Here is a 55,146-nt window from a genome sequence, read left to right on the forward strand (position 1 = left end):
GTCCTCCAGACCGTCGCCGTCGTCACGGCCGCCGGGCTCGCCGGGATCGGCCCCCACCTCGCCCGGGGCCGGGGCCCCGGCCGCGACCACCTCGCCCGCCGCGTCCTCGCCGTCGCCTTCGCCGCGCTCTGCTTCCAGCCCCTCCACGGCTCCGGCACCGGACACCTCGGCGAGGGCCCGTCGTACGCCCTCCTCCTCGGGTTCCTGCTCGTCCTCACCGCCCTGTGCGACGCCGTGCTCGCCGCCCTCCTGCTCCGCGCCCGCACCGGGTTCCCGTACGGCTCCCTCCTCCGCGACGAACTGCGCGCCCTCCCCGGCATCGGCTCCGCCGTCTGCGCCACCGGCACCGTCATGGCGCTCGGCGTCGCCGCCGCCGGACTGTGGGCGCTGCCCGTGCTGGCCGTCCCGCTCCTGCTCACCCAGGTCTCCCACCGCCGCTACGCGGCCGTCCGCGCCGTCAGCCGGCAGACCATCGCCTCCCTGGCCCGTGCGACCGAGGTCGCCGGCTGCACCCCGCCCGGCCACGCCCACCGGGTCGCCGCCCTCAGCACGGCCGTCGGGCGCGAACTGGGCCTCTCCGGGACCGAGCTGACCGTCCTCGAACACGCGGCGCTCATGCACGACATCGGCCAGCTCTCCCTGGTCGATCCCGTCGAGGGCGGCGCCACCGCCCTCCTCCCGGCCGAGGAGCAGCGCCGGATCGCCCTCCTGGGCGGGGAGGTCGTCCGCAGGACCGGGGTCCCCCCGGCCGTCGCCGTGATCGTGGAACGGCAGGCCGACCCCTACCGCGACCAGCCGCTCCCCGCCCGGATCGTCCGGGCCGTGAACGCCTACGACGACCTGGCCGGCGACGGCGCGGGCGCCGCCCTCGACGCCCTGGAGCGGCTCAGGCTCGGCACCGCCCGCGACTACCACCCGGACGTCGTCGAGGGCCTGGCCCGGGTCCTGGCCCGGAGCGGAACCGCTGGGGTGACCGGGGCCCTCCCGGGGTAACCCATGGGTAATGAGCGCGCGTCCGACCGGGCATGGTTGGATGCGAACAAGAGGGTGAAGCGACCGGCAGGCGGGAATCGTGAAGATCTTCGGGAAGGTACGGCATCGGCCCTCCGCCTCGTGGCGGCAGGCCACCGACCGCGCGTTCACGCTGATCGGCGACGGCCGGTACGAGGACGCGGGCGCGCTCCTCACGCGCGCGGCGGATCTGGAGCCCTGGCTCTCGGAGTCCTGGTTCAACCTGGCGCTGCTGCACAAGTTCCGGCACGACTGGGAGCAGGCCAGGGCCGCCGGGCTCCGCGCGGTCGCGCTGCTCGACAAGGAGACCGGCGCCCCCGACTGGTGGAACGTCGGCATCGCCGCCACCGCCCTCCAGGACTGGCCGCTGGCCCGCCGCGCCTGGCAGGCGTACGGGCTGAAGGTGCCCGGAGCCGCGGCCGACACGGGCGAGCCCGCCGGGATGGAGCTGGGCAGCGCCGCCGTCCGGCTCTCGCCCGAGGGCGAGGCCGAGGTCGTGTGGGGCCGCCGGCTCGACCCGGCCCGGCTGGAGGTCCTCTCCATCCCGCTGCCGTCCTCCGGGCGCCGCTGGGGCGAGGTCGTCCTCCACGACGGCGTGCCGAACGGCGAGCGGACCACCACCGCGGGCCCCTCCTACCCGGTCTTCGACGAGATCGAGCTGTGGGCGCCCTCACCCGTCCCCACCTGGGTGGTCCTCCTGGAGGCCGCCACCGAGGCCGACCGGGACGCCCTGGAGCAGCTGGCCGCCGAGGCGGGCTTCGCCGCCGAGGACTGGTCGTCCTCCGTGCGCCTGCTCTGCCGCGCCTGCTCCGAGTCGACCATGCCGAGCGCCGAGGGCGAGGGGGAGCACTCCGACCCGCACGACCACAGCGAGCCGGGGCACCCCGGACCGCTCGGCCACCGCTCGCCCGGCGAGCTGTGGGTGCCGGAGCGGGAGTGCGGCATCGCGGCCCCGGCGGCCCTGGTGCGCGGGCTCCTCGACGGCTGGGTGGCGGACAGCCCGGACAGCCGCGAGTGGCGGGATCTCGAAGAGGTCTGCTGAGCGTTCCACCCCGTGCCCGTAGGCTGTCCTCCGACGGAATCGGGTTTTCAGGAAGGCGCGGCCGGACATGGCGCAGCAGGAGACGGACGAGCAGACGCAGATCAACGACGGCTTCGTCGTGGACACGGAGGACTGCGAGGCGCGCGAGCTCGCCCACCGCGAGCGCGGCACCGCCCGCCCGATCACGGTCGTCGGCAACCCCGTGCTCCACCGGGAGTGCAAGGACGTCACCGAGTTCGGCGACGAACTCGCGGCGCTGATCGACGACATGTTCGCCAGCCAGAAGGCCGCCGAGGGCGTGGGCCTGGCCGCGAACCAGATCGGTGTGGACCTCAAGGTCTTCGTCTACGACTGCCCGGACGACGAGGGCGTCCGGCACACCGGCGTCGTGGTCAACCCGGTCCTCCAGGAGCTGCCGGCCGACCGCCGCGTCCTGGACGAGTCCAACGAGGGCTGCCTCTCCGTGCCGACCGCCTACGCCGAGCTGGCCCGCCCGGACTACGCCGAGGTCCACGGCCAGGACGCCCGGGGCAACCCGATCAAGGTGCGCGGCACCGGCTACTTCGCCCGCTGCCTCCAGCACGAGACGGACCACCTGTACGGCCGCCTCTACATCGACCGCCTCTCCAAGCGGGACCGCAAGGACGCCCTGCGCCAGATGGCGGAGGGCACCCCGCGCTACGAGACGGTCCCGAACGACTGACGCCGGTACGCGCGCACGCGGAAGGGCCCCGCACTCCTCGGAGTGCGGGGCCCTTCGCCGTACGTCCTAGAAGTCCTCGTCCAGGTCCACCGAGCCCTCGACCGCCACCTGGTAGGCGGACGGGCGGCGCTCGAAGAAGTTGGTCAGCTCCTGGACGCCCTGGAGCTCCATGAAGGAGAACGGGTTCTCCGAGCCGTACACCGGGGCGAAGCCGAGGCGCTGGAGGCGCTGGTCGGCGACGCACTGGAGGTACTCGCGCATCGACTCGGTGTTCATGCCCGGCAGCCCGTCGCCGCACAGGTCGCGGCCGAACTGGAGCTCCGCCTCCACGGCCTCCTGCAGCATGTCGGTGACCTGCTGCCGGAGTGCGTCGTCGAAGAGGTCCGGCTCCTCCTTGCGGACGGTGTCCACGACCTCGAAGGCGAAGTTCATGTGCATCGTCTCGTCGCGGAAGACCCAGTTGGTGCCGGTCGCCAGGCCGTGCAGCAGGCCCCGGGACCGGAACCAGTACACGTAGGCGAAGGCGCCGTAGAAGAACAGGCCCTCGATGCACGCGGCGAAGCAGATCAGGTTCAGCAGGAAGCGGCGGCGGTCGGACGCCGTCTCCAGCTTCTCGATCTTCTCGACCGAGTCCATCCACTTGAAGCAGAACTGCGCCTTCTCGCGGATCGAGGGGATGTTCTCCACCGCGTCGAAGGCCGCCGCGCGGTCGTCCGGGTCGGGCAGGTAGGTGTCGAGCAGCGTCAGGTAGAACTGGACGTGCACGGCCTCCTCGAAGAGCTGACGGCTCAGGTACAGCCGCGCCTCCGGGGAGTTGATGTGCTTGTACAGCGTCAGCACCAGGTTGTTCGCCACGATCGAGTCGCCCGTCGCGAAGAACGCGACCAGGCGTCCGATCATGTGCTGCTCACCGGGGGTGAGCTTGGCGAGGTCGGCGACGTCCGAGTGGAGGTCGACCTCCTCCACGGTCCAGGTGTTCTTGATGGCGTCCCGGTAGCGCTCGTAGAAGTCCGGGTAGCGCATGGGACGGAGCGTGAGCTCGAAGCCCGGGTCCAGGAGGTTCTTCTTCTCGGTGGAGCTCATTACTGGCAGGCCTCGCAGGACTCGGGGTTCTCAAGGGAGCAGGCGATCGCGTCCGCGTCGGGGGCCGCCTGCTGGACGGGGATCGGCGCGGCGGCGGCCGTCGACGCCCGGGCCGCGCGGGCGATCCGGGTGGCCGGGCGGGAGCGCAGGTAGTACGTCGTCTTCAGGCCCTGCTTCCAGGCGTACGCGTACATCGACGACAGCTTGCCGATGGTGGGCGTCTCCAGGAACAGGTTCAGCGACTGCGACTGGTCCAGGAACGGGGTGCGGGCGGCGGCCATGTCGATCAGGCCGCGCTGCGGGATCTCCCAGGCCGTGCGGTACAGCTCGCGCACCTCGGCCGGGACCCAGGTGAAGCCCTGCACCGAGCCGTTGGCGTCGCGCAGCGCCTCGCGGGTCTGCGCGTCCCACACGCCGAGCTCCTTCAGCTCGGCCACCAGGTAGGAGTTGACCTGGAGGAACTCGCCCGACAGCGTCTCGCGCTTGAACAGGTTGGACACCTGCGGCTCGATGCACTCGTACACGCCGGCGATCGAGGCGATCGTCGCGGTCGGCGCGATGGCGAGGAGCAGCGAGTTGCGCATGCCGACGGCGGCGATCCGCTCGCGCAGCGCGGCCCAGCGCTCCGGCCAGTTCAGCTCCACGTCGTAGTGGTCGGGGTGCAGCACGCCGCGGGCGGCGCGGGTCTTCTCCCAGGCGGGGAGCGGGCCGTTGCGCTCGGCCAGGTCGGCGGACGCCTCGTACGCGGCGAGCATGATCCGCTCGGCGATCCGGGTGGAGAGCGCCCGCGCCTCCGGGGAGTCGAAGGGCAGCCGCAGCTGGAAGAAGACGTCCTGGAGGCCCATGGCGCCCAGGCCGACCGGGCGCCAGCGGGAGTTGGAGCGGCCCGCCTGCTCGGTCGGGTAGAAGTTGATGTCCACGACCCGGTCGAGGAAGGTGACGGCCGTGCGGACGGTGGCGTCCAGGCGCTCCCAGTCGATGGCGCCGTTCCGCACGAACGCGCCGAGGTTGACCGAGCCCAGGTTGCAGACCGCGGTCTCGCCGTCGTCGGTGACCTCCAGGATCTCCGTGCAGAGGTTGGAGGAGTGGACGGTGTGGCCGGGCTCGGCGGTCTGGTTGGCCGTCCGGTTCGAGGCGTCCTTGAAGGTCATCCAGCCGTTGCCGGTCTGGGCCAGGGTCCGCATCATCCGGCCGTACAGGTCGCGGGCCGGCATCGTCTTGCGGGCGAGCCCGGCCGCCTCGGCCGCGCGGTACGCGGCGTCGAACTCGTCGCCCCACAGGTCGACCAGCTCGGGCACGTCCGACGGGGAGAACAGCGACCACTCGGCGTCGGCGTTCACGCGGCGCATGAACTCGTCCGGGACCCAGTGCGCCAGGTTGAGGTTGTGCGTGCGGCGCTGGTCCTCGCCCGTGTTGTCGCGGAGCTCCAGGAACTCCTCGATGTCCGCGTGCCAGGTCTCCAGGTAGACGGCGGCGGCGCCCTTGCGCCGGCCGCCCTGGTTCACGGCCGCGACGGAGGCGTCCAGGGTCTTCAGGAACGGCACGATGCCGTTGGAGTGCCCGTTGGTGCCCCGGATCAGGGAACCGCGGGCGCGGATCCGGGAGTACGAGAGGCCGATGCCGCCTGCGTGCTTCGAGAGGCGCGCGACCTGGTGGTAGCGGTCGTAGATGGAGTCCAGCTCGTCCTGGGGGGAGTCCAGGAGGTAGCAGGAGGACATCTGCGGGTGGCGGGTGCCGGAGTTGAAGAGCGTCGGCGAGGACGGCAGGTAGTCCAGGCGGCTCATCAGGCCGTACAGCGCGGCGACCTCGTCGAGCGCGCGGACGCTCTCGTCCTCGGCCAGGCCGCAGGCGACGCGCAGCATGAAGTGCTGGGGGGTCTCGATCACCTTGCGGGTGATCGGGTGGCGCAGCAGGTAGCGCGAGTAGAGGGTGCGCAGGCCGAAGTAGCCGAAGCGGTCGTCGCCGGCCGGGTCGATCGTCGCGTCGAGACGGTCGGCGTGCAGCGCGACGAACCCGGCGGTCCGGTCCGCGATCAGGCCCTCGCGGTGGCCCACGGCCACGGAGGCGGAGAAGGCGACGGAGCCCTGGGAGGCGGCCTCGTCCGCGATGGTGAGGGTCAGGAGGCGGGCGGCGAGCCGGGAGTACGCGGGGTCCTCGGCGATCAGGCCGGCGGCCGCCTCGGTGGCCAGCTCGCGCAGCTCCGCCTCGTCCGACGCGGCGCTGCGGCCGCGCAGCGCGGCGGCGGCGACCTTGCCGGGGTCGGTGTCGGGGAGATCGGCGGTGAGGTCGGTCAGGGTCCGCAGCAGCACGGTCCCGGGTCCGTCGCTCTCGACCGCGGAAGCCTCGGCCGAAGCCGGATCGGCGGGCGCGATGGTCACGTGGGGGCTCTCCCTCGCTCGGCTCGGGGCCGCGGGGAGGGAAGGCGGGCAGGCGGGCGTCCAGGCACGACGCGCCGCGTCCGCCGGCCCACTCCGCGAGGCCCGGACGTCTGTGGCACCCGGGCCGGACGGACCGGGCGCGCTGACGGCAGGTGCTCGGACTCGCTCCGGACGAAACAGCACGAAGCACACCGTTGCGGGACAGTTCCGGATTCGCGCCGGATTCCCCTGCGTCGACAGCGAGGACGAGCATACATGTGGGGGGCGCCGCTCGTGGCACCCCCCACATGTTGTGTCACCCCGGGGGCGGAGGGGAGGCTCAGAACTCCAAGGAGTAGGTGCGCAGCGGGTGATCGGGGATCGGCTCCCAGTCCCGGTGCGGGGTGCGGACGAAGCCCAGGCGCTCGTAGATCCGGTGCGCGGAGACCATCACGGCGTCCGTGGAGAGCACGATCCGGGCGCACCCCGGGAGGGCCCGCGCCCGGTCGGTACAGGCCCGTACGAGCGCCTCCCCGATGCCCCGGCCGCGGGCCTCCCGGGCGACCACGAGCATCCGGAACTCGGCCTCGCCCTCCACGGCGATGTCGGCCCACGGCGTGCCGCCCCGGGCGAAGGTCACCCCGCCGACGATCCGGCCCGCCGCGGTCCCGGTGTCCTCCGCGACGAGGACCTCGCTCTCGCGGGCCCGCCGCGCGGTGTCCCGCAGCACCTCCAGGTAGGAGTCCTCGGCCCCGTACTTCAGCAGTCCGTCGTCCAGATAGGTGCGCCCGGTCAGCTCGCCGAGCGCCTCGTACTCCTCGGGCCGTACCGCCCTGATCGTGAAGTCCATGGGTGCAGTGTGCCCGCCGGGGACGCGGCGGGGCCCGGGGGTCTCCGGCGGAGGCCCCCGGGCCCGTCGTACGCGCGCGAGGTCAGTGCGTCGGCGCGGTGGTCTTCTCCATCTCGGCCTTCACGCCCGGGTCGCCGGCGTCCGCCGTGTAGTCGGACGGCGAGGTCTCGTCCACGCCCTCGGGGGCCTTGACGGCCTTGAGGACGAAGGTGAGGACCACGGTGACCAGGACGTTGAGGACGAAGGCGGTGAGACCGATGTAGCCGATCTCGCCGATGCCCGGGATCTCGGCGGAGGAGCCGCCGAAGTGCTTCTGGGTCGGGCTGGCGACGCCGTACGCGGCGACCGTGCCGTAGACCATGCCGACCGCCCAGCCCGCGAGCAGCGCCCAGCGGTGGAACCAGCGGGTGAACAGGCCGCCGACCAGGGCCGGGAAGGTCTGCAGGATCCAGATGCCGCCGAGGAGCTGGAAGTTGATCGCGACCGTCTTGTCCATGGTGAGGACGAAGACGAGCGCGCCGACCTTCACCAGGAGGGAGACCAGCTTGGAGACCTTGGTCTCCTGGGCCGGGGTCGCGTCCGGCCTGATGAAGTCCTTGTAGATGTTGCGGGTGAAGAGGTTGGCCGCGGCGATCGACATGATCGCGGCCGGGACGAGCGCGCCGATGCCGATCGCGGCGAACGCGACGCCCGCGAACCAGTCCGGGAACATGGTCTCGAAGAGCTGCGGGATGGCGAGCTGGCCGTTCTTCACCTTGATCCCGGCGGCGATCGCCATGAAGCCGAGCAGCGCGAGCAGGCCCAGCATCAGCGAGTACAGCGGCAGGATCGTGGTGTTGCGGCGGATGACCTCGCGGCTCCGGGACGACAGGGTCGCCGTGATGGAGTGCGGGTACATGAAGAGCGCGAGCGCGGAGCCGAGCGCGAGCGTCGCGTACGTCCACTGGCCGGCCTCGCCGGGGACGAGCGCGCCGCGCGGCTTGCCGGTCGCCGGGTTGGTCTGCGCGAACGCCTCGCCCGCCTTGGCGAAGATCTCGTCGAAGCCGCCCAGCTTGATCGGGATGTAGATGATCGCCACCGCGATGACGAGGTAGATCAGGGTGTCCTTGACGAAGGCGATGAGCGCGGGGGCGCGCAGGCCCGAGGAGTACGTGTACGCCGCGAGGACGCCGAAGGCGAGCAGCAGCGGCAGGTCCTTGACGAACCAGTGCGTGGTCTCGCCGCCGCCGACGCCCATCACGTCCAGGACGGCCTGGATGCCGACGAGCTGGAGCGCGATGTACGGCATGGTGGCGAGGATGCCGGTGACCGCCACCGCGAGCGACAGGCCCTTGGAGCCGAAGCGGCCCCGGACGAAGTCGGAGGTGGTGACGTACCCGTGCTTGTGCGACACCGACCACAGGCGGGGCAGGAAGGTGAAGATCAGCGGGTACACCAGGATCGTGTACGGGACGGCGAAGAAGCCGGCCGCGCCCGCCGCGTAGATGGCCGCGGGGACGGCGACGAAGGTGTACGCCGTGTAGAGGTCGCCGCCGAGCAGGAACCACGTCACCCAGGTGCCGAACGACCGGCCGCCGAGGCCCCATTCGTCGAGGCTGTGCTCGTTCTCGGCCTTGCGCCACTTGGCCGCCAGGAAGCCCATGACCGTGACGGCCAGGAAGAAGAAGACGAAGACGCCGAGCGCCACGCCGTTCACGCCGTCCTTCATCGCGCGTCACCTCCCCTGCGGGACCGCTGGTCCCGCTGCCACAGCTTGTACGCGATCATGGTGAGCACGGTGGAGACCAGCACCCAGAGCATCTGGTACCAGTAGAAGAAGGGGATGCCGGCGAAGAGCGGCTCCACCTTCGCGTAGGAACCCACCCAGAGCATCGCCACGAACGGGGCGACGAGGCAGAGCGCGATCACCACCCGCAGGGGGGTGACGACCGGTTGCCGTACCGGTGCCGCTTCCTCGTGTGGTGTTTTCCCGCGTGCCGCTTCTGGCATGGCGATTCCGTCCCCTCGCTGATCACCTCGGTGGTGGTGGGGAAATCTAGGGGACGCGTCCGTGGCAGGGAACCCCCGTCCGCATAACGGATGCGACGCGTCGGTGGAGGTGTGGTGAGGACGGACGCGGCAGGTGTCAGAGCCAGCCCTCCTTGGCCGCCCGCACCCCCGCCTCGAACCGGCTGCGCGCGCCCAGCCGGCCCATCAGCTCCGAACTCATCCGGCGGACGGTCCGCAGCGAGATGCCCAGGCGGCGGGCGGCGATGTCGTCCGTGCAGCCGATGCCCAGGAGCATGAGCAGCTCCCGTTCCTGGGGGGAGAGGTCGTGCTCGTCGCGGCGCGGACTCTCGCCGAAGGCGGTGCCCGCGTCCCACAGGCGGTCGAAGAGCACCACGAGCGCGTGGACCAGGCCGGGGCTGCGCACTTCGAGGGCGCCCGCGCGTCCGTCCTCCGGGTCGAGGGGGACGAGCGCGGCCTCGCGGTCGACGATCACCATGAGCATCGGGACCACGGGCACGGTCCGTGCCTCGCCGCCGAGGTCGCAGTACCAGCGCACGTAGTCGACGGTCGGCGGGTCGTTGCGGAAGCTCTCCTGGTAGATCGAGCGGATCCTCACCCCGCGCTCCAGGGCGAGTTGGTCGAGCGGCTGGCTCGCGTCCATCGTGTCGGGGAGCTGGGCCCCGCCGGGGAGCAGGGAGAGGCACTCGGTGCGGGCGTTCGCCGCGAGGCCCTCCAGCCGTTCGCGGACCTCGTCGAGGCCGGTGATGCGGTCCACGACGTCGGGCCGGGAGCGCCGGGGCAGGCCCGCGTACGAGGCGAGGATGCCGTCCACCGCCCGGCCGGCCCGCTCCACCTGGCGTCTTCGCCTGCTCAGTTCGGCCTCGGCGCGGGAGAGGAGGAAGGAGAAGCTGATGTCGGGGCTGGAGGGCTCGACCTCGCCCGAGACGTCGTCCATCAGCACGAGCTTGAGGTCCGCGAGGCAGGCGAGCGCCTCGCGGACCTCCTCCTCGGAGCGGCCCAGATGGGCCGCCACCTCCGTCACGTCGTACTCGGGCCGCTTCAGGAGCAGGCGGTAGACGGCCTCCGTCGACTCCTTTATGCCGAGCGCCTCCAGCATGACTCTCTCCCCCTCGTCACGTTCCGTCGCACGACCGAACGCGTTCGTGATCGCGGTCGTCGATGCTAGAGGGGTAAAGGGTCCAGGTCTAGACCAATTGGGGTGAACGCCGGTGTACGGGCCACCGTCCCGCCGACGACCGGACCCACAACCGGCAGGTCAGCGCGTCGCCCACCGCCGCCATCGCGAACCCGGAGACCAGCAGGGCGAGTTCGACCTGGGGGCCGATCCCGATCGCGAGCACCGCGAGCGCGCCCGCGCCCGCCGCCACCGGACCCGCCCCCCGGGGGCCGCCCGCCGCCGAGGCCGCCGAACGCTCCAGGGACACGCAGAACGCGAAGGCCCCCACCACGAGCGGCACCCAGCCGGTCACCGCCCCCGTGTCCGCCGGACCCCACTGCCACACCACCACGAGGCCCCCCGTGGAGGCCCCCGCAGCGAGGAGCGCCCCGAGCACCGATCGCGCCGCCGCCGGCGCCCGCGACCGGCGGACGAGCACCCCGAACGCCGCCAGAGCCGCCGCCGGAACCGCGTACGGCAGCAGTCCGTACACCCCTTCCACCAGATCGAGGTCCACCACGCCCGAACCGCCCACCAGCGCGCCGGAACCGGCGAGCGCCGAACGCAGCGCCGTCACCGTCCCCGTGCCGGCCGCCGTCATCGGCTCCGCCACCGGGACGACCACGACCAGGGCCGCGCCGGGACGACGCCACCCGGCGGAGCCCGGAGCCACCGCGAGCAGCACCCCCGGCACCCGGGCCGCCCGCGCGGCCACCGCCTCCGGGTCGGCGTCCCCGGGCACCAGGACCTCCAGCGGGTTCAGCACCCCCGAGGGCACCCCGGCCGCCCCGAGCCGGTCCAGACCGTCCCGCGCCGGACCGCCCGCCACCAGGGCACGGGCCTCCGGATTGCCCACCCGCAGCTGGGTGGCCGCGCCGGCCAGCAGGACGAGCAGGACGAGACCGGCCGCGGCGAGCGGGCGCGGGACGGCGGGGACGCCCCGTACCGGACGGGACTCCCGGGCCGCCGGCCGCGGCACCGGAGCCGCCCCCGGGGGCGCCGGCCGCGTCACCGACCGCAGCACCGGAACCAGCGTCAGCGCCGCCGCGGTGCCCACCAGGCACACCGCCACCCCCGCGATCCCGATCGAACGCAGGAAGGAGGCCGGGAAGAGCGCCAGGACGGCGAACGCCGCCGCCCCCGCCGCGCCGCCCGTCACCGCGGACCGGGCGCCGGCGCCCGGCGGCTGGGCCCAGCGGTGGACCGCCACCACCAGGGCCGTCACCGGGACCAGGTACACCACGACGAAACTCACCCCGGTGAACCAGGCCGCCGCCTCCACGAGCACCAGGGCCCCCGCCGAGGTCACTGCCGCGAGCAGCAGCGGCGCCAGGACCCCCCGCGCCGAGCGGAACGCGAGCGCGAGCAGGACCAGCAGCCCCAGCGCGCAGACCGCCTTCGCCACGAGGGCCGCCGCGCCCGGCCCCGCGAGGGCGCTGTCGTGCTGGAGCGGCAGCACCCCCGTCACCTCGACCCGGGCCTCCGGCAGTGCCGACCGGAGCCCCGCGCGCAGCGCGCCCGCCGTCCCCTCCACCGCCGCCAGCCCCGCCAGGTCCGGCTCCCCCGCCCCCGGGTACACCAGCGCGTACACGGTCCGGCCGTCCGCACCGAGGAACCCCTCGTCGCCCGTGTCCGCGTACGAGACCGTCCGCGCACCCCGGCCCGCCGAGGCCGCGAGCGCGTCCGCGAACCGTTCGCCCGCGGTCCGGTCCCGTACGTCCGCGGCCGCCGGCCAGGTCACGACCGCGACCAGCGGGGCGACGGCGGCCCCGTTCCCGTACCGCTCGTGGACCGCCCGGTTCGCGTGGTGTCCCGGCCCTCCGGACGCGGTGAAGGACTGGTCGAGACGGTCCAGGCCGGCCACCGACGCCACCCCGCCGAGCAGCAGAACGAGGAGCCACACCGCACCGGTCGCCGCCCGGTGCCGCAGCGCGAACCCGCCCGCCCGGCCCAGCGGTTCAGCCGGCATCGTCGAGCCGCTCCCGCAACTCCGCCGGGAGGCGCAGCCCCACCGCGCCGAGCGACTCGTCCAGCTGCGCCGTCGAACTCGCCCCGACGATCGGCAGGACCGGCGGCCCGCCGCCCAGCGCCCAGGCCAGGACCACCTGGTTCGCGGTCGCCCCCAGCTCCGCCGCGACCTCCGCGAGCACCTTCAGGCGCCGCTCCGAACCCGCGTGCCGGTACTGCTCCGGGATCTCCTTGCCGGGGTCGGTGTACGCGCCCGTCAGCTGGGTCGTGTACGCCGTGAACGTCAGCTCCGGCCGCGTCCCCAGGTAGTCGAGCAGCTCCTCCGAGGCGTGCGGGTTCACCCCGAAGTCCGCCCCCGGACGCGGCCGCAGATAGGTGTACCGCTGCTGCACGGCCGCGTAGTCCGGCACCCCGGCCGCCACCGCCGCGCCCCGCGACTCCTCGATCCGCCAGGCGGCGAAGTTCGAACAGCCGGCCCGGCCGATCTTCCCGGCCGCCACCAGCTCGCCGAACGCGCCCATCGTCTCGGCGACCGGGGTCCTCCGGTCGTCGATGTGCGCGTAGTACAGGTCGATCCGGTCCGTGCCCAGGTTCCGCAGGCTCTCCTCCACCTGGCGGCGGACCACCGGGGCCGACAGGCCCTCCGCGCACTCCGGCCACGCCGAACCGGGCGGGTCCGGCAGCGCGCCGACCTTGGTGGCGAGCACGATCCCGTCCCGTACGCCCCGGCTGCGCATCCACCGCCCGATGACCCGCTCGCTCTCGGCGCCGGTCGCGCCCGGCTCCCAGAAGGCGTAGGTGTTCGCGGTGTCGACGAAGGTGCCGCCGGCCTCGTGGAAGCGGTCGAGGACGGCGAAGGCCGTGGCCTCGTCGATCCGGGTGCCGAACGGCAGGGTGCCCAGGCACAGCGTGCTCACGCGGGGACCCCCGGAACCGCCCAGGTCCGTGTACTCCATCAGTTCTTCCCTCTCTCTCGTACGGTCGGTGCGGTGACGGTCAGCTCCTGGACCAGGTGGTCCGACAGGCCCTCCGCGTCGCGGAAGCGGTACGAGCCGACCCGCACGCCGCCACCGGCGAAGGCCCAGTCGATCCGCCACAGCCGCAGCCGGGCTCGGGCGTTCCAGCTGGCCGGGCAGAGCGAGCGGCACGCGCCGATCGCGTCGCGCAGCGACCGGGGCATCCGGCGGATGTCCCCGATGGCCGCACTGGTGTTGAAGTCCCCGGTCACCAGGACCGGATGCGGGTTGTCCCGCAGGTCGGCGACGAGCGCCGCGTACTCGCGGTCACGGGCCGCCGCCCGGCGCCGCATGTCCCGGAAGAAGGCCGGGCGCAGCGGGCTCGTCACGGTCAGCTGCACCGGGATGTGCACGTTGTACGTCGACAGGACCCCGTCCCCGTCTCCGGCGTCCCCGGCCCGCAGGTCCACCCGGAGCGAACAGGCGCCGACCGGCACGGGCGGGCCGGCGGGCGGGAACCGGGACAGCGTCACGGAGTTGTTGCCCACGCAGAGGTGGTGGTCCGGGAACGCGGCCCGCAGCCGCTCCCCGTCGTCGATGTCCCAGACCTCGCCGCCCTCGAAGCCGTTCAGGTACTCCTGCAGGACGTACACGTCCGCGTCCATCGACGTCAGGAAGGCGTAGAAGCGGTCGGGGTCGCCGCCCTGGTTCCAGTGCTGGGTGTTCCAGGACACCAGGCGCACCCCGTCGCCGTCGTCGTCGGCGGGCCGGAGGAGCAGCGCCCGCGCGTTGATCCCGTTCTGCGGCCAGCCCGCCAGGAGACAGGCCGCGGCGAGCGCGCCCGCCCCCCACGCCCCGGTGACCGCGGCGGCGGCGAGCAGGCCCAGCGGAACGGCGGCGAAGACGGGCGGCGGCAGCAGCGAGACCGCGAGCCAGGGCCACCAGCGCCCGTTGAGCGCGAGGTGCAGGGCGAGGAACACCGTCCAGAGGACGGCGGCCCAGCCGACGGCGCCGTACGGCACGGTCTCACCCGCTCCCCGGCAGGGACACCCACAGGTCCTGCACCGCGTGGTCGGACAGCTTCTGCGGCTCGCCGAACTCGTACCGCACGGCCTTCGCCCCGTTCCCCGTGAACGCCCAGTCGGTCCGCCAGAAGGGCTTCCAGCCGCCCTCCTCCCAGCTCGTGGGGTACGGGTCGGTGCTCACCTCCGCCGCGTCCGAGAGGCGCTCCCGCAGCGGGTCGAGGTCCGACATCGCGGGCGTCGCGTTGAAGTCGCCGGCCACCACCACCGGGTTGCGGTTGGCCGCCAGGTCCGCCTCCAGGCCGGCGTACTGCGCCCGGCGCGGGGCGAACCGCTCCCGCATGTGCCGGTAGAAGGCGGACGAGAGGAGCCCGTCCGGCATGCTGTTCCACACGGGCATGTGCACGTTGTAGAACGACACCACCCGCCCCCCGACCAGGACGTCCGTCCGCAGTACCTTGTTCTCCCGGTACTCCGCCGGCCAGTCCGCGCCCGGCGGCACGTCCCGGGCCGGGCCCACGGCCGGCTGCCGCAGGACCGGGAAGCGGGAGAGCGTCACCAGCTCGCCCCGGACCGCGATCCCGTACCCGGGGAACTCCCGGCGCAGCCGCGCCAGGTCGTCGATCGGCAGCCTTCCCTTCCGGTCGGCGGTCACGTGCTGGTACTCGTGCAGCAGGTATACGTCCGCGTCCTTCGACCTCAGGAAGGCGTAGAAGTGGTCCCGCGTGCCCAGGAGCTGGTTCCACGAGTTGGTGTTCCAGGCGAAGACCCGTACGGAGTCCGGGCCGGGCGCCGGTTCCGGCCGCCACAGCGCGGCGGGGGCGAAGCCCGACTGCCCGAAGCCCGCCAGGAGGGCGAGCGCGGCGGCGGCGAGGCTCCGCCGGCGGGCGGCGCCCCGGGCGAGCGGGGCGAGGGCCGCGAGACCCAGGGGGACCAGGGCGAAGGCGGCCGGGGGCACGATGCCCACCAGGTGCCCGAGCCAGATCCGTCCGTCCGCCGCCCACTCCACGAGCAGCAGCGCGAGCCAGGCGAGGGCCGCTCCCAGGACGATCCCGTTCCGGCGGCGCCGGCGCCGGGGCGGGGGCTGGGGCCGGGCCGGGGCCTCCGGCGCGGCCTCCGGCGCGGCCTCCGGCACGAGCGTGTCAGCCACGGGAGGCCACCGCCTCCGCCACCGGCCGGCGGTCGGGACGCGGCCGCGGGTCGTACAGGTGACGGAACCGCTTCGAGCACAGCCACTGCGCGCCCGCTACCCCGATCGCCGCGAACACCGTCAGGTTCACCAGGAAGTTGACCGCCACGAAGTACGCCAGGAACGGACGTCCCCGGTGCTTCCGCACCACCCGGTACATGTCCAGGTCGCCCAGGACCCCGAGCGCGAACAGTGCGAGCGGAAGCAGTGCCCACACCGGCCCTCCCAGCACCGGAGCGGCCAGCGCGGTCACCGCCAGCGGCGCGGCGAGGCTGGCACCGGCGCGCGGGCCGGTGACGAAACCGCCCTGGAGCGCCCGGCGGCCCAGGATCAGCGGCACGGCGAGCCGGGCCCGGGCGAAGACCTTGCCCAGGACGATCCGCAGGGTGTCGTCGTGGTCGTGCCGACCGCGCACCTCCAGGGAGCTGAGCACCGTGTACCGCTCGGAGATCCGCCGTCCGTAGTCCTGGTCCTCGGTGTGCCGCAGGGCCGGGTTGAACGGTCCCACCTCCTCGAACACGTGCCGGGGCATCGCCAGGATCGCGGTGTGGACGGTGTCGATGACCCCTTCGGACCGCAGGAGCAGGTAGTACTGCTGGAGCGAGCGGTACTCCTCGATCAGGCTGTCCCGGATCAGCGGCTCCGGCTCGTAGGTGCCGCAGATCGCGCCGTACCCCCGCCCGGAGGCGAGGAGGGCGACCGACTTCTCGACGGCGTCCGGGTGCATGGCCACGTCGGAGTCGAGGAAGACGAGGATCTCGCCGGAGGAGAGCTCGGCCCCGAGGTTGCGGGCGACCGCGACCCCGCTGTTGACGCCGGTGGAGACCACCCGGGCGCCGGCCGCGGCGGCGACCGCCGCCGAGTCGTCGGTGGAGCAGTCGTCCACGACGACGACCTCGATGTTCGGGTACGTCTGCGCGAGGGCGGCCTCGACGCACAGGCCGATCGAACGGCCGTAGTTGTAGTTGGGGACGACGACGGAGACCAGGGGGCGGTCGCCGGGGGACGGGGACGTGGGGGAGGGCGCGGGGGAGGACATGGTGGGCGGGACTCCTAGAAGAGGACCTTGGCGAGGGAGAGGGCCCCCTGCCGCCACGGTTCGACACTGGTGACGCCCTCGCTCCTCTTCGCGGGGCGGGCGCCGGCGGCCGTGTGCCGCTGCTCGCGCCACCAGGCGAAGGTGCGCAGGATCGCGTCCTGGTTGGAGTGCTCCGGCCGGAAGCCGAGCACGTCCCGGGCCTTGTCGGTGGAGACGAAGCTGTGGTCGAGCAGCTTGTGCAGCAGCCGCCCGTAGACCGGGGAGAGGCCGGAGCGCTGGAGCAGGCCGAGCGCGGCGAGCGCGGGCCTCGCGGGCATCGACCGGACCCGCTTGCCGTGTCCGGCCGCGTCCAGGACGGCCTGGAAGTCCTCGCGTATCGTGCCGAACTCGGTGGCGCCCAGGTTGAAGGTGTCGTCGGCCCGCCCGGCCGGCGCGTCCATGGCGGTCACGACCGCGTCGACCAGGTCGGCCACGTCGAACATCTGGATGCGGACGTCGCCCCGGCCGAGCACCGGGAAGTTCCGGCCCTCCTCCGCCCACTCGAAGAGCATCGCGAAGAGCCCCATCCGGCCGGGCCCCAGGAAGGTCTTGGGACGCAGGATCGGCACGCACGTCCCCCGGGCCCGGAAGCGCTCCGCGACCTCCTCGGCCTCCGCCTTGGCGGCGCTGTAGGTGTCGACCGGCTCGCGCGGGTGCTCCTCGGGCGTCGGCACCGTCTTCGGCAGGCCGTAGACGGCGGTCGAGGAGATGTGCACGACCCGGGGGACGGCGTTCGCCTCGGCGGCGGTCAGGACCGCCTCCGTCCCGCCGACGATCACCGAGCGGATGGTGTCGGCCGGATAACTGGGCAGGGCGGCGGCGCAGTGCACCACCACGGCCGCGTCGGCCGTGGCCCGCTTCATCGCCACGGCGTCCCGGACGTCCGCGACCGTGTGCGTCAGGTCCGGGTGCTCCGTGCGCGGTGCCCGCAGGTCCACGCAGTGCACCTGCCGCCCGTCGTCGAGCAGCCGCTCGATCAGGGTCGATCCGAGCATTCCGGCACCGCCGGTGACCACGATGCGCTCTACCACAGCGACGACACCTTCTCCTTGACGAAACGGGCGAGCAGACGGGGGAGACCCTGCGCGAGGGTCTTGTCGAGGCAGTCCAGGAAGAACTCGGCCTCGTGCGGCTCGGCGACCAGCGAGGGCGCGACCATCAGCGGGTTGTCGCCGTTGAGCGTGTAGTACGTGTAGACGCCGTGGTCCCGGTAGAGGGCGTTGACCACCGACGAGGTGACGAGCTTGGTGAGGAAGCGCGGGTCCTTGGTCACCGCGCCCGGCGCCAGCTTCGTCACCAGTTCCAGGACCTTCGGGCCCTTGTGCAGGAAGACGCCGTGCAGCGCGCCGTGCCCGCGCACCTCGGCCACCACGTCCGGGTGCTCCTTGGCGATCCGCTCCAGGCCGGGGGCGAGGACCCGCTCGAGGGCCCGGGCGCGGGCCGGGTAGTCGTCCTCGACGGCCACGTTGACGGCCTCGATGGCGGTGACCGCCTCCTCGCCGAAGCCGTAGTAGGTGGTGGAGGTGGACTGCAGCAGGGCGTCGGTGAGGTTGTCGTACGCCTTGCGGAAGAGCGGCTCGCGGGCGACGAAGGCCGAGATGGAGGACTTGCCGCCGCCGAAGGACTTCGAGGTGGTGACGATGTCGGGGACCAGGCCCTCGTAGCGCATGAAGTGGAAGAGGGTGCCCGTCTTGCCCCAGCCGGTGTAGATCTCGTCGAAGAGCAGCACGATGTCCTCGGCCGTGCACAGCTCCCGCAGCCCGCGCAGGAACTCCTCCGGGCACTCGTTCATCGTGGACGCCGACAGCGGCTCGACGAGGATCGCGTACACGTCCGACCCGCCCCCGTCGGTGCGGAGTTCGGCGACCAGCCGCCGGACCGAGTCCAGGTCCCCGTACCGGAAGACCCCCACGCCCGGGATGCCGGGGAACTGGAAGGTGGACTGGTTCTGGCCGGTGAGGCTGCCCGAACCGAGCAGCTTGCCGTGGAAGGAGATGTCGGCCCGCAGCACCCGGGAGCGCCGGCCGCCGTGGTACTTGTACGCCAGCTTGACCGCGCCCTCGACCGCCTCCGCGCCGGAGTTGGGGAAGAAGGACATGTTCAGGTCGCCGGGCAGCAGCTCCGCCAGGTTGTGGCCGAGCGCCGCTATGTAGGGCGAGAAGTAGGTCTTGTGGACCTCCATGCTCCTGCGTTCCTGGAAGCGCTGCCGGGCGGCGAGGATCCGGGGGTGGTTGTGGCCGTGGTTGAGGACCCCGACGCCGCCGGTGAAGTCCAGGACGCGGCGGCCGTCGCGCTGGGTGATCCAGACGCCCTCCGCGCTCTCGACCAGCTCCTGGCCGAAGCCGAAGGAGGTCATCAGGGAGACCTGGCTCTTGTTGACGTGGTCCTTGTACAGGCCGTGGACCTGCTTGACCGTCATCGACTCGCAGTCGTCGACGGAGTACAGCGGAGACATGGGGACTCCTTCGTGTCGGTGGGGGTCAGCCGGGGACGGGTGCCGGGCGGCGGGGGAGGGTCAGGAGGAGGGCGGCGCCCCCGACCAGGACCTCGCTGAGGGTGCAGACCAGCCGGCTGGCGACCGCGGCGGCGGTCGCCTCCTGCCAGGGCAGGACGGCGGTCAGGGAGAGGAGCAGCAGGCCCTCCCGGGCGCCCCAGCCGTCCGGCAGCACCACCACGAGGCTGGCGGCGGCGGTGGCCAGGGCGAAGCCGCCCACGCAGACCGGCAGCGCGGTCAGCGGCGGGGCGCCGAGCATCACGGCCAGCGCCCACAGGTGCAGTCCCGAGACCGCCCAGGAGGCGGTGGCGGAGGCGAGCGCCCTGCGCGTCCCCCGGTCGCTGGCCCGGGCCGCCGGGGCGGGCCTGCGGACCTGCCGGGCGGCGCGGGAGACGAGGCGGTGGAGCAGCGCGGGCCGGACGGCCCAGGCCAGGACGACCGCGCCCGGCAGCACCAGCCACCACGCCTCGGCACCGAGCGTCCAGGGCGCGGCGAGGGGGCCGAGGGCGAGGCCGGTGAGGACGGCCACGACCAGGTTGAGGAGGAAGACGGCGAGGACGACCGGCGCGGGCACCCCGGCCGCACCGCCCATCCGCACCTGGGCGAGGACGCCCCAGACGGCCCCCGGCACGTACTTGCCGAGGTAGGAGGTGAAGTAGATCCGGGTGGCGGTCCGCCCGGGTGTTCCGGGCCCCAGGTCGGACAGGAGCGTCCGCCAGGTGGCCATGGAGAAGAGGACGGCGAGGGCGTTGGCCGCGAGCGCCCCGAGCAGGTACGGGACGGAGGCCGGCCGCAGGACGAGCCCGGCGAGCTCGCCGGCCCGGTCGTACAGGGCGAATCCGACGCCCGTGACGACCGCGACGGGGAAGAGGACGGACAGGGCGCGGCGCAGGGGGCCGCGCCGCGCCGGGGGCGCGGGGGCGGTCTCGGGGGTGGACCGCGGGCCGGTCCCGGAAGTGGGTTCGGGGGTGGTCCCCGGGGTGGGGGCCGTCGTGGTCGTCACCGCCATGGGCCGGCCTGGCCGAACAGCCACGCGCCGGCCAGCGGCACGATCCAGAGCAGGGCGTTGGAGACGGTCGCCCGGTCGCGGAACAGGGCCCGCGAGGGGTTCCCGCCGCCCGAGTCCACCACGATGAGCTGGAGGTAGCGGGCGAGGCCGAAGAAGGCGAACGGGGCGGTGAGCACCGCGACCAGCGGACCGTGCGTCCCGAAGGCCGGGGCGGTCTGGATCTGCAGGACGTAGCTGACGGCGGTGAGCACGGCCGTGAAGACGAGCAGCTGGTCGAGGAAGCCGAGGGTGTAGCCGCGCAGGGCGGGCCGGTGCAGCACCCCGCCGACCGCCATCTCGTGGCGCCGCTTGCCCAGGATCAGCAGCAGGCAGAAGGAGAGGACGCAGAGCGCGAGCCAGTTCGGCACCGGGTTCCCGGCGGCCAGGCACCCCTGGACGAGGCGCAGGACGAAGCCGAGGGCGACGATGAAGACGTCGAGCAGCGGGACGTGCTTCAGTCCCTTGCTGTACGCGGCGTTGAGCACGAGGTACGCGGCGACCGGCCACCAGTCGGCGGGCGCGACCGCACCGGTGAGCACGGTCAGGCCGGCCGTCGCCGCGAGGAGCGCGGCCAGGAGGGCGGCGAAGGAGACGGCGGTGGCGACGCCCGTGCGGCCGGCGGCGATCGGCCGGTGCCGCTTCTCCGGGTGGCGCCGGTCCCGGTCCCGGTCCCCGATGTCGTTGACCAGGTAGACCAGCGCGGACGCCAGGGTGAAGACGCAGACCGCTGCCAGGGTGCCGCCCAGCACGCCGCCGTCGGGGCGGGGGGCGGCGAGCAGACCGAGGGGGACGACGACCGCGTTCTTCGTCCACTGTCCCGGGCGGACGAGGGAGACGAGGTCGGCGATGCGGCCGGGAGGAGGGGAGGCAGGCGGGCGGGCCGTCGGTGTCTCTCTGCCGGTGAGCACGGGCGTGGCCATGAGCGGACTCCTGTGGACGGGATCGTACGGAGGTCTGGGGCGGGTGTACGGGTCGGGGCCGTGCAGGGGTCTGGGGCGGGCGTACGGGCCGGGGCGGGCGGGTGTCACGCGGGGGTCGTGGGGGAGGCCGCCGGCGCCGTCCCCGGGCGGCGCCGGACGCTCGGCCCGAAGTCCGGCTCGGTCAGCCAGCGGACGGCGCCGCGCGCCGCGCCGAGGACGATCGCCTGGTGCAGCACGAAGTGGACGGCGGTGAAGTACAGGAGAAACCCGGGTCCCCGGGTCCGCAGCGCGAACCGGCTCAGGCCCGGGTCGGCACAGGCGAAGAGCGCCGCGCACAGGGCGGGGACGAGCAGCAGCCAGGGCGAGAGGAGGCCGAGGAGGAGGGTGGGGAGCGTCAGCGCGGCCGCGAGGACGCCGAGCGGCCGGTTCGCGGTGAGGCCGCCCTCCCGCATCTGCCCGAGCGCGGCGATCAGCAGCTGGGAGCGCCGGTACTGCTCCTTGAGCATCGCGCCGAGCCGGTCGACGTCGTCGTGCCGGCCGCGGATCGCCCCGGTCATCACGATCCGGTGGGAGCGGACGAGCCGGCCGCTGTACTCGACGTCCTCCGAGTCCCGGAGGTTCTCGTCGAAGGGGCCGGTCTCCTCGAAGACCTCCCTGCGGATCGCGCCGAGGGCGAAGAAGGCGGTACGGACCTCGCCGGCGGCGCGCCGGCGCCAGAAGTGGGCGTGCAGCGCGTGGTAGCGCTCCACGGGCCCGTCGTCGAAGAGGGGCTCGGGGTCGAGGACGCCGTGGACGCAGCCGAGCCCGGGGTCGTCGCGGAGCATGTCGGCGGCGTGGGCCAGGGCCTCGGGGTGGAGCGCGGTGTCGGAGTCGAGGAAGAAGAGGACCTCGCCCCGGGCGGCGGCGGCTCCCGCGTTCCGGGCGGCGGACACCCCGCGGTTGTGGGGGTGGGCGATGAGGACGACGCCGAACTCGCGGGCGATGTCCCGGGACCGGTCGGTGCTGGCGTCGTCCACGACGATGACGTCGAGGGGGGCGTGGGTCTGGGCGAGGACCGAGGCGAGGCAGGCGCGCAGGGTCTTCTCGTAGTTGTAGTTGGGAATGATGACGGACACGGTGGGGCGGGCCCTGGGCATGGGGGTTCCTCGGTTGTGACGGGGACGTCCGGGGCGGTGGACCGCGCCGGGTCCGGGGACGTGGGCGGGCGGCGGGGCCTTCAGAGGAGCCGGAAGTCCGCGATGCGGTGTCGGGAGAGTTCGGGGGAGTGCCCGAGGAGGAGCCGGCAGAGCAGCAGCGCGCGGCCGACGGCCTCGACCTCGTCGGGGCCCCGGATGTACAGGGCCAGCCGGACCGACCGGCCGAGGACCAGGGCCCGTGCGGAGTCGAAGCGGTCCTGCGGCCGGGCGAGTCGGTGCAGCGTCTCGACGAGGAGGGCGGCGGACGGGGCCGGTGGGGGGACGGCGTCCGGTGCGGAGTCGTCGTCCGGTGCCCTCATCGAGATGCCGACGAGGTAGATGGTGATCAGCCCCAGGAGAACCCGTCGCCGCTGTCACCGGCGCTTCCGGCCGTCGTCACGACGCCCCCGGCGGCGGTGTCCGCCGTGCCGGTGCCCGCCGGCTGGGACACGAGGGCGAAGGCCAGCGCGGCCGCCGCGGGGACGAGCAGGGCGAGGACGGAACGGACCCGAAAACGAGCGGAAGTGACGGAACGGGCGTTGCTGGGCATGGCGGGATCACCTTTCCGGACGGCGCGGAACGAGAGGAGGTGCGGGGTTTCCCCGGGGCCGCTCCCGGACTCTGCCGGGCGGCTTCGACACGTCCAAGACTGGCCCGCGGGGGAGCGGCCTGTCACCGGGGAACGGCTGGCGCCAACCGCGTGGCAGTTTGGGGACAGGGCCCGGGCCCACCCGGCGCACGCCTTCCACCAGCGCGTTGCCCGGGGCTGTCACGTTCCTGCCAGGCGGAAGGTGCCGGGCGCCGGGCACGTCCCCGGCGGCCTCCGGTGCGGGCGGCGCGGCTTCCGGAAACGCCGAACGGCCGCACCCGGGGGCGCGGCCGTTCGGTGTCGTGGGTGCGTTCAGTCGTGGGGGCGCCGGAGCCGTGCCACGAACTTGTACCGGTCGCCGCGGTAGACGGACCGGACCCACTCGACCGGCTCGCCCCGCGCGTCCAGGGAGTGGCGGGAGAGCATCAGCATCGGCAGGCCCACGTCCGTGCCGAGCAGCCCCGCCTCGCGCGGGGTGGCGAGGGAGGTCTCGATGGTCTCCTCGGCCTCGGCGAGGTGCACGTCGTAGACCTCGGCGAGCGCGGTGTAGAGCGAGGTGTACTTGACGAGCGAGCGGCGCAGGGCCGGGAAGCGCTTCGCGGACAGGTGGGTGGTCTCGATCGCCATCGGCTCCCCGCTGGCGAGCCGCAGGCGCTCGATGCGGAGCACCCGGCCGCCGGCCGTGATGTCGAGCAGCCCGGCGAGGGTGTCGTCGGCGGTGACGTAGCCGATGTCGAGGAGCTGCGAGGTGGGCTCCAGGCCCTGGGCGCGCATGTCCTCGGTGTACGAGGTGAGCTGAAGGGCCTGGGAGACCTTGGGCTTGGCCACGAAGGTGCCCTTGCCCTGGATGCGCTCCAGCCGTCCCTCGACGACCAGTTCCTGGAGCGCCTGGCGCACGGTGGTGCGCGAGGTGTCGAACTCGGTGGCGAGGGTCCGTTCCGGCGGGACCGGCGTACCGGGCGGCAGGGTCTCCGTCATGTCGAGCAAGTGCCGCTTCAGCCGGTAGTACTTGGGCACGCGCGCGGTGCGGGTGGGTGTCCCGCTCTCTGTCTCCGTGCTGCCCGCCTCCGTGGCCATGGCCTGCCTTCCCGACTCCTGTGCTGTTGCCGTCACCGGCTCCTCCGTCTGTCGCGGCTCACATGGTGGCACGCTTCCTGTGCCACCACGGTTTCTCCTGCCGATACGTGCCGCTTCGGCGAGGAGGAGGCGTTCCCTGCTTCTTATACACCGCGCTGTGCCCCGTTGGTCTAGGCCATTCGGGCCGGGAAGTGGGAGGCTTCTCCCGGCGGGGCGGGAGGGGCCCTCCGGTCCGCCGGGGCGCACGCGGCGGCCCGGCCGGACGCGGACCAGGTGTCGGTCCGGTAACGGACGCTCATACCCGTCTTGCGCACCCTTGACACCCAAAAAGGTCTAGGCCAAGCTCCGGGTACTGGTCTAAACCATTAAGGACCAGGTCCCAGCCCCACGAGCAATACCCGACGTATGTCTTCGCGCGGTGGGCAGGGGGGTTGCAGGCATCCCTGAGGAGGGTGGCGTGAAGCGCAAGCTCATCGCGGCGATCGGCGTCGCGGGCATGATGGTCTCCATCGCTGCATGTGGTTCCGACAGCGGCAAGGCCAAGGACGGCGACAAGGGCAAGGCCGGGGGCGACAAGACCCTGACCGTCTGGGTCATGGACGGCTCGGCGCCCGAAACCTGGATGGCCGAGGTCAACAAGGCGTTCGAGGCCAAGCACCCCGGCGTCAAGGTCAAGGTCGAGAAGCAGGTCTGGAACGGCATCCAGGAGAAGGTCACCACCGCCCTCTCCGAGGACACCCCGCCGGACGTCCTGGAGCTCGGCAACACCCAGACCGCCGGCTACGCGGTCACCGGCGGCCTCGCCGACCTGACCGCCGACAAGGCCAAGCTCGGCTACGACGGCTGGAACAAGGGGATGGTCGCCTCCAACGAGCTGGACGGCAAGCTCTACTCCGCCCCCTGGTACGCCGCCAACCGCGTCGTCGTCTACGACAAGGCCGCCTTCAAGAAGGCCGGCGTCACCCCGCCGAAGACCCGCGCCGAGTGGATCGAGGGCCTGAAGAAGCTCAAGGCGTCCGACCCGAAGACGCAGGCGATCTACCTGCCCGGCCAGTCCTGGTACGTCCTCGCCGGTCTCGTCTGGGACGAGGGCAGCGACCTCGCGGTCAAGGACGGCGACAAGTGGAAGGGCAACCTGTCCTCCCCCGAGGCCGTCAACGCCGTGAACTTCTACAAGGAGCTGGCGTCCTACTCCACCGCTCCGAAGGACAAGGACGAGGCGACCCCGCAGCAGTCCACCGACGTCATCCCCAAGGGTGGCGTGGCGTCCTGGATCGGTCTCGGCTGGGAGGCCGGCGGCGCGATCGACGCCATGAAGAAGGCCGGCAAGACGGCCGACTTCGGTTACTTCCCGATCCCGGGCAAGACCGCCGACAAGCCGGGCTCCGTCTTCCTCGGCGGCTCGAACCTCGCCATCGCCGAGCGCTCCCCGAACAAGGACCTCGCGAAGGAGTGGCTGGCCCTCGCCGCCGGCAAGGAGTACATGACGAAGTACGCCGCCGCCACCGAGGGCGCGCTGCTTCCGAACACCGACGCCGCGCAGTTCAAGCCGGCCCCCGGATCCTTCGCCGAGGCCATGGCCGCCTCCGCCGTCTCCGGCAAGGTCACCCCGGTGACCCCGGGCTGGGCGAACGTCGAGACCGCCCCGAACCCGATCAAGGACTACATGAGCAAGGTCCTGAAGGGCGAGGACGCCAAGGCCGCCGCCGAGGCCGCCGACAGGGTCATCAACGAGCGCATCAACCAGAAGTGATTCCGTGACCCCGGTGGCGCGGCCGGTCTCGGGCCGGCCGCGCCACCGGGGTTCCGCAGTGACCCGTGGCCCCCTCCCCGGGGCCACGACCCGGTGGGCGCGGGAGCCCCAAGACCGCGAGGAATAAGACCATGACCGTGGACTCCCCGGGGACGGCGGCCGCCGTCACCCAGGACGCGCCCGGAAGGGCGGCAGGGACGTCTCAGACTCCCCCGCCGGCTCCTTCCGGCCCGAAGGAAGTCCTTCAGCCCTCGCGCGGGAGACGCTCCCTGCCCAGCGGGCTGCTGCCGTACCTGCTCGTCGCGCCGGCCCTGATCGCGATGGCCGGACTGCTCCTCTATCCGCTGAGCCGCAATGTGATCCTCTCCTTCCAGACGCTCAACCGGAAGGAGTTCATCACCCGCGAGACGGTGTGGACGGGCTTCGACAACTACGCCGACCTGCTGGGCGACTCGCAGTTCTGGTCCGTCGCCCTCCGCTCCGCCGTCTTCACCGCCGTCAACGTCCTGCTCATCATGGCCATCGGCACCGGCGTCGGTCTGCTCCTCGACCGCCTGGGCAAGAAGATGCGGCTGCTGCTCTCGCTGTCCCTCGTCCTGGCGTGGGCCATGCCGATCGTCGCCTCCGTGACCGTCTTCCGCTGGCTCTTCGACGAGCAGTTCGGCGTCGCGAACTGGCTGATGCGCACGCTCGGCTTCTCCGGCTACGAACAGCACAACTGGTTCGAGACCGGCTTCTCGACCCTCACCATCTCCCTGATCCTGCTGGTCTGGGGTTCCGTCCCGTTCGTCGCCCTCAACATGTACGCCGGACTGACGACCGTCGGCACCGAGCTGTACGAGGCGGCCAAGATGGACGGCGCGAGCGGCTGGCGGACCTTCTGGTCCGTGGTCTTCCCGAACCTCAGGTCCTTCTTCATGATCACCACGTTCCTGGAGATCATCTGGATCTTCAAGGCGTTCACGCAGGTCTACGCGATGAACCTGGGCGGCCCCAACCGCGCCTCGGAGACCCTGCCCGTCTTCGCCTACATCGAGGGCGTCGGCCAGTTCCACTACGGCACCGCCGCGGCCATCTCGGTCCTCACGATCGTGATGCTGGTCGCGATCATGTCCTTCTACTTCCGCCTGATCCTGAAGCAGGAGGACGAGCTGTGAGCACCACCGCCCCCGCTCCGCAGAAGCTGCGCACCCGCAAGAAGCTCACGGCCGGCACGGTCGTCAAGAACGTCTCCGCGCTCGTCGTCGCGGCCGTCTTCGTCTTCCCCGTCTACTGGATGTTCTCGTCCTCGCTGAAGCCGCAGCACGAGATCCTGACGAAGGACCCGGTCTTCTTCTTCAAGCCGACCCTGGAGAACTACGGCACCTCCACCGGGGTCGACCTGTTCTGGACCTACGTCCGCAACAGCCTCACCGTCACCCTCGGCGCCGTGCTCCTGGCCCTGCTCGTCGCCCTCGCCGCGAGCTTCGCCCTCGCCCGTATGAGGTTCAGGGGCCGCAAGGGCGTCGTCCTCGTCGTGATGATGGCGCAGATGGCCCCCTGGGAGGTCATGGTCATCGCGATGTACATGATCTCGCGCGAGAACGACCTGCTGAACAGCATCCCGATGCTCACCGCGATCTACTTCGCGATGGTCCTGCCCTTCACCATCTGGACCCTGCGCGGCTTCATCGCCGCCGTTCCGGTGGAGCTGGAGGAGGCCGCCCAGATCGACGGCTGCACCCGCGGCCAGGCGTTCCGCAAGGTCATCTTCCCGCTGCTCGCCCCGGGCCTGATGTCCACCTCGATCTTCGGCTTCATCACGGCCTGGAACGAGTTCGCGATGATCCTGATGCTCAACAAGGACCGGGAGTCGCAGACCCTGACGCGCTGGCTGACCGAGTTCCAGACCGCCTTCGGCAGCGACTGGGGCGCCACCATGGCCGCCTCGTCCCTCTTCGCGCTTCCCGTGCTGATCGTCTTCATCTTCGTCCAGCGCAAGGCCGTCGGCGGCATGACCGCCGGCGCGGTGAAGGGATAACGGCTCCCCATGACGACACTCGTACAAGGCTCGGACACCCTGACGCGCGACGCGCTCGCGGTCCTCCAGCCCGGCTTCGCCGGCACCACCGCCCCCGACTGGCTGCTCCGCCGCATCGGCGAGGGCCTGTCGTCGGTCGGCCTCTTCGGCCGGAACATCGCCACCCCCGAGCAGCTCACCGCGCTCACCGCGCAGCTCAGGGCCGAGCGGGACGACGTCCTCGTCGCCATCGACGAGGAGGGGGGCGACGTCACCCGCCTGGAGGTCCGGCAGGGCTCCTCCTTCCCCGGCAACTACGCGCTGGGCAGCGTCGACGACGTCGAGCTCACCCGGGCCGTGGCCCGCGAACTCGGCCGCCGGCTCGCGCTGTGCGGGGTGGACCTCAACTGGGCGCCCTCGGCGGACGTCAACTCCGACGCCGAGAACCCGGTCATCGGCGTCCGGTCCTTCGGGGCCGACCCGGACCTGGTGGCCCGGCACACCGTGGCGTACGTGGAGGGCCTCCAGGGCGCCGGGGTCGCGGCCTGCACGAAGCACTTCCCCGGGCACGGCGACACCAACGTGGACTCCCACGACGCGCTGCCCCGGATCGATGTGGACCTCGCCACACTGCACGCCCGTGAGCTGGCACCTTTCCGCTCGGCCGTCGCCGCGGGTACCAAAGCGGTCATGAGCGCGCATATCCTTCTGTCCGCGCTCGACCCCCACCGCCCGGCCACCCTGAGCCCGCAGATCCTCACCGGTCTGCTGCGCCAGGAGCTGGGCTTCGAGGGGCTGATCGTCACCGACGGCATGGAGATGCGGGCCGTCTCGGCGACGTACGGCATCGAGCGCGGATCGGTCCTCGCCATCGCCGCGGGCGCCGACGCCATCTGCGTCGGCGGCGGGCTGTGCGACGAGGACACCGTACTGCGGCTGCGCGACGCGCTCGTCGACGCGGTACGGACCGGTGAACTGCCCGAGGAGCGGCTGGCCGACGCCGCGGCGCGCGTGCGCGCCCTGGCGGCCTGGACCAGGTCGCACCGGGCCAGGGGGGCTGGATCGGTGCCGGGCGCGGCAGTGCAGGAGGGGACCGCGCCCGGCACCGACATCGGACTGGTCGCCGCCCGCCGGGCCCTCCGGGTGACCCGCGGCGACCGGCCGTACGCGCCGGTGACCGAGGCCCCCTACGTGGCCTCCTTCACCCCGGTCGCGAACTTCGCGGTCGGCGACGAGACGCCCTGGGGCGTCGCCGCGGAGCTGGAGCGCCTCCTCCCCGGCACGGAGACCGGGTCGTACGGCGAGTCCTCCGTGGACGCCGTCCTCGCCGCCGCGGGGGAGCGCCGCGTCGTGGCGGTCGTACGGGACGCCCACCGGCACCCGTGGATGACCGAGGCCCTGGACGGTCTCCTCGCGGCCCGCCCCGACACCGTCGTGATCGAGATGGGCCTCAACGAGGCGGAGCCCCGGGGGGCCCTGCACATCGCCACGCACGGTGCGGCCCGGGTCTGCGGCCGCGCGGCCGCGGAGGCCGTCGTCGGGACCGGCGCCTGACCGCCGCTCCGGCACCCGTACGACGAGGGGCCCGGCACCTGTTCGGGTGCCGGGCCCCTCGCGCCGTCGCCGCGCCGCGACCGGGGGTGCGGGCGGATCAGATGCCCTGCCAGGCGGGCTTGCCGGCGAAGGTGTGCCGGAAGTAGTCCGCGAGCTTCAGCCGGGAGGCGGCGGCCTCGTCCACGACGATCGTGGCGTGCGGGTGCAGCTGGAGCGCGGAGGCCGGCACGAGGGCCGCCACCGGCCCCTCGACGGTCCGCGCCACGGCCTCGGCCTTGCCCTCGCCGGTGGCGAGCAGCACCAGGTGGCGGGCCTCCAGGATGGTGCCGATCCCCTGGGTGATGACGTGGTGCGGGACCTGCTCGATGTCGTCGTCGAAGAAGCGCGCGTTGTCCACCCGGGTCTGCTCGGTGAGCGTCTTGATCCGGGTGCGGGAGGCGAGCGAGGAGCACGGCTCGTTGAAGCCGATGTGCCCGTCGGTGCCGATCCCGAGGATCTGCAGGTCCACGCCGCCGGCGTCGCGCAGGGCCCGGTCGTACTCCTCGCAGGCCGCCTGGACGTCCTCGGCGGAGCCGTCGGGGCCCATGAAGGCGTCGGGGGAGAGGCCGAGCGGCTCGACGACCTGCCGGAGCACGGTGGAGCGGTACGACTCCGGGTGCCCGGCGGGGAGGCCGACGTACTCGTCCAGCTGGGCGATCCGGGCCCGCGAGACGTCCACGGAGCCCGCCTCGACCCGGGCCGTCAGGGCGGCGTAGACGGGCAGCGGGGTCGAACCCGTGGCCACGCCGAGCAGCGCGTCGGGCTTGCGGCGCAGGAGGTCGGCGATGCCGTCCGCGATGAGCTCGCCGCCCGCCTCGGCGTCCTTGACGATGACAACTTCCACGCTGTGCCTGCCGATCTGGTGAGGGGCTGGGAAGGGGTCCTGTGGTATAGACCAATCTGGGTCCAAATCTAGCAGAGGAGGGCGTCCCTTCTCATGCCGTTCCGCCCCTCGGGCGGCCCCGCCTCCATCCTCGGCCGCCCTCGCGGCCCCAGCCACTCGAACCCCGGCGCCTCCGGGGCGGGGGAGCGGGGAAGGGCGGGAGAGGGGGCGGAACGGTGGCGGGCCTCCGCGAGAGCGGCGCCACGGGCCGGCCGGCCCGGCGGGGGCTGCCTCCCGGGCGGGACGAAGGGGGGAGGTGCGGGGCGCGGAGGGTGCCGCGGGAGGGGCGGTGGGGGTGCCGCGGGAGGGGTGGCCGGGCCTTTGGCGGCCGGACGCGCCGGCCCCGGAAACACCCGCGGGCCGCGGCGCCCGGCGGGACCCTCAGCCCGCCCGGCACCGCAGCCCGGAGTTGCCCGGCCGGGGGTGTGCGGTCCCTCGGCCGTGTGGGAGGTCTCGGCGCAGTCAGGGCAGAGAGCGCCGGGTACCTCGTTCCACCCTCCTGTGCGGGGAGGATGGAAGCTCTGTCGCGCTCATTGTGGACTAGACCATTCTTCTCTGTCCATCCACGGGAACGCGGCCCTTCCCGTCCCATCCTCCAGTACGCGGCTCCGGAGATCCAGGTGCGCGGACCCCGCAATTCCGCGGGTACGCTCGCACCGTGCCCTCCATGAACGACCTCGTACGCCAGCACACCACCCTGAGCGACTCCGACCTCGAGTGGCTCCACCTGCTGGTGTCGGAGTGGCAGCTGCTCTCCGACCTCTCCTTCGCCGACCTCGTCCTCTGGGTCCCCACCCTCGACGGCACGCGGTACGTCTCCGTCGCCCAGATGCGGCCGAACACCGGCCCCACCTCCTACCAGGACGACATGGTCGGCCACCTGGTCCCGCGCGGCCGCCGCCCGCTGCTCGACGCCGCCCTCGACGAGGGCCGGATCGTCCGCGAGGGCGACCCGGAGTGGCGCGAGGAGGTCCCGGTGCGGGTCGAGTCCATCCCCGTGCGCCGCGAGGGCCGGGTCCTCGGCGTCATCGCCCGCAACACCAACCTGCTGACCGTCCGCACCCCCTCCCGGCTGGAGCTGACCTACCTCCAGTCGGCCTCCGACCTCGCGCAGATGATCGCCGCCGGAACGTTTCCCTTCCCCGGCGAGCAGGTCGACATGGACTCCTCGCCCCGGGCCGGGGACGGCCTCGTCCGGCTGGACGCCGAGGGCGTCGTCCAGTACGCCTCGCCCAACGCGCTCTCCGCCTACCACCGGCTCGGCCTCGCCGCCGACCTCGTCGGCCAGCACCTCGGCCAGATCACCGCCGAACTCGCGCCCTCGCGCGGCCCGGTGGACGAGGCCCTGGTCACCCTGGCCTCCGGTTACGCGCCGCGCGAGTTCGAGGTCGAGGGCAACAGCGGAGTGATCCAGCTGCGGGCGATCCCGCTCAAGCCCAAGGGCACCCGCATCGGTTCCCTCGTCCTGCTCCGGGACGTCACCGAACTGCGCCGCCGCGAGCGCGAGTTGATCACCAAGGACGCCACCATCCGGGAGATCCACCACCGGGTGAAGAACAACCTCCAGACGGTGGCCGCCCTGCTCCGCCTCCAGGCCCGCCGGATGGACTCGGACCGGGGCCGCGAAGCCCTCGAAGAGGCCGTGCGGCGCGTCGGCTCGATCGCCATCGTGCACGAGACGCTGTCTCAGAACCTGGACGAGCGCGTCCAGTTCGACGAGATCGCCGACCGCGTCATCGCGATGGTGGCGGAGATCTCCCCGGGCAAGGTCACCTGCCGGCGCAACGGCCGCTTCGGCATCCTCGACGCCGAGGTCGCCACCCCGCTCTCCATGGTCCTGACCGAGATCCTCCAGAACGCCCTCGAACACGCCTTCGTGCAGGGGGAGCGGGGCACGGTCGAGGTCACCGCCGTCCGGAGCGAACTCCGCGCCGATCCCCGGCTTCTGATCACGGTCCAGGACGACGGCCGCGGCCTTCCCGAGGGGTTCGATCCGCAGCGGGCCGGAAATCTCGGACTCCAGATCGTACGCACCCTGGTGGAAGGGGAGTTGGGCGGAGGCTTCGACATGCTCCCGGCTCCCGGGCGCGGCACGAAGGTGGTCCTCGACATTCCCGTACGGCCGCAGAAGTAGCGTCCGCCGCCGGAATTCCGGCGGCGCGCACAGCAGCGAGCCCCGGACCGAAGGAAATCGGTCCGGGGCTCGAATGCTGTGGGTTGTTACTGCGCGCTGCGACTCAAGGGCGGTGCCTGCACACGCGATGTGTGCGCCGCTCGCCTGAGGCTGTCGTGGGGCGTCAGGCGCTGGCGTTGCGCGCCCGGTTGCGAGCGGCACGGCGCTTCATCGCGCGGCGCTCGTCCTCGCTGAGGCCACCCCAGACGCCGGAGTCCTGGCCGGACTCGAGCGCCCACTGCAGGCACTGCTCCATGACGGGGCAGCGGCGGCAGACGGCCTTGGCTTCCTCGATCTGCAGCAGCGCAGGACCGGTGTTGCCGATGGGGAAGAACAGCTCGGGGTCTTCCTCACGACAAACGGCGTTGTGACGCCAGTCCATGGCTGCTACCTCTCTTGGTATTACGTGCAGGTTGCTTGTGAATGTGAACGCTTTCACGAATCCCTCCGCAAGGGAAGGGCCGACTGCCAGATGAACTGGTGTGGTCCTTTGGACTGAGGAGGGGTTCTGGCTCTCAGTGGAGGCCGGTCTTGCGGGCCGTCCCGATTGCCAAGAAGAGACTCGCAAACCTCGGCAGCGGATACAACCCCTTCTGGAAAGTTTTTTTTGATTCCTCGGTGTCGGCTAGGTCACAGCCGTACTTCTTAGGGGTGGATACGCGCCTAAACGTTCGAGTGAAAGGACTTTGGCCCCTTCCACTCACACAATCACACGCAGTGCACGGCGAACGCCTGTGAACGTCACGCTCGTACGCAGTCCGAGGTGGTCTCCGTCCATCTGCAGGGGGAGGGGGACCTTCGAATGCAAGGTGAAGTCGGTCAGATCGTGCAGAGTCGTCGCGTGCTTGCCGCGAGGCCCGCGTTCCGGCGACGACATGAGCAGCTGGGTGGCATACCGGGCGACCGCGGGGGTAGAGAGACGCCTCAGCCCGAGCACGTCGAGGGCGGTTTCGAAGGAGGCGTCCGGCGACGCGTACACCGGGCGATTGCCCAGGTAGGTCCAGGGAGAGGTGTTGCAGATGATGGAGAGGACCAGGTCCTCGACCGGCTCCGCGTCCGGACGTTCCAGGGTGATCGTGCCGTGCCGGCGGTTCGGCTCGTTCAGGAACTGGCGCAGCACCTGGCGCAGATAGAGGGCGTGGGTGGATCTCTTCCCGCGCTCCCGCTGCTGTTCGACCCGGCCGATGACGCTCGCGTCGAAACCCAGACCCGCGCAGAAGGTGAACCAGCGGGACGGCACCGACTCGTCCTCCGTGCCCGGCGTCCCGGAGGCGAGCCCCAGGCTCACCGTGCGTGTCCGGCGCTCACGCAACGCGTCGAGCAGGACGCCGGTCGCCTCGACCGCGTCGTTCGGCAGCCCCAGCGCGCGGGCGAACACGTTGGTCGAGCCGCCGGGGACGACCGCGAGGTCCGGCAGGCGGCCCGGACCGGGGCCGTCGTGCAGCAGACCGTTGACCACCTCGTTGACCGTGCCGTCCCCGCCGAGGGAGACGACCAGATCGACGTTGCCCGCTTCGGCGGCCCGTCGGCCCAGGTCACGCGCGTGTCCGCGGTACTCGGTGGTGACCGCCTCCAGCTTCGTCTCACTGGCCAGGGCGTGGATGAGCACGTCACGGGTGCGGGCACTGGTGGTGGTGGCTGCCGGGTTGACCACGAGAAGTGCGCGCATGGGCGCCAGCGTACCTACCCGGCGGTACCGCCCCCAGCCGGGCCCGCGGCAGAGCCCGCCGCAGGGGGCCGCAGCCCGGCGCGCACGAGGGACGCCCCGGCCGCGTCCCGGCCGCCCCCGCTACCCTGCCTTGCATGAGCAGTGCGGAACAGACCCCCCGTCCCCCCCGTCTCGCCGCCGCGGCGGCCGTGACCGGCGTCGAGGCGCTCGGGCTCCTCGCCGGGGGCGCGTACATGCTGGTGAGAACCCTGACGGGAGCGCCCGAGGACCTCACCGGCGCCCTGACGGGCGCCGTGACGCTCGTCCTGCTCGGCCTGATCCCGCTCGCCGCCGCCCGGGGGCTGTGGCTGCGCCGTTCCTGGAGCCGCGGCCCCGCCGTCATCACCCAGATCCTGGCCCTGCCGGTCGCCTGGCAGATGCTCCGGGCGGACGGCGCGCTGATCCCGGCCGGTGCCGTCCTCGCCGTTCTCGCCCTCTCCGGGCTCGTCCTCCTCGTGAACCCGGCCACGAACGAGGCGCTCGGCATCCGGCGCCCCGGCCGGGACACCCCGTAGGACCGGGACCGGTCCTACTCCTCCACCAGGAGCCTCTCCCGGAGCTGGGCGAGCGTCCGGGCGAGCAGCCGGGAGACGTGCATCTGCGAGATGCCCACCTCCTGCGCGATCTGCGACTGGGTCATGTTCCCGAAGAAGCGGAGCAGCAGGATGCGCTTCTCCCGGGGCGGCAGGCCCTCCAGGAGCGGCTTCAGCGACTCGCGGTACTCGACCCCTTCCAGGGCCTCGTCCTCCGCCCCCAGCGTGTCCGCCACCGCCGGCGACTCGTCGTCGGTGTCCGGAACGTCCAGGGAGAGCGTCGAGTAGGCGTTCGCCGACTCCAGCCCCTCCAGGACCTCCTCCTCCGAGATCCCCAGCCGCTCGGCCAGCTCGTGCACCGTCGGTGAGCGGCCGTGCTGCTGGGACAGCTCCGCCGTCGCCGTGGTCAGCGAGAGCCGCAGCTCCTGGAGCCGGCGCGGCACCCGGACCGCCCAGCCCTTGTCCCGGAAGTGGCGCTTGATCTCGCCGACGACCGTGGGGGTGGCGTACGTGGAGAACTCGACCCCGCGCTCCGGATCGAACCGGTCCACCGACTTGATCAGGCCGATCGTCGCCACCTGCGTCAGATCGTCCAGCGGCTCGCCGCGATTGCGGAAGCGCCGGGCCAGGTGCTCCACCAGCGGCAGGTGCATCCGTACCAGCCGGTTGCGCAGCTCCGCCTTCTCGGGGGAGCCCTCCGGCAGCTCGCGCAGCTCGACGAAGAGGGCACGGGCGCCGCTCCGGTCGTGCGGAGCCGGGACGGCGGGGACGTCCGGAGCCTCGTCGGCCTCCCCGGCCTCCCCGGCCTCCCGGTGGTTCCCGGCCCCCGCCACCGTTCCGACGGCCCCGGCCTCTCCGGAATCCTCCGGCTTCCGCGCACCGGAGACCCCGGCGGAACCCTCGGGGGTCTCGGGGGCGCCCGGCGCCCCGGCGGCCTCGTGGTGCTGCTCGTGCTCGCTCATCTGGTCCGCCCGCTCCGTAGCGACCTCGTGCGGCCGCGCCTTCTGCCCGGGGAGGCCGGCCGTCGCGTCCCCGCTCCTCACGCCGGGCCTGGCCCCGCGCCGCGCTGTTTGTACAGGCTGATCGAGACCGTACGGTCGTCGGCCACCGACGACTCGACCTTCCCGGCCAGCGCCGACAGCACCGTCCAGGCGAAGGTGTCCCGCTCGGGAGCGCGGCCGTCGGTCGTGGGGGCGGAGACCGTCACGTCCAGCGAGTCGTCCACCAGCCGGAAGACGCAGCTGAGGACGGACCCCGGTACGGCCTGCTGGAGCAGGATGGCGCATGCCTCGTCGACCGCGATCCGCAAGTCCTCGATCTCGTCGAGAGTGAAGTCCAAACGCGCCGCGAGGCCGGCCGTGGCCGTACGCAGCACGGACAGATAGGCACCCGCAGCGGGCAGCCGGACTTCCACGAAGTCCTGGGTCCCGGGCTCGCCTGCGATCTGGGACACCCTCACCTCCAAGGTGGCACAAGCTCATTCGGGGCTCGGGGGAGAGGCCCCCGAACCGGGCGGTACGCAGGGGGCTGCGCGGTCCGCCGTGACGCTATCGCGATCCGTCCCGTCGTGTCGCCGTGGACCCCGCCCCCCTCCACCGCTCCTCACCCATGGTAAGTCTCCGGGTGCGGGCGGTGGGCGGGGGCCGTGGACGACGGAAACGAGCGACCGGCGGAGGGGTGACGTACCCACGCGCGAGCCGGTCGAACCACGGGACGGTCCGGCCGTCAGACGATCGCGCCGTCCACGAAGCACCAGCGCCACCGCTCGCCCGGCTCGAAGGACCGCATCACCGGGTGCCCGGTCGAGGAGAAGTGGGCCGTGGCGTGCCGTCCCGCCGAGGAGTCGCAGCAGCCCACGTGCCCGCACTCCAGGCAGAGCCGCAACTGGACCGGGTGCGTGCCGTCCGCCAGGCACTGGGGGCAGGTGGCGGCCAGCGGCGCCGGTTCGGGGCGCGGCAGTTCGGCAACGTGCGGGCACTCGCTCATGATGGCCAGGTTACTTCGCGGCACGGATCGAAGACGGACGGACGGACGGGCATGGACGCACTGCGGCTGGTGGCACTGGTGGCGGTGAGCGCCGCGATCGCGGGGACCGCCCGCCGGACCCCGGTGCCCGCCCCGCTGCTCCTGGTCGCCGCCGGACTGGCCGCCTCGTACGTGCCGGGCGTCCCCGACTACACGCTCGACCCGCACGTCGTCCTGCCGCTGATCCTGCCCCCGCTCCTCCACACGGCCGCCGTCGACTCCTCGTACCTCGACCTGCGGGCCAACGTGCGGCCCGTCGCCCTGCTCTCCGTCGGGTACGTCCTCTTCGCCACCGTGGCCGTCGGCTGGCTCGCGTACGTCCTCGTGCCCGACCTGCCGCTCACCGCCGCCCTCGTGCTCGGCGCGGTGATCGCCCCGCCGGACGCGGTCGCCGCCACCGCCATCGCCCGCAGGCTGGGCCTGCCGAACCGGATCACCACGATCCTCCAGGGCGAGTCCCTGGTGAACGACGCGACCGCGATCACCGCCTACAAGGTCGCCCTCGCGGCGGCCGTCGGCGAGGGCGTCGGCTGGGCCGGCGGACTGGGCGAGTTCGCGCTCGCGGCCCTCGGCGGCATCGGCGTCGGCCTGGTCCTCATGGTCCCCCTCCACTGGCTCCGCCTCCACCTGCGGGACTCCCTGCTCCAGAACACCCTCTCCCTCCTCATCCCCTTCGTCGCCTACGCGGCCGCCGAGGAGGTCGGCGCCTCCGGGGTCCTCGCCGTCGTCGTGGTCGGCCTCTTCCTGGGCCACCGCGCCTGGCAGGTCGACTTCGCGACGCGGCTCCAGGAGGAGGCCGTGTGGAAGATGGTGTCCTTCGTCCTGGAGTCCGCCGTCTTCGCCCTGATCGGACTCCAGCTCCCGTACGTCGTCCGCGGCCTCGGCCCGTACGGGGTCGGCGAAGCCGCCGGGTACGCGGCCGGCGTCTTCGTCGCCGTCGTCCTCGTCCGCTTCGTCTGGGTCTACCCGTCGACCTTCCTGCCCCGCCTGCTCTCCGCCCGCGTCCGGGAACGGGAGCCGGGGGTGGACTGGCGGACGCCGCTCGTCGTCGGCTGGGCCGGCATGCGCGGGGTGGTCTCGCTCGCCGTCGCCTTCTCCATCCCCGTCGCCGTCGCCGGCGAGGAGTTCCCGGCCCGCAACCTCGTCCTCTTCCTCACCTTCACCACCGTGATCGGCACGCTGGTGGTGCAGGGCCTCACCCTCCCGCCCCTCATCCGGTTCCTGAAGCTGCCCGGCCGCGACCGGCACGCCGAGACGCTGGCCGAGGCCCAGGCGCAGAGCGAGGCGTCGCGGGCCGCCGAGGAACGCCTCGACGCGCTCCTCGCGGACGAGCGCAATGCCCTGCCGCAGCCCCTCGCCGACCGGCTGCGCACCGTCCTCGAACGACGCCGCAACGCGGTCTGGGAACGGCTCGGGACGGTCGACGAGGTCACCGGGGAGACGGCGGACGACACCTACCGGCGCCTCGCGCGCGAGATGATCGACGCCGAACGGAAGGTCTTCGTACAGCTGCGCGACGCGCGCCGGATCGACGACGAGATGATGCGGACCCTGCTCCGCCGGCTCGACCTGGAGGAGGCGGCCGCCTACCGGGAGGAGGCGGACGGCTGACCGCCGTCCGGAGCGCCGGTGACCACCGCCGCGATCCGGGTGCCCTCGGGGAAGGCGCCCTCCTCCGCCAGCGTCACGAGAGCGTGAAGCATTTTGGCCACATATAGCCGCTCGATGGCGAGTTCATGCCGTTCCTCGAAATCGCGTGTGAACTCCTCCAGGACCGGGGACACGCGCGCGTAGCCCCCGCCGTGGAAACGCTCGTCCAGGGACCAGTCGCCGCGCGGGCCCCCGAACGCCGCCTCCTGGAGGGCGCGGACCTCCCCGCCCAGGAAGCCCCCCTTGAGCACCGGGACGCCGAGGGCCCGCTGCCCCGGGGCGAGACCGGCCGCGAGGCCCGCGAGGGTGCCGCCCGTGCCGCAGGCGACGGCGACCGTGTCCGCCGCCCCGGCCAGTTCCCGGCCCAGCTCCGCGCAGCCGCGCGCGGCGAGCGCGTTGCTGCCGCCCTCGGGGACCACGTACGCGTCCGCGCGGGTCCGCTCCAGGAGCGCCGCGAGGACGGCGGGGTCGTTCTTCGCCCGGTACGTGGCCCGGTCCACGAACTCCAGGCGCATCCCGTCCGCCGCGCACCGCGCGAGGGAGGGGTTGAGCGGCCGTCCGGCCAGCTCGTCGCCGCGGACCACCCCGACCGTGGGGAAACCGAGCAGCCGGCCGGCGGCGGCCACCGCCCGCAGGTGGTTGGAGTACGCCCCGCCGAAGGTGAGCAGGGGGCGCCCGCCCGCCGCGCGCAGGTTGGGCGCGAGCTTGCGCCACTTGTTGCCCGGCAGGTCCGGGTGGATGAGGTCCTCGCGCTTCAGGAGCAGCGCGAGGCCGCGCCGGGCGAAGCGCTCGTCCTCCACCGGCTCCAGGGGGGAGGGCAGCCGGGGGCGCAGCGGCGGGAGGTCGAACGCGTTCACCGGGTCATTGTGCCGCCCGCCCGGGACGCGGCCGACGGCGGACGGACGCGCCGGACGGGAACCGGACGCGCCGGACCCGGCCGGGACCGCCCGCCCCGGACGGGGCCGGGGCCCGCGCCGCCGGGGCCGGCGGTCCGCGTCGCGGCCGGGCGGGTCCGTCCGGCGCCGGGTCCTGTCCGGCACCGGGTCCCGGCGCCGGACAGCGCCTACCGCAGCAGGTCGGCGATCCGCTCCCGCATGGAGCCCATGGTGAAACCGCGCGGGTCCGACTTCCCCGGCTGCCACTCCAGGTGACCGATGACCGACCGGTGCGTCCAGCCGTGCACCCGGCACACGGCGGCGGCCGCCTTCGCGATGGCCTCCAGCTGGACCTTCGGCCACGGGTCCTTGCCGTCCCCGAGGTTCTCGCACTCGAAGCCGTAGAAGTGCCGGTTGCCGTCCGTGGTGGCCTCGTCGTCCCTCGGCAGGCGCCGCTCGGCGATGACCGCCCGGAGCACTTCGTCGTCGCCGAGCCCGGCGTGGTTGGCGCGGCCGTAGCCGACGAGGTGGACCCCGCCGTCCTTGGCGATCACGCCGTGGCAGAGCGGCCCCGGCAGGCTCGCGTAGCCGTCGCGGCAGATGCGGACGGTGCCGGCGGTGCCCCGGGTCACGGTGTGGTGGATCATCACGCCGTGCACCGGACCCCAGGGGCCCTTGTGGTTGCGGTTGTGGGTGGCCCAGTCGCCGACCTGGACGACCGCGAGGCCCTCGTCGCGCAGCGCGGTGAGGAACCTGTTCGCGGACATGGGTGAAGCCATGACCGACTCCTTCCGAAGGACGGGAACGAACTTCCGGAGTACCGGAGTCCGCCGAACCGCCGCCATCCGTTCGGACCGTGTGCGAGCCGATCCGGACAGTGCGCCGGACGGGGGCGCCGGACCTCGGCCGTCCGGAGGGGAAAACGGCGGCATGCCCCGGAAATCGTCGAACAGCCCCACTCGATCGTGTAATGGCGCCGACACGCTGAGTAGTGAAAGGCTGATGCTGCAACTCAGGCATATGAGAGGGAGTCCCATGTCCGTAGGTTCGGTTGGCGACGAGATCCGCGCGGAGCAGCAGGCGCCGCAGCAGAGTCTCGGTACCGCCGCCGCGCGGAACCTCGCCACGACCACCAAGTCGGCACCGCAGATGCAGGAGATCACCTCGCGGTGGCTGCTGAGGACGCTGCCGTGGGTCCAGGTGCAGGGCGGTACGTACCGGGTCAACCGGAGGCTCAGCTACTCCGTGGGAGACGGCCGCGTCACCTTCGTCCAGACCGGCGAGCACGTCGCGGTGATCCCCGCCGAGCTCGGCGAGATCCCCGCCCTGCGGGGCTACGAGGACGAGGGCGCGCTGGCCGAACTCGCCTCCCGCTGCACCCAGCGGGAGTACGCGGCGGGCGAGGTCATCGCCGTCGCGGGCGCCCCCAGCGACCGCGTGTACCTCCTCGCCCACGGCCGGATCGAGCAGATCGGCGAGGGGCCGTACGGCGCCGAGGCCGTCCTCGGCGTCCTCGCCGACGGCGCCCACCTCGGCGACTCCTCCCTGATCCGCGACGACGCCACCTGGGAGTGGACCGCCCGGGCCGCCACCGCCTGTACGGTCCTGGAGCTCACCCGGGACGACGTGCGGAACCTGGCGGACCGGGTCGACTCGCTCGCCACGCACCTCACGGCCGTCGCCACGCTGTCCGAGCAGCGCACCAACAAGTACGGCGAGGCCGCCATCGACCTCTCCGCCGGCCACGTCGGCGAGGCCGTCGTCCCCCACACCTACGTCGACTACGACGCCTCGCCCCGCGAGTACGAACTGAGCGTCGCCCAGACCGTACTGAAGGTCCACAGCCGCGTCGCCGACCTCTACAACCAGCCGATGAACCAGACCGAGCAGCAGTTGCGGCTCACGGTCGAGGCGCTCCGCGAGCGCCAGGAGCACGAGATCGTCAACAACAAGGAGTTCGGCCTCCTCTCCAACTGCGACTACGGGCAGCGCATCCAGCCCCACGACGGCGTCCCGAGCCCCGACGACATGGACGAGCTGCTCTCCCGCCGCCGGGGCTCGAAGATGTTCCTCGCCCACCCGCGCGCCATCGCCGCCTTCGGCCGCGAGCTCAACAAGCGCGGTCTGGTGCCCGAGACCATCGACATCAACGGCAACCGCATCCCGACCTGGCGCGGTGTGCCGATCTACCCGTGCAACAAGATCCCGGTCTCGGACGCCCGGACCACCTCGATCATCTGCATGCGTACGGGCGAGGCCGACCAGGGCGTGATCGGCCTGCACCAGACCGGCCTCCCCGACGAGATCGAGCCCAGCCTCTCCGTCCGCTTCATGGGCATCGACGAGCAGGCGATCATCTCCTACCTGGTCACGGCCTACTACTCGGCGGCGGTCCTCGTCCCGGACGCGCTCGGCGTCCTGGAGAACGTCGAGATCGGCCGCTGGAGCTGAGGCGGCGGCGCCCGGGGCGGGAGGGCCGGCACCCCCGCTCCGGCGCCCTCCCGCCCCGGCGCCCTCCCGGCTCGTCACGGCGAACGGTCGCCGCGAAGAACGTGAAGGAAGCAAGCGTGACCATGACCAGCGCGAACGCCGTCACCGACGGTCAGGGAGCCGTGGCGCTCCTGGACCGGACGCGGGCGGCCGTCCACCCCCAGCTCCGCTCGACCGTCGAGACCCTGCCCGGTTCCGTACGGCGGGTGGCGATGTACCACCTCGGCTGGGAGCACGCCGACGGCTCCCCGGCCGCGGAGCAGGCGGGCAAGGCCATCCGGCCCGCCCTCGTCCTCGCCGCGGCCCGCGCGCTCGGGGCCGAGGAGACCCGGGCCGTGAAGGCCGCCGCCGCGGTGGAGCTCGCGCACAACTTCACCCTGCTCCACGACGACATCGTCGACGGGGACCCGACCCGGCGCCACCGGCCCACCGCCTGGACGGTCTTCGGCGTGCCGGACGCGCTGATCACCGGGGACGCGATGTGCGCGCTCGCCCTGCGCCTGCTCGCCGAGGACCCGCACCCCTCCTCGGCCGCCGCCTCCGCGCGTCTCGCCGCCTGCGTCATCGAACTCTGCGCGGGGCAGCAGGCGGACTGCGCCTTCGAGCAGCGCGGTCCGCACGAGGTCTCCCTCGACGAGTGCACCGCCATGGCCACCGCCAAGACCGGCGCCCTGCTCGGCTGCGCGTGCGCCCTCGGCGCGCTCTACGCCGGCGCGGGCGAGGAGGAGGTCGCGGCGATGGACGCCTTCGGCCGGGAGGCGGGGCTCGCCTTCCAGCTGATCGACGACCTCATCGGCATCTGGGGGGACCCGGACCGTACGGGCAAGCCGGCCGGGGCCGATCTGGTCGCCCGCAAGAAGTCGCTGCCCGTGGTGGCGGCGCTCACCTCCGGGACGCCGGCGGGGGACGAGCTGGCCGAGCTGTACTCCCGCCGGGTCCTCGACGCGGAGGCGGTCCGGGCCGCGGCGGACGCGGTGGAGCGGGCCGGTGGGCGCGACTGGGCGCAGGCCCAGGCTGCCGAGCGCATGGGCCGTGCCGTCGAGCACCTGGCACAGGCGGTCCCGGACGTGGCGGCCGCGGGGGACCTGCTCGCCCTCGCGGAGTACGTCACCCGACGCGTGCGCTGAGACCGCCGGGGCCCGGGGCCCCGGGTGCTCAGTCCGCCGGGGCGATGCGGGTGACCACGGTCTCGATCAGGGAGTCCAGGTCCCGGTCGCCGTGGAGTTCCGGGACCGTGAAGTGGTCGAGCAGCAGCCCGGTGAGGGCGAAGTAGAGGACCCGTACCGTGTCCGCGTCCCCCGGCATGCCGGAATCGAGGTGCAGCCGGATGTTCTCGTTCAGGTCGGAGCGGAGCACCTTGGTGAGCTGGGTCCGCAGCTCCGGACGGCGCACGGCCTCCAGGCGCAGCTCGAAGAGGCCCAGGTAGCAGGTGCGCTCCGCCGCCAGGCGCCCGGCGGTCCAGCGCATCAGTTCCACCAGCAGCTCCCGGCCGGGCGCGGGTCGCATGGCGGTGTCGATGACACCGGGGGGCGGGGTGAGCCGCGCGAAGATCCGGTCGCCCACCTGGGAGAGCAACTGGTCCCGGTGGTCGAAGTAGTTGGACGACGTGCCCGTCGGGACCCCCGCCCGGGCGTCGACCGCGCGGAACGTCAGACCGCGGGCGCCTTCGTCCGCCAGTACCTCGATCGCCGCGTCGAGCAGGGTCGTACGGCGTTCCGGGTTTCTCGCCATGGGGGCTCCCTCGGTGTCGGGTGGGTTCTCTTCGCGATGGGGCTTGCACAACCACTACAGGTGAAGCACTATAACTGTCGTGGTTGCGGCAGCGGCCGTGACCCGAACCCGAAGAAGAGGACCCGCTTGCGCAAGCTCACCTACTACATCGCCTGCACCATCGACGGTTTCATCGGCGACCCCGAGGGCGACGCCACCTCCATGTACAAGTACGCCGAGGACTCGTACCTGGAATGGATGGGGGCGGAGTACCCGGAGACGATCTCCGCGCCCGGCCGGGAGGCCCTCGGCATCGACGGCCCCCACCAGCACTTCGACACCGTCGTGCAGGGGATGGCGTCGTACCGGCTCGCCCTGGACATCGGCCTCACCAGCCCCTACGGCCACCTGCGCGAGTTCGTCGCCACCCGTTCGCTCGCCGAGGCGCCCCACCCCGACATCGAGCTGATCTCCGACGACCTCGTCGGCCGCGTCCGGGAACTCAAGGCCGAGGACGGCCCCCTGGGCATCTGGCTCTGTGGCGGCTCCACCGTCGCGGGGGAGCTCATCGAGGAGATCGACGAGTTGGTCATCAAGACCTATCCGCAGGTGTACGGCACCGGCATGCCGATGTTCGGCGCCGGTTTCGAACCCCGGGACTTCGAGCTGGGCGACGTGCGCGCCTTCGACAACGGCGTGATCGTCCGCACGTACTCCAGGAAGCGGTAGCGCGTACGGGGCCGGATGGGCGGAGGCGGCGGGAAGCGCCTCCGCGCCGGGCGTCCTACCCTGGAGACATGGCTGACGAGGCGTTCCGTACGACCCGGGACCCGCGGGCCGAGCACCCCTGCCCCGCCTGCGGCGGTCCGCGCACCGCGCGGGTCACCCGGCACAAGGTCCTCGGGGCCTGGGTGCCGGAATGGGAGGTGGAGCCCTGCCGCGACCCGGAGTGTCCGCTCCACGAGGAACGCGGGGAGCGCGAGGAGCACGGGGGGAGCGGGAAGCACGGGGATTCCGCGGGTGCGGAAGCCGCGACTCCGCACGTGACCGGCAAGAACGGCGAGACCGGGAGAAGTCCGGCCCCGGGGTGACCGGATGCGCGGGGGAGCCGGTCGTACCGCTACAGTCCGCGCATGTCATCGGAGTCGACGGAAGTCTGGACCGGCTGGTACCGGGACCGCAGCGGCGCGGAAGCGATCGTCATCACGGCCGACGGACGGCGCGTCGCCGTCCGGGTCAGGGGGACCGAGTACACGGGCGAGAGCTTCGCCTCGCTCGGCACGGCCGACGGGCAGACCCTCACCGGCTGCGTCCTGGAGTGGGACCTCCCGCTTCCCGTCGTCCTGGACGGGGCCGCCCAACAGGCCACGCTCAGCTGCCTCCTGACGCTCGGTGAGCGCCCCGACCTCAGCCTGACGCTGCACTGCGGCGGCGCCGCCTTCGAGGCGTGCGTCGCGGGAGGCGATTTCGAGGGGGCGCTGGAGCGGGTCCGCCGTCAGCTTCCGCCCGGCGCGGACTTCGGCCGGCGGCTCCTCCCGGCGGCCTGAGGCCTGGGGCCGGCGGCCCGCGGCGGGCGCCGGCGTCCTCGCGTTCCGCGGCCCGGGGCGGGGCGTCGGCCTCCTCGCGTTCCGCGACCCCACGTCCCCACGTCCCCACGTCCCACGACCTCGCGACGCGCGCGCGGCCCGCGACCGCGCGGCCCGCACGGGAACGCGCACGGGAACGGCGGCACCCGGGGAGGGGCGCCGCCGTCCTCGTAACCCCGCCCGTCAGCCCTTGAAGGCGGAGGCGAGGCCGTAGCGCCACAGCTGGTCGACGCGGGACCGCTCCTGCGCGTTCGGCTGGGCGTTCTGGCAGGACGTGCCGGGACCGCCGCCCGACATCAACTCGCTGCACGGACCGCTGTAGTGGTCCGGGAGGCCGAGGACGTGCCCGGTCTCGTGGGCCGTGACCCGGGTCGAGTTGTACTGCTGGTTCTGCCGGTAGTCGAGGAAGATGTATCCGCCGCCGTGCCCGTCGGTGCTGGCGTACGAACCGCGGGAGTCGTTGCCCTCGTAGTAGCGGAAGTCGGGGTTGCTGCCCTCGACGAGCCGGACGTTCACCACCGAGCTGTTCCATATCTGGGCCGAGCGGGCGATCTGGGTGCGGAAGCTCGGCGCGTTGGCGGCGCTGTAGACGACGGTGACGGCCTCCGCGCCGGGGACGGCGGCCCGCTTCTTCGCCACCGACTTCAGGACGGCGTCGAAGAAGGCCCGGTTGGCCTTGGCCTCCTCGGCCGAACCGGCGTACGCGACGGCGGCGTTGCCGGCGGACACGGCCCGGTCGTCGGGCGCGGCGACGGCCGGGGCCGCTCCGAGGGAGGTGAAGAGGCCGAGGCCGAGGGCGGCGGTCAGCGCGGAGGTGAGGACCTTGGAGTGTCGCATGGGGGGCTCCTCCTGTAGGGGTCGGGGAGAGTCTGGAGGGAACCGGCCCGCGCGGGGATGATGTCAACCGCCGATAACCCCGTCACATCACCTCCTCGCCCCCTCCCCGCCCCCGGAGCGAAAGGAGATCGAAGGGTTCCGGCTGTCTGGTGCGTCTCGTGGGGCCGCCCTACCCTCGGGGCATGGAGCTGGAGGTGAGACACCTGCGCGTGCTCTGCGCCATCGCGGACACGGGCAGCCTGCACAAGGCGGCGCGCCAACTGGGCATGAGTCAGCCGTCGTTGACCACCCAGCTGCGCCGGATCGAGAACTCCCTGGGGGCCGAACTGTTCTCCCGGGGCCGCACCGGCTGCCACCCCACCCCGCTCGGCCGTTCCCTCCTCAGCCGGGCCCGCCCCCTCGTCGCGGACATGGCCGCGCTCGTCACCGAGACCCGGGCCGCCGCCGCCCGCACCGAAGGCCCCGGACTCCGCGTCGGCTCCACCGCGAGCCGGGCGCTCCCGGGCTGGCTGCGCCGGCTCCGCCAGCGGCTGCCGGGCACCGAGGTCGGCCTGCGGGTGGACGTCTCCGCCAACGCGCTGCTGCGCACGGTCGCCGCGGGCCGGCTCGACGTGGCCTTCGTGCACGAGGTGGAGGGCTGCCCGTTACGGGTCCCCGAGGGCCTGACGGAACGGGTCCTGGTCGCCCGCGAACCGCAGTTCGTCTCCATGGCCCGCGACCACCCGGCCGCCGCCCGGCCCGTCGTGGACCTCGCCGACCTCGCGGACGACCACTGGATGGTCGACCCGACCGTCGACGGCGAATGGGACGGCCTCCGCCGGGTCCTGGACGCCGCCGGGATCGACCCTCCGCTGCTGCACGGCGACTACCACACGGCCGCCTCGCTCATCGTCCTCGGTGAGGCCGTCGCCCCCTGCCAGCCCACCTCGGGCCCGCGCGAGGACATGGCCGTCCGCCCGCTGCGCGGCGACCCCCTGGCCGTCCGGCTCCTGCTGTACGGACGCCCCGGCGCGCCCCTGGACGCGCTGTACGCGGAACTCGCCGCCGCCTACCGCGAGGTGGCCCTCCGCGCGGCCCCGTACCGCGAGTGGCTGCGGGGGCAGGGGACGGCGGCGGGACTGTCGGTGGGGCCGTGCATGACGGCGGTGTGAGCGGGGCCGGGGCGGGCTGATCTCCCGGGGTGCCCTGATCTCCCGGGGTGCCCGCCGCGCGGCGCTCCGGCTACGGGAGGCTCCGGCGGACCCGTCCTGCCGGATCGCCCGCTGACCGTCACCCGTCGCTCGTCACCCGCCGCTCGTCGCTCGTGCGCCGTCGTCATCCCGGTCGTCGGCGGCCGGCAGGCGATGACCTCCGCCGCCACCGGCGCCGTCGCCCTGGTCATCGCGCCCCCGAACCGCGAGCACGGCTTCGGCCACCCGGTCGCGGCCGGGATCGCGGTGGCGACGGTGGGCGACAAGGGGCCCCGCCCGTACCCGGACTGCCGGACGTGCCGTTCACTCTCGACACGCCGACCACCGTCGCCCCGTACGCGTTCCTCGCGGGCGCATGCCCGTGGGCGAGACCGTGGTCGTGCTCGTGACCGTCGCCTGCGTGATCCCCCGCAACCTCGCCGTCGGCGGCGTCGGCCTGCTGTCCCCCGCGGCCGGTTCCCCCGTCTCCCGAACCCCTCCCGAAACGCCCGAAGGGGTGCGACCGGCAAGCGGTCGCACCCCTTCGGAGCGGGGACGGAAGGTCAGGCCTTCTTCGTCTCCCAGAAGATGCGGTCGATCTCGGCGATGAGCTCCAGCGCCTTCTCGCCCGTCTTCGGGTCCGTCGACGCCTTGGCGGCCGAGAGGGCCTTCAGGGTGTCGTTGACCAGCTGGTTGAGCTCGGGGTACTTCTCGAAGTGCGGGGCCTTGAAGTAGTCGCTCCAGAGCACCGAGACGTGGTGCTTGGCGAGCTCCGCGCGCTGCTCCTTGATGACCGTGGCGCGGGCCCGGAAGTGCGGGTCCTCGTTGGCCTGGTACTTCTCCTGGACAGCCTTGACGGACTCGGCCTCGATGCGGGCCTGGGCCGGGTCGTACACGCCGCACGGGAGGTCGCAGTGGGCGCTGACCTTCACCTTGGGGGCAAACAGGCGGGAGAGCATTGAGCCGTCCTTCCTCGTGATCGTCTTCTCAGGTGGGACATTACTCGGTGAGAAGGGCGTTTTCGCGGGCGCCCCTGGGGCTTAGGTCAAAAGTCCGGGGGCGCCGCGGGACTCGTGGGCGAGTGTACGAGCGGACGCGCGGGTGCGCGCGGTCCGGCCGGGAGGTGTCGTGATGAGGGAAACGGGGCGGGAACCGGCGGGTGAAGCCGGGGCTCCGTTCGGGATCGCCGAGGTGACGGGGGTGTCGATGGTGCCCACGCTGCTCCACGGCGACCGGCTGCTCGTGCACTACGGGGGGCGGCTGCGGCCCGGGAGCGTCGCCGTGCTGCGCCATCCGCTCCAGCAGGATCTGCTCATCGTGAAACGGCTGATCGAGCGACGCGACGGCGGCTGGTGGGTGCTGGGCGACAACCCGGACGCGGAGGGGGACAGCCGGGTCTTCGGAGCCGTACCGCCCGAACTGGTGCTCGGGAGGGTGCGGGCGCGGTACCGGCCGGTGACGCCGGGGCGTCAGCGTTCGGCCGGGACGGTGCTCTCCTGGCTGGTCTCGGCGGTCAGGCCGGTGGGGTCCGCGAGTTCGGCCTCCCGGCGTTTGCGGGCCCGGTAGGCGGCCACGTTGGCGCGGGTCGCGCAGCGGTCCGAGCAGTAGCGCCGGGAGCGGTTGGTGGAGGTGTCCAGGTACGCGTTGCGGCAGGGCGCCGCCTGGCACAGGCCGAGCCGGTCCGCGCCGAACTCGGTCAGGTGGAAGGCGAGCCCCATCGCGCAGATGGCCGCGTACCCCGTGGTCGCGTTCGAGGAGTGATCGGCGAGGTGCATGTGCCACCGGGGGCGGCCCTCCTCGTCGAGGAAGTCGTGGCCCGAGATCTGGGGGCTGACCGGGAACTCCAGGAGGAGCGAGTTGAGCAGGTCGACGGCGCCGGTGTGGTCGCCCTCGTCGGCCGCGGTGAAGACCGCGCGCAGCCGGGACCGTACCGTCCGGAAGCGGGGCAGGTCCGCCTCGGTGACCCGGCGGGCCATCTGGGAGGCCGCGCCGAAGAGGTCCCGGACCGCCTCCACGGAGGTGAGGGAGTCCTTGCCCCGGGTCGGCTCCTCGGTGTTGACCAGGCGCACGGCGAAATCCGAGTAATGGGCCAGTTCCACTTGTAGTCCTTACTTCGGCGGGCTAGGGTCGCGGGCGGAAGGGGGTAACGGCTGTTTCCCCTTCGAGGGTATTACGAACAGGGGAGGGTGCGGCGATGACCGGAACCGACTGGGCGGCCTGGCAGCAGAGCTGGGACCGTCAGCAGGAGTGGTACATGCCGGACCGCGAGGAGCGGTTCCGCGTGATGCTCGACATGACCGAGGCGCTGGTGGGGCCGGAGCCCCGCGTCCTCGACCTCGCGTGCGGTACGGGAAGTATCACGGATCGGCTCCTCCGGCGGTTCCCGGAGGCGACCGCCACGGGTGTCGATCTCGATCCCGCCCTCCTCGCCATCGCCGAGGGGTACTTCGCGGGCGACCGGCGCGTCACCTTCGTGACCGCCGATCTCAAGGACCCGGAGTGGGCCGCGACCCTGCCGTACGACTCGTACGACGCGGTCCTCACCGCCACCGCCCTGCACTGGCTCCACAGCGAACCCCTCGCGGCCCTCTACGGGCGGATCGCCGGTCTCGTCCGCGACGGCGGCGTCTTCATGAACGCCGACCACATGATCGACGGGACCACGCCCCGGATCAACGCCGCCGAGCGCGCGTGGCGGCACGCCCGGATGGACCGCGAGAAGGCCGCCGGGGTCCTCGACTGGGCCGACTGGTGGGCCCTCGCCGCGAAGGACCCCGTCCTGGCCGGGCCCACCGCCCGCCGTTTCGAGATCTACGGCGAGCACGCCGACGGCGACACGCCCTCCCCGCGCTGGCACGCCGACGCCCTCCGCGCCGCCGGCTTCGGCGAGGCCCGGACCGTCTGGGCCTCGCCCTCCGACACCCTGCTCCTGGCCGTGAAGTAGCCGGGGACGAGGCGGGGAACGAGGAAGGGGCGGTACGGGGTCCCCGTACCGCCCCTTTCCGCGCGTCCTACAGCACCTTGGACAGGAACGCCTTCGTCCGGTCGTGCTGCGGGTTGCCCAGGACCTCGCGCGGGTCGCCCGACTCGACCACCACGCCGCCGTCCATGAAGACCAGCGAGTCGCCGACCTCGCGGGCGAAGCCCATCTCGTGCGTGACGACGATCATCGTCATGCCCGAATCGGCCAGGTCCCGCATGACGTCGAGGACGTCGCCCACCAGCTCCGGGTCGAGCGCCGAGGTCGGCTCGTCGAAGAGCATCAGCTTCGGCTCCATCGCCAGCGCGCGGGCGATGGCCACGCGCTGCTGCTGGCCGCCGGAGAGCTGCGAGGGGTAGTTGCCCGTCTTGTCCCGCAGGCCGACCCGGTCGAGCAGGCGCTCGGCGCGTTCGCGCGCCACCGCCTTCGACTCGTTCTTCACCTGGATGGGCGCCTCCATGACGTTGGCCAGGGCCGTCATGTGCGGGAAGAGGTTGAAGCGCTGGAAGACCATGCCGATGTCGCGGCGCTGGAGCGCGACCTCGCCGTCCTTCAGCTCGTGGAGCCTGTCGCCCTTCTGGCGGTAGCCCACCAGCCGCCCGTCGACCGAGAGCCGCCCGGCGTCGATCCGCTCCAGGTGGTTGATGCAGCGCAGGAAGGTCGACTTGCCGGATCCCGAGGGGCCGACGAGGCAGAACACCTCGCCGTTGCGCACCTCCAGGTCGATGCCGCGGAGGATGTGGGCGGCGCCGTAGGACTTGTGGACGCCTTCGGCCTTGACCATGGGCTCGCCGGTCATCCGGTCACCGCCGATCGCTTGAAGGTGGTCAGGTTCGCACGGACCCGCTGCCAGGGGGTGGGCGGCAGGCTGCGCGTGGAACCGCGGGAGAAACGGCGCTCCAGGTAGTACTGGCCGACGCTGAAGACGCTGGTCAGCGCCAGGTACCAGAGGGAGGCGACGAAGAGCATCTCCATCACGGCGCCGGCCGTGTTGCCGATGTTCGAGGAGGCCCGCAGCAGCTCGGTGTACTGCACGGCCGAGACCAGCGACGAGGTCTTGAGCATGTTGATGAACTCGTTGCCCGTCGGCGGCACGATCACCCGCATGGCCTGCGGCAGCACGATCCGGCGCATCGTCTTCGCCTGGGACATGCCCAGCGCGTGCGCCGCCTCGGTCTGGCCCTCGTCCACCGACTGGATGCCGGCCCGGACGATCTCCGCCATGTAGGCGCCCTCGTTCAGGCCGAGGCCGAGCAGGGCCACCATGAACGGCGTCATGACGTCCACGGTCTCGTTCTTGTAGACCGGCCCGAGGTCGATGTACTGGAAGATCAGCGACAGGTTGAACCAGACGAGCAGCTGCACGTAGACCGGCGTGCCGCGGAAGAACCAGATGTAGAGCCAGGCCACCGCGCCGGTGACCGGGTTCCTGGAGAGCCGCATCACGGCGAAGAGGACGCCGAGGACCAGGCCCAGCGCCATGGAGGCGACGCTGATGAGCACCGTGGACCACAGGCCGCTGAGGACCGAGGTGTCGAACAGCTTGTCCCACACCGTGCCCCAGATGATGTTGCCCTGGGAGAAGGCGTAGGCGAGCCAGCCGAGGAGGGCGACGACCACCACGGCGCTGACCCAGCGCCCGTAGTGCCGTACGGGAACGGCCTTGATCGCCTCGTACGGGACGCCCGTGGCGCCGGGCCCGGCCGGAGCGGCGGCCGGGTCCTTGCGGATCTTGTCAGTCATGACGACTGCCCTTCAGTGGAGCGGGGAGGCAGTGGAGCGGGGCGGTCACTTGCCGGCGTTGATCGTGGCCGACTTGACCGCGCTGTCCTCGACGTCCCACTTCTTCAGGACCTGCGCGTAGGAGCCGTCCTTGATGATCGCGTCGAGCGCTTCCTTGACCGCGTCGCGGAGCTGGGTGTTCTCCTTCGAGACGCCGATGCCGAAGAGGCCGACGTCGCTCTGGCTGCCGACGACCTCGAAGTCCTTGCCGCCGCCCGAGGTCTTCGCGATGTACGCGGCGACCGGGTAGTCGTTCAGGTCGGCGACCGCGCCGCCCGCCTTGACGCGGGTCTGCGCCTCGGCGTCGCTGTCGAACGCCTGGATGGTCAGCTTCTTGTCGCCGCACTTGGCGGCCTGCGCCTTGAAGGTGTCCTCGTAGATCGTGCCGCGCTGGACGGCCACGGTCTTGCCGCAGAGGTCGTCGAGGGAGTTGACGCCCTGCGGGTTGCCCTTCTTGACCAGGAGGGAGACGCCGGAGCTGAAGTAGTCGACGAAGTCGATGCCCTTGCCGATCTTCTTCCCGTTGTCGTCCAGGCCCTCCTGGCGCTTCTTGTTGTCCGTCATCGAGGACATGACCAGGTCCTGGCGGCCGGAGTAGATCGAGGTGATCAGGCCGTCGAAGGTGCCCGAGACGAACTCGAACCTGACGCCCAGCTGCTTCCCGAGGGCCTGGGCTATGTCCGGGTCGACACCGACGATCTTCCCGCCCTCGGTGAACTCCATCGGGGCGTAGGAGGCGTCCGTGCCGACCTTGATGACGCCGGCCTTCCGGATCTTCTCGGGCAGCTTCGAGAAGAGGGGGGCCGCGTTGGAGGACGAGCCGCCCTCCTTCGTCGTACCGCTCTCGGTCTGGTCACCGCAGGCGGTCAGCAGCATGGAGCCGGCGACCGCGAGGGCGGCGACCGCGGCAAGACGGGAGGTGCGGGTCTTGGCGACGGTCGTACAGCGCGTGGAGCGTGCGGTCATGGTCGGGTTCCTCCGGCGTGTGAGGGGGGGTGCCAGACGGCCACGTACTCACCTTTGAGTGTCGTGGCCTTGTGCGATTACGGCATCTTGCCATTCGGACTGCCCCGAAAAGGCGGCCCCGGATGTCAAAATCGGATAACGGGTGACCCCCGGAAGCCGACAGGCCGGTCCCTCCGGGCCGGATCTTCTTCGGGACATCTCTCTCCATGCCGAAGAATCTCCTTTCCATCTCGCTATCCGGACGAGAGGAAAGGCGTCAATCGGAGAGGGAACGCATCTATCGGGACATCATGTGACGTGTCGCTCTCCGTCCCCGTCCGGATGCACTCGGTATGAGTCGCGTCACCGAGCGGTCATGGACTCGTCCGCGGTGCCGTCCGTCCGGTAAGAAGGACCCTTACACCCCTCATCCGGGGCTCAGGGCGCGTTGTGCGGCGTGCCCGAGCGGCTGCCCGACAAGGCGGCTGCGGTGCCTCCCCACCCCTCCTCAACCGGGAGCGGCCACCCTCAAATGAAACAGACTTAAGGGGTCAACCCAATGGCAGCGGAGATCGTCAATCCTCGCAATGACAGCGGTACGGAAGGAGCTCCCGAAGAGCCCTTCGACCCTGTCTTCGCGCTCCACCGGGGCGGCAAGATGGCCGTGCAGGCCACCGTCCCCCTGCGGGACAGGGACGACCTGTCCCTCGCGTACACGCCCGGCGTCGCCAAGGTGTGCACCGCGATCGCCGAGCAGCCCGAGCTGGTCAACGACTACACCTGGAAGTCCCAGGTCGTCGCGGTCGTGACCGACGGCACGGCGGTGCTCGGCCTCGGCGACATCGGCCCGGAGGCGTCCCTCCCGGTCATGGAGGGGAAGGCCATCCTCTTCAAGCAGTTCGGCGGCGTGGACGCGGTCCCGCTCGCCCTCGCCACCACCGACACCGACGAGATCGTCGAGACCGTCGTCCGGCTCGCCCCGTCCTTCGGCGGAGTGAACCTGGAGGACATCTCGGCCCCGCGGTGCTTCGAGATCGAGCGCAGGCTCCAGGAGCGCCTCGACATCCCGGTCTTCCACGACGACCAGCACGGCACCGCCATCGTCACCCTCGCCGCCCTGCGCAACGCGGCGAAGCTGACCGGCCGGACCCTCGGAGACCTGCGCGGCGTCATCTCCGGCGCCGGCGCGGCCGGGGTCGCCATCGCGAAGTTCCTCCTGGAGGCCGGTCTCGGCGACGTCTGCGTCGCCGACCGCAAGGGCATCGTCAGCCGCGACCGCGAGGACCTCACGGACGTCAAGCGCGAGATCGCCGAACTCACCAACAGGGCCGGCCTGACCGGTTCCCTGGAGAGCGCCCTGGCCGGAGCGGACGTCTTCATCGGCGTCTCCGGCGGTACGGTCCCCGAGGCGGCGGTCGCCGCCATGGCGCCGAACTCCTTCGTGTTCGCCATGGCCAACCCGAACCCCGAGGTCCACCCCGACGTCGCGCACAAGTACGCGGCCGTCGTGGCGACCGGCCGTTCGGACTACCCGAACCAGATCAACAACGTCCTCGCGTTCCCCGGCATCTTCGCCGGCGCGCTCCAGGTCCGGGCCTCCCGGATCACCGAGGGCATGAAGATCGCCGCGGCCGACGCGATCGCGGACGTGGTCGGCGACCGGCTCGCCGCCGACTGCGTCATCCCGTCGCCGTTCGACGAGCGGGTCGCCCCGGCCGTCGCGGCCGCGGTCGCCGCCGCCGCCCGCGCCGAGGGCGTCGCCCGCCGCTGACGCCTCCCCGGCGCCGGGGCCGGTATCCGTACGTGTGCGCGTACGGGTACGGCTTCCGGAACCGGACCGGCGACGGCGCGGTGCGGGTACGGCCGCCCGCCCGCCGGAGGGCCCTGTTCCGATCCGTTCCGCGGATCGGGGCAGGGCCCTTTCGGGTACGCGGGGCCCGGACGGGCGCAGGCGCGGCGGCCGGGCGCCCGGACGGGCGCATGGGCGCACGGGCGGATGAGTGCCGAGGTGGTCCGGGCGCGCCTCAGGGGTGGTCCGGGTGTGTGCCGTCCGGTCCTCCGGGCGCGTGGGGCCGCACCGGGCCGGCCGGCCGGGGCGGACGGGCGACACGGGTCACACCGGAGGACGGTTCCCCCGTCGGCCCGCGGCCCCCTAGGGTCGGGGCCATGTTCGCTGCCTATGCTGCCCGAATCGATCGTGACCAGCCGCTGAACGGACTTGAGTTGGGCGAACGCCCCGCGCCCGGCGCACGGGACGGATGGACCACCGTCACCGTCAGGGCCGCCTCGCTCAACCACCACGACCTGTGGTCGCTGCGCGGGGTGGGGCTGCCCGAGGAGAAGCTGCCGATGATCCTCGGCTGCGACGCCTCGGGCATCGACGAGGACGGCAACGAGGTCGTCCTGCACTCCGTGATCGGCCAGACGGGTCACGGCGTCGGCCCGGACGAGCCCCGGTCCATCCTCACCGAGCGCTACCAGGGCACCTTCGCCGAGCAGGTGACCGTCCCCCGCTGGAACGTGCTGCCCAAGCCCGCGCAGCTCTCCTTCGAGGAGGCCGCCTGTCTGCCCACCGCCTGGCTGACCGCCTACCGCATGCTCTTCACCAACGCCGGGGTACGGCCCGGGGACTCGATCCTCGTGCAGGGCGCGGGTGGCGGCGTGGCCACCGCCGCGATCGTCCTCGGCAAGGCGGCCGGCCTGCGGGTCTTCGCCACCAGCCGGGAC

54 protein-coding genes, 1 pseudogene and 1 riboswitch (2 of these 56 only partly in view) are annotated in these 55,146 nt (G+C 72.5%); of the genes and pseudogenes, 21 read left to right on the top strand and 34 right to left on the bottom strand.

The annotated features are described in order from the left end of the window. The 3 genes from ACZ6AQ_RS14770 to def form a co-directional block, all read left to right on the top strand. Positions 1–993, top strand: partial view of an HD-GYP domain-containing protein gene (locus ACZ6AQ_RS14770; RefSeq protein WP_468760154.1) — the 3' portion only. 258 nt of this gene lie to the left of the window's left edge; 993 of the gene's 1,251 nt are visible here — the last part of the coding sequence; its start codon lies off the left edge, out of view; it ends in the stop codon at positions 991–993. Positions 994–1,072: 79 nt separating this feature from the next. Then, complete coding sequence (locus ACZ6AQ_RS14775) at positions 1,073–2,053, top strand: tetratricopeptide repeat protein (protein WP_388698252.1); 981 nt, start codon at positions 1,073–1,075, stop codon at positions 2,051–2,053. 67 nt (positions 2,054–2,120) lie between these two features. Further along, positions 2,121–2,756, top strand: a complete 636-nt coding sequence (gene def / locus ACZ6AQ_RS14780) for a peptide deformylase (protein ID WP_388698249.1) — start codon at positions 2,121–2,123, stop codon at positions 2,754–2,756. Positions 2,757–2,822: 66 nt separating this feature from the next. Here def and ACZ6AQ_RS14785 read toward each other — a convergent pair whose 3' ends face one another. The 19 genes from ACZ6AQ_RS14785 to ACZ6AQ_RS14875 form a co-directional block, all read right to left on the bottom strand. Continuing rightward, positions 2,823–3,839 carry a ribonucleotide-diphosphate reductase subunit beta gene (locus ACZ6AQ_RS14785; RefSeq protein WP_388698246.1) on the bottom strand — a complete coding sequence of 339 codons (1,017 nt, stop codon included), beginning with the start codon at positions 3,837–3,839 and terminating at the stop codon, positions 2,823–2,825. Next, positions 3,839–6,217, bottom strand: coding sequence for a ribonucleoside-diphosphate reductase subunit alpha (locus ACZ6AQ_RS14790; protein WP_468760155.1), 2,379 nt, complete (start codon positions 6,215–6,217; stop codon positions 3,839–3,841). The genes ACZ6AQ_RS14785 and ACZ6AQ_RS14790 overlap by 1 nt, the downstream gene beginning before the upstream one ends. A 130-nt stretch (positions 6,218–6,347) precedes the next feature. Further along, positions 6,348–6,474, bottom strand: a riboswitch (cobalamin riboswitch). Between the two features lie 62 nt (positions 6,475–6,536). Further along, positions 6,537–7,046: a GNAT family N-acetyltransferase gene (locus ACZ6AQ_RS14795; RefSeq protein ID WP_468760156.1), complete on the bottom strand. Its 510-nt coding sequence runs from the start codon at positions 7,044–7,046 to the stop codon at positions 6,537–6,539. An 82-nt stretch (positions 7,047–7,128) separates the two neighbouring features. After that, complete coding sequence (gene mctP, locus ACZ6AQ_RS14800) at positions 7,129–8,754, bottom strand: monocarboxylate uptake permease MctP (protein WP_468760157.1); 1,626 nt, start codon at positions 8,752–8,754, stop codon at positions 7,129–7,131. Next, positions 8,751–9,035, bottom strand: coding sequence for a DUF3311 domain-containing protein (locus ACZ6AQ_RS14805; protein WP_468760158.1), 285 nt, complete (start codon positions 9,033–9,035; stop codon positions 8,751–8,753). The genes mctP and ACZ6AQ_RS14805 overlap by 4 nt, the downstream gene beginning before the upstream one ends. Before the next feature lie 136 nt (positions 9,036–9,171). Continuing rightward, positions 9,172–10,152 (bottom strand): LuxR C-terminal-related transcriptional regulator, encoded by a 981-nt coding sequence (locus ACZ6AQ_RS14810; RefSeq protein ID WP_468760159.1) that lies wholly within the window; start codon positions 10,150–10,152, stop codon positions 9,172–9,174. An 88-nt stretch (positions 10,153–10,240) separates the two neighbouring features. Continuing rightward, entirely contained in the window at positions 10,241–12,181 is a 1,941-nt protein-coding gene (locus ACZ6AQ_RS14815) for an MMPL family transporter (RefSeq protein ID WP_468760160.1), read from the bottom strand. Further along, positions 12,171–13,136: an aldo/keto reductase gene (locus tag ACZ6AQ_RS14820; protein ID WP_468760161.1), complete on the bottom strand. Its 966-nt coding sequence runs from the start codon at positions 13,134–13,136 to the stop codon at positions 12,171–12,173. The genes ACZ6AQ_RS14815 and ACZ6AQ_RS14820 overlap by 11 nt, the downstream gene beginning before the upstream one ends. Then, positions 13,136–14,158 carry an endonuclease/exonuclease/phosphatase family protein gene (locus ACZ6AQ_RS14825; RefSeq protein WP_468760162.1) on the bottom strand — a complete coding sequence of 341 codons (1,023 nt, stop codon included), beginning with the start codon at positions 14,156–14,158 and terminating at the stop codon, positions 13,136–13,138. Before ACZ6AQ_RS14825 ends, ACZ6AQ_RS14820 begins: the two co-directional genes overlap by 1 nt. Positions 14,159–14,162: 4 nt before the next feature. Beyond that, entirely contained in the window at positions 14,163–15,308 is a 1,146-nt protein-coding gene (locus tag ACZ6AQ_RS14830; protein WP_468760163.1) for an endonuclease/exonuclease/phosphatase family protein, read from the bottom strand. Then, positions 15,301–16,386, bottom strand: coding sequence for a glycosyltransferase family 2 protein (locus tag ACZ6AQ_RS14835; protein ID WP_468760164.1), 1,086 nt, complete (start codon positions 16,384–16,386; stop codon positions 15,301–15,303). The genes ACZ6AQ_RS14830 and ACZ6AQ_RS14835 overlap by 8 nt, the downstream gene beginning before the upstream one ends. A 14-nt stretch (positions 16,387–16,400) precedes the next feature. Then, entirely contained in the window at positions 16,401–17,456 is a 1,056-nt protein-coding gene (locus ACZ6AQ_RS14840) for an NAD-dependent epimerase/dehydratase family protein (protein ID WP_468760165.1), read from the bottom strand. Continuing rightward, on the bottom strand, positions 17,450–18,880 hold the full coding sequence (locus ACZ6AQ_RS14845; protein ID WP_468760166.1) for an aspartate aminotransferase family protein: 1,431 nt from the start codon (positions 18,878–18,880) through the stop codon (positions 17,450–17,452). Before ACZ6AQ_RS14845 ends, ACZ6AQ_RS14840 begins: the two co-directional genes overlap by 7 nt. Before the next feature lie 25 nt (positions 18,881–18,905). Next, entirely contained in the window at positions 18,906–19,928 is a 1,023-nt protein-coding gene (locus ACZ6AQ_RS14850; RefSeq protein WP_468760167.1) for a lysylphosphatidylglycerol synthase domain-containing protein, read from the bottom strand. Continuing rightward, entirely contained in the window at positions 19,919–20,887 is a 969-nt protein-coding gene (locus ACZ6AQ_RS14855) for a UbiA prenyltransferase family protein (protein WP_468760168.1), read from the bottom strand. Before ACZ6AQ_RS14855 ends, ACZ6AQ_RS14850 begins: the two co-directional genes overlap by 10 nt. A 104-nt stretch (positions 20,888–20,991) precedes the next feature. After that, positions 20,992–22,023: a glycosyltransferase family 2 protein gene (locus tag ACZ6AQ_RS14860; protein WP_468760169.1), complete on the bottom strand. Its 1,032-nt coding sequence runs from the start codon at positions 22,021–22,023 to the stop codon at positions 20,992–20,994. An 80-nt stretch (positions 22,024–22,103) separates the two neighbouring features. Continuing rightward, positions 22,104–22,382 (bottom strand): hypothetical protein, encoded by a 279-nt coding sequence (locus ACZ6AQ_RS14865; protein WP_468760170.1) that lies wholly within the window; start codon positions 22,380–22,382, stop codon positions 22,104–22,106. A 26-nt stretch (positions 22,383–22,408) separates the two neighbouring features. After that, entirely contained in the window at positions 22,409–22,612 is a 204-nt protein-coding gene (locus ACZ6AQ_RS14870; RefSeq protein WP_468760171.1) for a hypothetical protein, read from the bottom strand. Between the two features lie 351 nt (positions 22,613–22,963). Then, a complete protein-coding gene (locus ACZ6AQ_RS14875) occupies positions 22,964–23,728 on the bottom strand; it encodes a GntR family transcriptional regulator (RefSeq protein WP_468760236.1) in 765 nt (254 codons plus the stop codon). A gap of 457 nt (positions 23,729–24,185) precedes the next feature. On the opposite strand from ACZ6AQ_RS14875, the gene ACZ6AQ_RS14880 reads away from it, so the two are divergent. From ACZ6AQ_RS14880 to ACZ6AQ_RS14895, 4 genes are all read left to right on the top strand, one after another. Continuing rightward, positions 24,186–25,481, top strand: coding sequence for an extracellular solute-binding protein (locus ACZ6AQ_RS14880; protein ID WP_468760172.1), 1,296 nt, complete (start codon positions 24,186–24,188; stop codon positions 25,479–25,481). Positions 25,482–25,612: 131 nt separating this feature from the next. Next, entirely contained in the window at positions 25,613–26,638 is a 1,026-nt protein-coding gene (locus tag ACZ6AQ_RS14885; RefSeq protein WP_468760173.1) for a carbohydrate ABC transporter permease, read from the top strand. Continuing rightward, positions 26,635–27,501 carry a carbohydrate ABC transporter permease gene (locus tag ACZ6AQ_RS14890; protein WP_468760174.1) on the top strand — a complete coding sequence of 289 codons (867 nt, stop codon included), beginning with the start codon at positions 26,635–26,637 and terminating at the stop codon, positions 27,499–27,501. Before ACZ6AQ_RS14885 ends, ACZ6AQ_RS14890 begins: the two co-directional genes overlap by 4 nt. Positions 27,502–27,510: 9 nt before the next feature. Next, complete coding sequence (locus tag ACZ6AQ_RS14895; RefSeq protein WP_468760175.1) at positions 27,511–29,034, top strand: glycoside hydrolase family 3 protein; 1,524 nt, start codon at positions 27,511–27,513, stop codon at positions 29,032–29,034. A 97-nt stretch (positions 29,035–29,131) separates the two neighbouring features. Here the strand turns inward: ACZ6AQ_RS14895 and nagB are convergent, their stop codons facing one another. Further along, positions 29,132–29,917 (bottom strand): glucosamine-6-phosphate deaminase, encoded by a 786-nt coding sequence (gene nagB / locus ACZ6AQ_RS14900; protein ID WP_388698226.1) that lies wholly within the window; start codon positions 29,915–29,917, stop codon positions 29,132–29,134. 706 nt (positions 29,918–30,623) lie between these two features. On the opposite strand from nagB, the gene ACZ6AQ_RS14905 reads away from it, so the two are divergent. Beyond that, positions 30,624–32,090 carry a sensor histidine kinase gene (locus ACZ6AQ_RS14905; RefSeq protein WP_468760176.1) on the top strand — a complete coding sequence of 489 codons (1,467 nt, stop codon included), beginning with the start codon at positions 30,624–30,626 and terminating at the stop codon, positions 32,088–32,090. A gap of 163 nt (positions 32,091–32,253) precedes the next feature. On the opposite strand, the gene ACZ6AQ_RS14910 is transcribed toward ACZ6AQ_RS14905, so the two are convergent. Together ACZ6AQ_RS14910 and ACZ6AQ_RS14915 are read right to left on the bottom strand one after the other, a co-directional pair. Next, positions 32,254–32,511 (bottom strand): WhiB family transcriptional regulator, encoded by a 258-nt coding sequence (locus tag ACZ6AQ_RS14910; RefSeq protein ID WP_003953983.1) that lies wholly within the window; start codon positions 32,509–32,511, stop codon positions 32,254–32,256. Between the two features lie 318 nt (positions 32,512–32,829). Next, a complete protein-coding gene (locus tag ACZ6AQ_RS14915; protein ID WP_388698223.1) occupies positions 32,830–33,798 on the bottom strand; it encodes a diacylglycerol/lipid kinase family protein in 969 nt (322 codons plus the stop codon). A gap of 134 nt (positions 33,799–33,932) precedes the next feature. Here ACZ6AQ_RS14915 and ACZ6AQ_RS14920 point away from each other — a divergent pair, with 134 nt between their 5' ends. After that, positions 33,933–34,352 (top strand): hypothetical protein, encoded by a 420-nt coding sequence (locus tag ACZ6AQ_RS14920; RefSeq protein WP_468760177.1) that lies wholly within the window; start codon positions 33,933–33,935, stop codon positions 34,350–34,352. A gap of 14 nt (positions 34,353–34,366) precedes the next feature. Here ACZ6AQ_RS14920 and ACZ6AQ_RS14925 read toward each other — a convergent pair whose 3' ends face one another. The 3 genes from ACZ6AQ_RS14925 to ACZ6AQ_RS14935 form a co-directional block, all read right to left on the bottom strand. After that, positions 34,367–35,413: an RNA polymerase sigma factor SigF gene (locus ACZ6AQ_RS14925; RefSeq protein ID WP_468760178.1), complete on the bottom strand. Its 1,047-nt coding sequence runs from the start codon at positions 35,411–35,413 to the stop codon at positions 34,367–34,369. Then, positions 35,410–35,823: an ATP-binding protein gene (locus ACZ6AQ_RS14930; protein ID WP_019889334.1), complete on the bottom strand. Its 414-nt coding sequence runs from the start codon at positions 35,821–35,823 to the stop codon at positions 35,410–35,412. Before ACZ6AQ_RS14930 ends, ACZ6AQ_RS14925 begins: the two co-directional genes overlap by 4 nt. A 272-nt stretch (positions 35,824–36,095) precedes the next feature. Further along, entirely contained in the window at positions 36,096–36,356 is a 261-nt protein-coding gene (locus ACZ6AQ_RS14935; protein ID WP_468760179.1) for a UBP-type zinc finger domain-containing protein, read from the bottom strand. Between the two features lie 51 nt (positions 36,357–36,407). Here ACZ6AQ_RS14935 and ACZ6AQ_RS14940 point away from each other — a divergent pair, with 51 nt between their 5' ends. Beyond that, positions 36,408–38,006, top strand: coding sequence for a Na+/H+ antiporter (locus tag ACZ6AQ_RS14940; RefSeq protein WP_468760180.1), 1,599 nt, complete (start codon positions 36,408–36,410; stop codon positions 38,004–38,006). Here the strand turns inward: ACZ6AQ_RS14940 and ACZ6AQ_RS14945 are convergent. Both ACZ6AQ_RS14945 and ACZ6AQ_RS14950 read right to left on the bottom strand, forming a co-directional pair. After that, positions 37,982–38,902: a 1-aminocyclopropane-1-carboxylate deaminase/D-cysteine desulfhydrase gene (locus tag ACZ6AQ_RS14945; protein WP_468760181.1), complete on the bottom strand. Its 921-nt coding sequence runs from the start codon at positions 38,900–38,902 to the stop codon at positions 37,982–37,984. The two genes, ACZ6AQ_RS14940 and ACZ6AQ_RS14945, sit on opposite strands and share 25 nt — an antisense overlap. A gap of 206 nt (positions 38,903–39,108) precedes the next feature. Beyond that, on the bottom strand, positions 39,109–39,699 hold the full coding sequence (locus ACZ6AQ_RS14950; protein WP_388698207.1) for an N-acetylmuramoyl-L-alanine amidase: 591 nt from the start codon (positions 39,697–39,699) through the stop codon (positions 39,109–39,111). A 256-nt stretch (positions 39,700–39,955) separates the two neighbouring features. Here ACZ6AQ_RS14950 and ACZ6AQ_RS14955 point away from each other — a divergent pair, with 256 nt between their 5' ends. Both ACZ6AQ_RS14955 and ACZ6AQ_RS14960 read left to right on the top strand, forming a co-directional pair. Beyond that, positions 39,956–41,371, top strand: a complete 1,416-nt coding sequence (locus ACZ6AQ_RS14955) for a family 2B encapsulin nanocompartment shell protein (RefSeq protein WP_468760182.1) — start codon at positions 39,956–39,958, stop codon at positions 41,369–41,371. Between the two features lie 122 nt (positions 41,372–41,493). Continuing rightward, positions 41,494–42,537 carry a family 2 encapsulin nanocompartment cargo protein polyprenyl transferase gene (locus ACZ6AQ_RS14960; protein ID WP_388698309.1) on the top strand — a complete coding sequence of 348 codons (1,044 nt, stop codon included), beginning with the start codon at positions 41,494–41,496 and terminating at the stop codon, positions 42,535–42,537. Between the two features lie 28 nt (positions 42,538–42,565). Here the strand turns inward: ACZ6AQ_RS14960 and ACZ6AQ_RS14965 are convergent, their stop codons facing one another. After that, complete coding sequence (locus tag ACZ6AQ_RS14965; protein WP_468760183.1) at positions 42,566–43,141, bottom strand: TetR/AcrR family transcriptional regulator; 576 nt, start codon at positions 43,139–43,141, stop codon at positions 42,566–42,568. 126 nt (positions 43,142–43,267) lie between these two features. Here ACZ6AQ_RS14965 and ACZ6AQ_RS14970 point away from each other — a divergent pair, with 126 nt between their 5' ends. The 3 genes from ACZ6AQ_RS14970 (at position 43,268) to ACZ6AQ_RS14980 (ending at position 44,667) form a co-directional block, all read left to right on the top strand. Next, positions 43,268–43,849, top strand: a complete 582-nt coding sequence (locus tag ACZ6AQ_RS14970; protein WP_468760184.1) for a dihydrofolate reductase family protein — start codon at positions 43,268–43,270, stop codon at positions 43,847–43,849. A gap of 68 nt (positions 43,850–43,917) precedes the next feature. After that, positions 43,918–44,211 (top strand): hypothetical protein, encoded by a 294-nt coding sequence (locus ACZ6AQ_RS14975; protein ID WP_468760185.1) that lies wholly within the window; start codon positions 43,918–43,920, stop codon positions 44,209–44,211. Between the two features lie 42 nt (positions 44,212–44,253). Beyond that, positions 44,254–44,667 carry a DUF6304 family protein gene (locus ACZ6AQ_RS14980; protein WP_468760186.1) on the top strand — a complete coding sequence of 138 codons (414 nt, stop codon included), beginning with the start codon at positions 44,254–44,256 and terminating at the stop codon, positions 44,665–44,667. Positions 44,668–44,889: 222 nt separating this feature from the next. Here ACZ6AQ_RS14980 and snpA read toward each other — a convergent pair whose 3' ends face one another. Beyond that, complete coding sequence (snpA, locus tag ACZ6AQ_RS14985; protein WP_388698195.1) at positions 44,890–45,543, bottom strand: snapalysin; 654 nt, start codon at positions 45,541–45,543, stop codon at positions 44,890–44,892. Positions 45,544–45,725: 182 nt separating this feature from the next. Here snpA and ACZ6AQ_RS14990 point away from each other — a divergent pair, with 182 nt between their 5' ends. Both ACZ6AQ_RS14990 and ACZ6AQ_RS14995 read left to right on the top strand, forming a co-directional pair. Continuing rightward, a complete protein-coding gene (locus ACZ6AQ_RS14990) occupies positions 45,726–46,694 on the top strand; it encodes a LysR family transcriptional regulator (RefSeq protein ID WP_468760187.1) in 969 nt (322 codons plus the stop codon). A gap of 192 nt (positions 46,695–46,886) precedes the next feature. Next, positions 46,887–47,077: pseudogene (locus ACZ6AQ_RS14995) on the top strand (hypothetical protein); the annotation flags it as partial. Between the two features lie 198 nt (positions 47,078–47,275). Here the strand turns inward: ACZ6AQ_RS14995 and sodN are convergent. Next, positions 47,276–47,671: a superoxide dismutase, Ni gene (sodN, locus tag ACZ6AQ_RS15000; RefSeq protein ID WP_030207400.1), complete on the bottom strand. Its 396-nt coding sequence runs from the start codon at positions 47,669–47,671 to the stop codon at positions 47,276–47,278. A gap of 172 nt (positions 47,672–47,843) precedes the next feature. On the opposite strand from sodN, the gene sodX reads away from it, so the two are divergent. Then, complete coding sequence (gene sodX / locus ACZ6AQ_RS15005; protein WP_468760188.1) at positions 47,844–48,278, top strand: nickel-type superoxide dismutase maturation protease; 435 nt, start codon at positions 47,844–47,846, stop codon at positions 48,276–48,278. Here the strand turns inward: sodX and ACZ6AQ_RS15010 are convergent. After that, positions 48,182–48,811, bottom strand: a complete 630-nt coding sequence (locus ACZ6AQ_RS15010; RefSeq protein WP_388698187.1) for a CGNR zinc finger domain-containing protein — start codon at positions 48,809–48,811, stop codon at positions 48,182–48,184. The genes sodX and ACZ6AQ_RS15010 overlap by 97 nt on opposite strands. A gap of 95 nt (positions 48,812–48,906) precedes the next feature. Here ACZ6AQ_RS15010 and ACZ6AQ_RS15015 point away from each other — a divergent pair, with 95 nt between their 5' ends. Further along, the gene (locus ACZ6AQ_RS15015) at positions 48,907–49,656 is read left to right on the top strand and encodes a class I SAM-dependent methyltransferase (RefSeq protein ID WP_468760189.1); all 750 of its coding nucleotides are present in this window, start codon (positions 48,907–48,909) and stop codon (positions 49,654–49,656) included. A gap of 67 nt (positions 49,657–49,723) precedes the next feature. Here ACZ6AQ_RS15015 and ACZ6AQ_RS15020 read toward each other — a convergent pair whose 3' ends face one another. Genes ACZ6AQ_RS15020 through ACZ6AQ_RS15030 form a run of 3 tightly spaced genes read right to left on the bottom strand, consistent with a single transcriptional unit; the run spans position 49,724 to position 52,440 of the window. Continuing rightward, the gene (locus ACZ6AQ_RS15020) at positions 49,724–50,491 is read right to left on the bottom strand and encodes an amino acid ABC transporter ATP-binding protein (protein ID WP_468760190.1); all 768 of its coding nucleotides are present in this window, start codon (positions 50,489–50,491) and stop codon (positions 49,724–49,726) included. Continuing rightward, a complete protein-coding gene (locus tag ACZ6AQ_RS15025; protein ID WP_468760191.1) occupies positions 50,488–51,435 on the bottom strand; it encodes an amino acid ABC transporter permease in 948 nt (315 codons plus the stop codon). The genes ACZ6AQ_RS15020 and ACZ6AQ_RS15025 overlap by 4 nt, the downstream gene beginning before the upstream one ends. A 45-nt stretch (positions 51,436–51,480) precedes the next feature. Then, positions 51,481–52,440, bottom strand: coding sequence for an ABC transporter substrate-binding protein (locus ACZ6AQ_RS15030; protein WP_468760192.1), 960 nt, complete (start codon positions 52,438–52,440; stop codon positions 51,481–51,483). Positions 52,441–52,978: 538 nt separating this feature from the next. On the opposite strand from ACZ6AQ_RS15030, the gene ACZ6AQ_RS15035 reads away from it, so the two are divergent. Both ACZ6AQ_RS15035 and ACZ6AQ_RS15040 read left to right on the top strand, forming a co-directional pair. Continuing rightward, the gene (locus ACZ6AQ_RS15035; RefSeq protein WP_468760193.1) at positions 52,979–54,190 is read left to right on the top strand and encodes an NAD(P)-dependent malic enzyme; all 1,212 of its coding nucleotides are present in this window, start codon (positions 52,979–52,981) and stop codon (positions 54,188–54,190) included. 395 nt (positions 54,191–54,585) lie between these two features. After that, a protein-coding gene (locus ACZ6AQ_RS15040; protein ID WP_388698171.1) for a zinc-binding dehydrogenase crosses the window boundary here: on the top strand, positions 54,586–55,146 show its 5' portion. Its footprint extends 405 nt past the window's final position; only the first 561 of its 966 coding nucleotides appear in the window; the start codon lies at positions 54,586–54,588; its stop codon lies beyond the right edge, outside the window.

It is taken from the genome of Streptomyces sp. NPDC041191 (assembly GCF_055591945.1).

Coding starts and splice junctions, on each gene's coding strand:
- def (WP_388698249.1), top strand. CDS start 2,121: ATGGCGCAGCAGGAGACGGACGAGCAGACGCAGATCAACGACGGCTTC.
- ACZ6AQ_RS14785 (WP_388698246.1), bottom strand. CDS start 3,839: ATGAGCTCCACCGAGAAGAAGAACCTCCTGGACCCGGGCTTCGAGCTC.
- ACZ6AQ_RS14795 (WP_468760156.1), bottom strand. CDS start 7,046: ATGGACTTCACGATCAGGGCGGTACGGCCCGAGGAGTACGAGGCGCTC.
- mctP (WP_468760157.1), bottom strand. CDS start 8,754: ATGAAGGACGGCGTGAACGGCGTGGCGCTCGGCGTCTTCGTCTTCTTC.
- ACZ6AQ_RS14805 (WP_468760158.1), bottom strand. CDS start 9,035: ATGCCAGAAGCGGCACGCGGGAAAACACCACACGAGGAAGCGGCACCG.
- ACZ6AQ_RS14810 (WP_468760159.1), bottom strand. CDS start 10,152: ATGCTGGAGGCGCTCGGCATAAAGGAGTCGACGGAGGCCGTCTACCGC.
- ACZ6AQ_RS14815 (WP_468760160.1), bottom strand. CDS start 12,181: ATGCCGGCTGAACCGCTGGGCCGGGCGGGCGGGTTCGCGCTGCGGCAC.
- ACZ6AQ_RS14820 (WP_468760161.1), bottom strand. CDS start 13,136: ATGGAGTACACGGACCTGGGCGGTTCCGGGGGTCCCCGCGTGAGCACG.
- ACZ6AQ_RS14835 (WP_468760164.1), bottom strand. CDS start 16,386: ATGTCCTCCCCCGCGCCCTCCCCCACGTCCCCGTCCCCCGGCGACCGC.
- ACZ6AQ_RS14845 (WP_468760166.1), bottom strand. CDS start 18,880: ATGTCTCCGCTGTACTCCGTCGACGACTGCGAGTCGATGACGGTCAAG.
- ACZ6AQ_RS14850 (WP_468760167.1), bottom strand. CDS start 19,928: ATGGCGGTGACGACCACGACGGCCCCCACCCCGGGGACCACCCCCGAA.
- ACZ6AQ_RS14855 (WP_468760168.1), bottom strand. CDS start 20,887: ATGGCCACGCCCGTGCTCACCGGCAGAGAGACACCGACGGCCCGCCCG.
- ACZ6AQ_RS14860 (WP_468760169.1), bottom strand. CDS start 22,023: ATGCCCAGGGCCCGCCCCACCGTGTCCGTCATCATTCCCAACTACAAC.
- ACZ6AQ_RS14865 (WP_468760170.1), bottom strand. CDS start 22,382: ATGAGGGCACCGGACGACGACTCCGCACCGGACGCCGTCCCCCCACCG.
- ACZ6AQ_RS14870 (WP_468760171.1), bottom strand. CDS start 22,612: ATGCCCAGCAACGCCCGTTCCGTCACTTCCGCTCGTTTTCGGGTCCGT.
- ACZ6AQ_RS14875 (WP_468760236.1), bottom strand. CDS start 23,728: ATGGCCACGGAGGCGGGCAGCACGGAGACAGAGAGCGGGACACCCACC.
- ACZ6AQ_RS14885 (WP_468760173.1), top strand. CDS start 25,613: ATGACCGTGGACTCCCCGGGGACGGCGGCCGCCGTCACCCAGGACGCG.
- ACZ6AQ_RS14895 (WP_468760175.1), top strand. CDS start 27,511: ATGACGACACTCGTACAAGGCTCGGACACCCTGACGCGCGACGCGCTC.
- ACZ6AQ_RS14905 (WP_468760176.1), top strand. CDS start 30,624: ATGAACGACCTCGTACGCCAGCACACCACCCTGAGCGACTCCGACCTC.
- ACZ6AQ_RS14910 (WP_003953983.1), bottom strand. CDS start 32,511: ATGGACTGGCGTCACAACGCCGTTTGTCGTGAGGAAGACCCCGAGCTG.
- ACZ6AQ_RS14915 (WP_388698223.1), bottom strand. CDS start 33,798: ATGCGCGCACTTCTCGTGGTCAACCCGGCAGCCACCACCACCAGTGCC.
- ACZ6AQ_RS14920 (WP_468760177.1), top strand. CDS start 33,933: ATGAGCAGTGCGGAACAGACCCCCCGTCCCCCCCGTCTCGCCGCCGCG.
- ACZ6AQ_RS14935 (WP_468760179.1), bottom strand. CDS start 36,356: ATGAGCGAGTGCCCGCACGTTGCCGAACTGCCGCGCCCCGAACCGGCG.
- ACZ6AQ_RS14940 (WP_468760180.1), top strand. CDS start 36,408: ATGGACGCACTGCGGCTGGTGGCACTGGTGGCGGTGAGCGCCGCGATC.
- ACZ6AQ_RS14950 (WP_388698207.1), bottom strand. CDS start 39,699: ATGGCTTCACCCATGTCCGCGAACAGGTTCCTCACCGCGCTGCGCGAC.
- ACZ6AQ_RS14955 (WP_468760182.1), top strand. CDS start 39,956: ATGTCCGTAGGTTCGGTTGGCGACGAGATCCGCGCGGAGCAGCAGGCG.
- ACZ6AQ_RS14960 (WP_388698309.1), top strand. CDS start 41,494: ATGACCAGCGCGAACGCCGTCACCGACGGTCAGGGAGCCGTGGCGCTC.
- ACZ6AQ_RS14965 (WP_468760183.1), bottom strand. CDS start 43,141: ATGGCGAGAAACCCGGAACGCCGTACGACCCTGCTCGACGCGGCGATC.
- ACZ6AQ_RS14975 (WP_468760185.1), top strand. CDS start 43,918: ATGGCTGACGAGGCGTTCCGTACGACCCGGGACCCGCGGGCCGAGCAC.
- ACZ6AQ_RS14980 (WP_468760186.1), top strand. CDS start 44,254: ATGTCATCGGAGTCGACGGAAGTCTGGACCGGCTGGTACCGGGACCGC.
- snpA (WP_388698195.1), bottom strand. CDS start 45,543: ATGCGACACTCCAAGGTCCTCACCTCCGCGCTGACCGCCGCCCTCGGC.
- ACZ6AQ_RS14990 (WP_468760187.1), top strand. CDS start 45,726: ATGGAGCTGGAGGTGAGACACCTGCGCGTGCTCTGCGCCATCGCGGAC.
- sodN (WP_030207400.1), bottom strand. CDS start 47,671: ATGCTCTCCCGCCTGTTTGCCCCCAAGGTGAAGGTCAGCGCCCACTGC.
- sodX (WP_468760188.1), top strand. CDS start 47,844: ATGAGGGAAACGGGGCGGGAACCGGCGGGTGAAGCCGGGGCTCCGTTC.
- ACZ6AQ_RS15015 (WP_468760189.1), top strand. CDS start 48,907: ATGACCGGAACCGACTGGGCGGCCTGGCAGCAGAGCTGGGACCGTCAG.
- ACZ6AQ_RS15020 (WP_468760190.1), bottom strand. CDS start 50,491: ATGACCGGCGAGCCCATGGTCAAGGCCGAAGGCGTCCACAAGTCCTAC.
- ACZ6AQ_RS15025 (WP_468760191.1), bottom strand. CDS start 51,435: ATGACTGACAAGATCCGCAAGGACCCGGCCGCCGCTCCGGCCGGGCCC.
- ACZ6AQ_RS15030 (WP_468760192.1), bottom strand. CDS start 52,440: ATGACCGCACGCTCCACGCGCTGTACGACCGTCGCCAAGACCCGCACC.
- ACZ6AQ_RS15035 (WP_468760193.1), top strand. CDS start 52,979: ATGGCAGCGGAGATCGTCAATCCTCGCAATGACAGCGGTACGGAAGGA.